Below are 57,671 nucleotides of genomic sequence, written 5' to 3'. Positions count from 1 at the left end.
TCGCATAGCGTTTTGGCCAGAAGTCTTCGCCTTCATCATAAAAACGTTCAGCTTTGTTATTGACCACAATTCCCAAGGAAACGCAGTCGATACGAGTACAAATACCACCGTCATATAACGGGGCGCGTGCATCTACGGCGACACAGTGCGATTGTGATGGGTCACCAATAATATCGGCGCCTTGATCTATCATAAATTTAAGCAAGTTGCCTTGATTAAAGCGGGTTCCACGGATAATGAAATTATCGGCAGGCCATTCGCCGTTTTCATTTTGTCCCCATGCTTCTCTTAACCATTCAAGATTTGACTCAAAACCACCTGCGGCCAATACACAGCTTTTTGCTTTAAATACACGTCCATCTTCAGCAATTGCAGCTTCAAAATGTTCTTGATTTAACTTTAGATCTTTAATTTTTGTGTTGTATAAAATTTCGATACCAAGTTCTTGGGCACTACGGTAATACGCATTAATGAGGGCTTTACCACCACCCATAAAAAATGCATTGGTACGTGCAACATGCAAAGCACCCGATAGCGGTGGCTGAAAATTCACACCATGTTTACGCATCCAGTCACGACAGGTCGCCGTGCTACGAATCACTAGACGAGCTAAATGTTCATTGGTTTTGCCCCCAGTCACTTTAAGTAGGTCTTGCCAATATTCTTCCTCGGGGTAGGCATCAACCAATACATCTTGAGGAGCATCATGCATGCAGCGAAGGTTACGAGTGTGTTGTGAGTTACCACCACGCCATTCTTTAGGTGCTGCTTCTATGACAAGCACAGAAGCGCCACTTTCTTTTGCCGTGAGCGCGGCACACAGCGCGGCATTCCCACCACCAATTACAATCACATCATGCATGGATTTCTCCCTTTCTCAGCTAGGGCTAATGTAGCTTTAAAAGGAAAGGTGAAGTGAGAGGCTAAGCTTGAATGGGTGTTTAGTAAAAATAAACACTAAGCGCTTAAGTATTTATGAGTTCCGCACCGGGCCAGCGCTTTTCATTAATCAAGTTGCTTACACAGGCGCGAATCACTACTTTGGTGGCTAAAGTAGCAGGTGAGATTTCTTCTTCAGAGAGGCTAATTAAATAGTTAATGCGTTCAATGGCAGGTTCTACAACGCGTAGCAAACACAAGTCTTGCCTTGAGTTTAATGATGCACCCGCAGGTTGGATGGTTGCCATTTCGAGTTGGTTAATGCTTTCCATTAACAAATGCAGCCCATCAATTTCATATGCCACTTTAAGCTGATGAATTTTCTGTTCGAGCAACAAGCGCAGTCCATGTCGTTGACTCGGTAAAATCAGGGGGAGTTCTTTAAGCTGTGAATGATTAATGGTCTGAGTGTCGATACAGCTTTCAAGCGCGTACTGACTCAGCACTTCTTTAGGCGAGATTAAAAACATCTGTTCTTTGACTAAAGGTTGTATGGCCCACTGTGGGTCGACATCGTCACTAAAGATGATGGCAACATCGAGCTGCCTTGCATTAACTAAAGCTTTTAAGTCACCCGATAACCCTTCAATTAGACGGACTTTAATGTCGGGGTAACGGTTTCTCATGAGTTTTAAAAAGTGTGTGCCAATAACTGCTGCAACACTCGGCGAAAAACCGACGGTGACGTGGCCACTTAAACGTGAAGAATGCGCAGAGTCTACGGCATGGTCTAGGTGTCTAAGTGCCAGTTGCACTTGTTGAAAAAAAGCTAAGCCCGCAGGGGTGGGAACCGTACCCAAAGCGGTACGTTGTAAAAGGCGAATAGAAAGCTCGCTTTCTAATTTTGAGATTTGCTGGCTTAATGCAGAAGTTCCAATATCGAGATTTTTTGCAGCTTTACCCAAGCTTCCTGACTCGATCACTGCAATAAAATACTTTAATTGTTTCAGTTCCACGGCAAATACTACATTAACCTTTATGGATTAATTCTACACTGGTTTGTCGCTATAGTTTTTACTCTATTGCTTTGAGTAAACTGGCAATAGAGTAAAGGCAACATCACCTCAAGATGTTGCCTTTTAGAGCTTTTATTCTTTAACCTGCTCAAGACCCTGTTCTTCAATAATTTGTGTTGCTTGTGGCGATTTCACAAATTTAATTAACTCTTTTGCGACTTTTGCATGTTCCGAGTTTTTACCAATGCCTGCCGCAAATACCGTCACTTTTTGATACGGTGCAGGGATTGGACCGACTAATTCAACTTGACCATATTTGCCAGTAAAAGGTTTGATTTCACTAATTTGCTGGAAACCAATATCAAACTGGCCTTCAGCGATACGTTTTGCAACGCGGTCGCCTACCACTTTTTCTGCCTTACTCGAAATTACTTTGTACTCGACAGGCGGGAAGCTTGGGAAAACATCTTTTTCAAGATGCGTACCGCTCGCACTTGCTGAATAGCCTATGTGCTTGGCATTTAATAAAACTTTTTCAAATTTTTCTGCAGAGCTAATATCTGGTTTTGGTGCACCTTTAGGTACAGCCATACCAATGCTTGAATTCACTAAAGCACTTTGTGAATTGGGGTCTACATAACCCTTTTCTGCGAGCTTGCTCAGTTCAGGAGCAGCCAAGACCACCACGTCAAAACGTTCACCACGATCGAGTCGATTTGGAATTGCAGTTGGTGATGCACCCATTGATGAACCAGACGAGAGATGCACGGTATGGCCTGTTTGTTTTTCAAATAATGGAATGAGTTTTTCCATAGATGAATAAAAACCACCTGAGCTAATTACTTCGATAGTATCTGCGTTAGCAAGAGTTGAGCCTAAGCCAGCACCAGCTAGGCAAATGGTCATGAAGATAGGGGACTTTTTCATAGTATCTCGCTTTAATGACAGGAGAACACAGTACGGAGACGTAAGATCTGCCGTACTGTTCATTAAAATTTCAGGTTAAGTAGTTGTTGTTTTAAGCGCTAATTTTTGCAGGTTCAGCAATCGCGTCAGTATTTTTCTGTTTAGAACCGCGGCATAGATACAAGCTTGAGATGAGGCTACAGACCGCAGCAAGCATGAGCCAGAAAGCAGGGGTACTTGGGTTGCCTGTGTTTTCGACAAGGAAGGTACAAGCCATTGGGGTCATACCACCAAAAATAGCGGCTGCAAGGCTAAACGCTAAAGAGAAACCAACTGTACGTACACGTTTCGGCATCACTTCTGCAAGCGTTGCGACCATGGTTCCGTTGTACATACCAAAGAAGAACGAGAAGTAAGCAAGCGTAATTAGAAGGTTCGAGAAGCTAATGTTGCTCACTAACCAACTTAAAACAGGATAACTTGTAAAGAGAGCAAGTGTGGTAATGCCGACTAGTACTGGACGGCGACCAATTTTGTCTGAAAGCAAACCACCCATTGGTAACCAGAAGAAATTAGACAAACCAACAAAAACGGTTGCTAAGAGGCTGTCTGTTACTGACATTTCTAAAGTACGTTTTGCATACACTGTGGTGTAAACCGTAATAAAGTAGAAAGTGGTCGTAGTCATCGCACTCATCATCATACCTGCAAGTACGATGCGCCAGTTGCTTGCCAGTGTGCTGAAAATTTCTTTGGTCGATGGATGAGTCTTTTGCGCTTTAAAGTCTTCAGTTTCCTCTAAAGTACGACGGAACAAGAAGATTAACGGAATAATCAAACAACCGATTAAGAACGGAATACGCCAGCCCCATTCACCCACTTGAGCAGTAGTTAAAATGGTGTTGAGCCAGTAGCCAAGTAATGCAGCAAACACAACAGCAACTTGTTGGCTGCCAGACTGCCAGCTTGTGATAAACCCGCGGTTTTTATCCGTTGCAATCTCTGCGAGATAAATAGATACACCGCCAGATTCAACACCTGCCGAGAAGCCTTGTAATAGACGTCCAATCACCACCAAAATCGGAGCAATAATACCTATGGTTTCGTAACCCGGTACAAAGGTAATTAAGATGGTTCCGATGGCCATAAGACTTAAAGTAACAATAAGACCCTTACGTCGACCAACTCTGTCGACATAAGCGCCCAAGAAAATAGCGCCGAGAGGACGCATAAGAAAGCCCGCAGCAAACACGGTAAATGTCATCATTAAAGAGACATATTCATTTTCAGAGTGGAAAAATTTTGCCGCGATATAAGTGGCATAGAAACCAAAAAGAAAAAAGTCGTACTGCTCTAAAAAGTTGCCACTCGTTACATTTAATATTTTTTTAAAAGTAGCCCTACGGTTATTCACGACATCCATTGGAGACCTCCTTGGCCTGACAAAATGGAAACATTCACGATTTTCGAGGCTGGACCTAAATTGATTCAATCAATAAATCTAAAGAGCAAATGGGTTAGAAATGAGATTTAGCGAGGTCCTTTGCAGAAAATGTGATGCCTTGTTTCCAGTTCAAACTACACATCTATATTTCGACAAGCGGAAAACCACTTATCATTCGGACGAAAATGTAATCTCAAAAAGCAGGAGGGAGTGAGAGGGCAAAATTAATTAGGTATTTAATAAAATTAATGACTCTTTATAAAATAATTTCAGAACATGGCCAAATCTGGTTTTGAATCAAATCTTTCACGCAAGCCTTAATGGCTGACTTTGCAGCAAGTGCGGCAGGTGATAATTCTTCTTCGGCAAGGCTTACCAAGTAATTGATTCGTTCAACTTCAGGTTCTACTAACTTGAGTAATTGAAGCTTATGTTTGTACTCTTGTAGACAAGCGCTGCCTGGGCGGACACTGGCAAGGTCGAGATGAATTAGACTATCCATGAGTAAGTGTAGGCCATCAATTTCATAGACGACGTTAAGCTGACCAATCTTGTGCTCAAGCAACTTTCTTAAACTATGGCGCTGACGTGGTAGTACTAAAGGAAGATCTCCAATTTGTTGAGACTGAATAACGCCACTTTTGATGCAGTCGGCAAGACCGTATTTTTCAAGCACTTCCTTGCGTGCCATTAAATACATTTGCTCGCGTACCAAAGGCTGTATTGACCACTGTTTATCAATTTCATTGGTAAAAATAATCGCGATATCGAGCTGACGCGAGTTAATAGATTGAATCAGATTACCTGATAGCGTTTCCACAATCTCTAAACGAATGTCTGGGTAACGTTCAGACATTAGTTTCATTAAAGGGATACCAATCAAAGCAGTAATCGTCGGTGGAAAGCCAAGGCTGACATGTCCAGACAGTCGTGCAGAATGAGCAGCATCTACCGCGAAGTTCACTTGACGTAAAATAAGTTGAGAATGTTTTAAAAAGGCGAGACCTGCTGGAGTAGGGGTTACACCAAAGGCATTACGCTGTAATAGGCGAATGCTTAGCTCTTGTTCTAATTTACTAATTTGCTGGCTAATAGCAGAAGCACCCACATCGAGTTTTTGGGCAGCTTTACCAATACTACCTGCTTCAACCACAGTTAAAAAATATTTTATTTGTTTGATTTCCATAATAAATGTGTTCGCTCATCATCCTTGATTTAATTTGTACAGATATGAAGGATTGGGAAATCTATCATGCGCTTTAATATTAACAGCAATCCATAAAAAAGATCTTTAATTTGATATTCTAAAAACGATAAAAACGATCTTTTTCAACTTTAATATTAAAATTTCTCCTCTAACTTTTATTTATTATTACGATAAATTTACCGCTAGATTTTCAGTCTTTCACATTCCCTTTTCTTAGAGTTTTAACTATTTAATTTTACTAATGCCCCCTTTAATTTATTGGTATCACGATGTTTTCTTGATCTGTGCTTTAATCTTTTCAAATGAAAAAAGGAGCACATTAAATGCATGATGCATTAAAAAATATGATGGATTTTCAAATTATGAAGAAGAGTAACTGATTAAATAACTATTGGAAAAATATATGAGTATTTAGCTCATTTGATCAGAAGGGAAGATTGGGTAAACAGGTTTATTTATTTAAATATTAACGTTACCCATAGCATGGATATGCAAAAGACAACACAATGGATTATTTTTTACTATCTTGTTGTTATTCATCAGTATTATTTAACCGAAGCATTTTTAGATATTTCTGCAAAGGTTTTAATTCTCATTATAGATCTGGTGATTGCCCTAACTTCCCCTCTACTTAGCTATTTCTTTCAGTCGATTGATTCGTAATTTTTATAGTAACGCTGCATTACTGAAGTTCGCTGTGAAAAAGCGCATTTCAAAACATAAGACCAAAACTAAAAACCAATAAGCATGATCGTGCCAAGGAGGTCGATTATGGAGATTGGTAAAAATCAAAATATGAATAGAGCAAACGTTATAAGGATGTATGTAACATGAAAAATTTAACTTTACTCGCATTAACATGCGTCAGTGTGACAATGGCTGGGTGTGGTTCAGGAAATGCTTCTAAAGAGGCGGGTCAGCCAAAACGTCCGGAATGTATAGCCCCAGCTAAGCCGGGTGGCGGGTTTGATATGACCTGTAAATTGATTCAATCTGGCTTTAAACAAACAGACCAGCTCAAAGATCCAATACGCGTAACCTATATGCCAGGTGGGGTAGGTGCCGTAGCCTATAACAAGATCGTAAACAGTGATCCTGCGAATAATAATGCCGTGGTTGCATTTTCCACTGGTTCACTTCTGAACTTAGCCCAAGGGAAATTCGGACACTTCACTGAAAAAGATGTGAAATGGTTATCTGGCGTCGCCGTCGATTATGGTCTGGTTTCGGTACATAAAGACTCGCCATTGAAAAACCTTGATGACTTGATGAAAGCACTCAAAGAAAACCCAAAAGCACTTAGTTTTGGTGGTGCCGGAAGTGTGGGGGGGCAAGACTGGATGCAAACAGCAATGTTGGCAAAAAAAGCAGGTATTAGTCCTGCCGATTTAAGATTTGTTGCACTTGAAGGCGGTGGGGAAGTGCTGACATCATTATTGGGACAGCATATTCAAGTTGGGGTAGGCAATATTAGTGAAGTCAGTTCATACCTAGAGTCTGGTGATATTCGGGTTTTGGCAGTTTTTGCTAACAAACGTTTAGACGGGAAGTTCTCAAAATTACCTACTGCAAAAGAGCAAGGCTATGACATTGAGTGGCCGGTGATCCGTGGTTTCTATATGGGGCCAAAGGTCAGTGATGAAGCCTATGGTTGGTGGAAAAATGCCTTCGATAAAATGATGGCTAACCAGAAATTTGATGCAGTCCGTGAAAATCAGGATCTACTCCCATTTCAGCTGACAGGTGAAGAACTCAAAGCTTATGTTTATAAACAGACCGCGGAAATGCGGCAGTTATCACAAGAATATAAATTATCACAGTAACAAATCGGCAGGGTTGAGAAGCTATTTTTCAGCTCAGTTTTTTTCTGAGGATAGATGATGAAATCTGAACGGATTCTTACCGCCATTATTACGGTTTGTGGGTTATTTTTGTTGATTTATGCGAGCAATTTTGAAGCCCCAATTTCCTACGATCCAGTGGGCCCTAAAGCTTTTCCTATTTTATTAATGGGCTTAATTACAGCGAGTGCAGCGTATCTCACTATTCGACCGGCCATTATGTTTGAGCCCGTGGAATTGGGATGGACAAAACATCTAGTCGTTAAGTTAGTGTTGTGTGTGGTAGCTTTAACGCTATATGCATTAGTTTTTGAATGGCTCGGCTTTATTGTTGCAACCCTGTTGATGACCATTGCAGTGGGCAAACTTTTCCATGGCAAAACCATACCAGTTTTGGTGACAGGTTTGGTACTGAGCATGAGTACCTACTATATGTTTGACCGTTTCTTGGATGTGCCATTACCACTTGGATTTTTTGGTTAAGGATGACCCGATATGGATGTATTAAGTTTTTTAATGATGGGGTTTGAGGTTGCTTTACAACCACAGAATCTTTTAATTGCTTTGATTGGCGCATTTATTGGAACGATTGTTGGCTTATTACCCGGTTTAGGTCCAATTAATGGTGTGGCAATTTTATTGCCGTTTGCTTACGCTTTAGGTTTACCTGTAGATAGTGCCTTGATTTTATTGGCAGCAGTTTATTTGGGCTGTGAATATGGCGGACGTATTTCAGCGATTCTGTTAAACGTACCCGGAGATGCTGGAGCCATTATGACCACGTTAGATGGTTATCCATTGGCACAGCAAGGAAAGGCAGGAATCGCATTGTCTTTGTCATCGGTCAGTTCCTTTGTTGGAAGTACTGTTGCTTTTATTGGGATTGTATTGTTTGCACCTATATTGGCGAAATGGGCAATTGCGTTTGGTCCCGCTGAATATTTTGCTCTGATGGTCTTTGCAATTGTTTGTTTAACTGGTCTGGTCAGTACGCAGCCTTTTAAAACCTTAATTATGGCACTCATGGGCTTAGCACTTTCAACTGTGGGAATGGATGCAATTACAGGTGTATATCGCTTTACCTTTAACAGTGTGGGTTTAAGTGACGGAATTGCTTTTACTACTTTGGTTATTGGCCTATTTAGTGTAAGCGAAATCCTATTAATGCTCGAACGTACGACAATTGGTCAAGTTGCCTTAAAACAAGGAAAACGTTCTCTTTTTAATCTTAAAGAGTTCATTTTCTCGTTAGTTGCTATTATCCGCAGTTCAGTGATTGGTTTCTTCTTGGGTATTCTCCCAGGAGCAGGTGCAACCGTTGCAAGTGCAATGGCCTATACCACTGAGCGAAAAATGGCAAAGGATAGTAGCAAGTTTGGTAAAGGTGACTTACGTGGGCTTGCTGCACCAGAAAGTGCGAATAACGCAGCGGCTTGTGGTTCATTTGTACCCATGTTGACACTAGGTGTGCCGGGTTCGGGGACGACTGCGGTCATGATGGGCGCGTTGCTTATGTACAACATCGCACCAGGTCCGCAGTTATTTGTTCAGCAACCTGTATTGGTGTGGTCGCTGATTGCATCGCTTATGGTGGGTAATATCATTCTGTTGGTATTGAACTTGCCATTGGTAGGCTTCTTTGCCCGCATGCTGAGTATTCCTAATTACATTCTGATCCCGATCATCGCAAGTGTGAGTTTTGTTGGTGTATATGCTATTCATAGCAATATCTTTGACTTGCTGTTATGTATGGGCTTAGGTGTATGTGGATATATTCTCAGAAAATTTGATTTTCCCTTAGCTCCACTGATTCTTGGTTTTGTACTTGGCGAATTAATGGAATCTAATCTGCGCCGTGCACTTTCAATTTCTCAAGGGGAACTTAATGTCTTATGGAGCAGTAACATTAGTATAGGACTTTGGATCATGTCAGGATTATTATTGATCTTGCCAATCGTTCGTAAATACTTGTTTATCAAAAAGCAACAAGCTTAATAGGACAGCAATAATAGTCAGCATTGGTTGGCTATTATTGCTCTGAATTATGGAAAAAATAAGCTCAAATCTCAAAGGATTAGCAATTGCTCTGGTCGGAGCTTTAATTGCCAAATACCTGCATATTCCCTTGCCTTGGTTGCTTGGACCTTTATTGACGGCCTTATTGTTCGGTAGTGTTGGTCATCCACTTGCCTGTGATCCCCAGTGGCGACGCATAGGACAGGTCATTATTGGTATGGCTTTAGGCCTATACTTTTCACCAGCTTTAGTACAGGCAGTGGCAGCATATTGGGGCTTTATCCTCATAGGTTTGGCATGGTCACTTGTATTGGGTACGTTGCTGGCTGGATTGCAATATCGAGTTAATGCCTTGGATTGGGCAACTGCATGGTTTTCTTCTGCGATTGGCAGTGCCAGTGAAATGGTGAATATTGCAGAACGATATCAAGCTCAAGTCGATAAAGTCGTTGCTGCCCATAGTTTGAGAATTGTGATTTTGGTTGTGCTGGTTCCAATTTTTATGGAGCTTTATTTTCATGTCGAATGGACTGGTTTAAAGATACCAGTGTCGGATCAATTTAGCTTTTTTCAGGTCATCTTACTGTTTTGTCTGGCCCTGTTTGTGGGTCAGGTTTTTCAATTTTTTAATCTTTTGAATGCTTGGATTTTGGGGCCACTCGCCATTATTGGGTTATTGTCATTTTGTGGAATACTTCAGATGAAATTGCCTGAATGGTTTACTGCCTTTGGTCAAGTTTGTATTGGCTGGTCACTAGGTAGCAAATTTCCATTTAGCTTTTTAAGGAAAAATAAAAAATTTATTGGAATCACACTGATCTTCAATCTACTGGCTTTAGCGTTATCGATCAGCGTTGCTTTATTACTGGTTAATTTAAGTCATACAGAAAAACAAATCTTGATTTTAGGGCTTTCACCGGGAGGCATCGCAGAAATGTCACTGATGGCTAAAGCTCTCGGACTCGCAGTACCCATCGTCGTTTCCTTTCAACTCTCAAGATTAATTTTCGTCATTCTCACTACACGCTTTTTTTATCAATACAGTCTGCAATTGTTTTTTAAATCTAAAAAGTAAGACCTCCTATGCGGCTGAAGAGGATGTTTAGGTGGGGAATATCTACGGTTAGTGCTTACATGGTTAAGTCATGTAATGTCTTAATCTATTGACCAAAATAAGCTAAAGCGATGCTTAGTATTTATTATCGCTTTAGCAATCAAGTCCCTCTACTGAAACTTAGTAAAAAGCAAAATCACGCCTAAGACACATAAAATAGAGCCAATCACCTTATTAATCTGTACTTGTTTGGCTAACATTTTCTGTCTCAGTAGCATGGATGAAAACAGCACCGCCACCAGTGAAAACCATACAAAATGGGCAAAAGACATAAAAAAGCCATAAGCCAAAAGAATCGATTTAGGCGTGGTTAAACTCACAATTTGCGTATAGGTGCTAATTACAAATAGTGTGGTTTTAGGGTTCAGGGCGTTGGTAAAAAAGCCGTATTTTATCGCTTGAAAACTACCGATAGCGGTTAAAGCAGCAGTGTCTAAAACAGGTTTTTGAGTAAAAGTTTTATAGCCAATATAGATTAGGTAAAGCGCGCCAATATACTTAACAATATTCAAAATTTGCGGGGTATAAGTCATCACAAACGCAACGGCTACAAGTGTATAGGTCACATGTACCAACACGCCAAGCGATATTCCTAGTGAAGTGAACACACCTATTTTTCTGCCGTACAGATAACTATTTTTGGTCACAATCGCGAAGTCAGCGCCGGGGCTAACCACCGCCAAAATCGTAATGAGACTAACCGCAATAAACTCTGCCATTATCTTGTACCCTTACTAAAAACGAGGGGGATTAATCTGTACTTTTTGGAATGCATTTGAGAGGAGAGCTGTTCTACTTAGAGCTGTTATTTTTTTGCTGAGAAAGATTGGGGCTTTACATTTGTGAAGATAGATATCGATATTCAATATGTTTTTCATCATTTAAAATAGGTTTTAATAAAGATGATTTTTATTTTGAACAGAAACCTAAAAATAAAAATCGATAAAAACGACTATACATCTATGAGTTTTTGGAATGATTGAAAGAATATCGCTGAATTCATTAAAATTTTTCTATTTTGTGGCGAAGTATGGCAGCGTCACTTTAGCTGCAAAGAAATTATTTGTGACGCAAAGTGCGGTCAGTAAACAGATTTATAATTTAGAAGAAGCTTTAAATACGGCTTTGTTTGACCGAAAAAATAAAACACTTGTGATGACTGAGCAGGGTGAAATTTTACTGAGTTGTTGCCATCAGGTGTTTGGTCAACTCGATGAATGTTTAATAGAACTCAGCCAGCCTAAAACTCACAACAAGCAACTGGTTTTGTCGTGTGAACCGACGCTTTCCATGAAATGGCTCATTCCTCGGTTATCAAAATTTAAAAAGCTCGGTCATGATTTTGAGGTTGTGCTACTCACAGCAGGCGGCGTGATCGATTTTGAAAAAGATAATATTGATATCGCAATTCGCAGAAATGACTTTGATTGGGGAGAGCATATTTATAGCGAAAAAATTGCCGATGAATATATCACTCTAGTTCAAGCAACTAAGCCATCGGAAACCAAAGACTTACTCATCTCGACTTCTAGACCAAATTTTTTCAAAAACATGAGTCGCATTGCTGAGTTAAAGCAAAATTTGAAAGGCTACACCAAAGTTGAACTCGAACATTTTTATCTATGTTTAGAAGGCTGTTTGGCGGGACTTGGCGCAACAGTCATCTCAATTTATATGATTGAAAAAGAGCTTGAGTGGAATTTACTGAAAAAAATTTCACCTGTTGTGCAAGATAATTCAGCCTATTTTTTACTTTCTCATAGTGCTTTTGAGGAAGATTCACGTAAAACCATATTTTTAGAATGGCTAAAAGCAGAGATGAATGAGAGTCAGCACACATTACTTTAAGTTAATTCTTCTAAAATTGAATTTTTCTTAATAAGTTTCTGAAAATAATGATAAATATTTAGAGTGATTAAGGTGCCGTGTGAGCGCCGTATCTTGAATTTCTGCTGTCTAAAATTCCCGAAGATGAAAAATATTTAACTTCATACTTATTTATTAAACCCTAAACATGAATTTCACTCAGTTTGTAATGAGACTAAATCATTTTTATTCATGTTCTGATTGCGGTATAAATCTATTCATGCTCTGAAGCACTCCAGTTATTCACTTTGATAAGACCATAAGGCACAAATCTGACAAGTCTGGAAAGTTTAAAAAGAGCAAAAAGTTTTTATTTAGGTTTTATCTCAGAAATTAGGGTACTGATCACAATGAGTAAAGAATTTACATTTACGATTAAGAGTATTTGTTTCGATGAGAACTATCGTCCAGCAGACAATACACGTATTACAACCAACTTTGCTAACTTGGCAAGAGGGATGAGCCGCGAAGAGAATTTGCGCAATACATTGCAGATGATTGACAATCGTTTCAATGCCTTAGCTCATTGGGACAACCCTAAAGGCGACCGCTATGGCGTTGAACTTGAAATCATTTCAGTTGAAATGAATATTGATGCCGAAAACCGTACCAGCGGGCTTCCTCTCATCGAAATATTGAAAACCAATATTGTTGATAAGAAAACTAATGAACGCATCGAAGGTATTGTAGGCAACAACTTCTCGTCTTATGTACGTGACTATGACTTTAGTGTGCTGTTGTTAGATCACAACAAAAACAAGTCGACTTTTAGCACGCCAGAAAAGTTTGGTGAATTGCACGGTAACTTGTTTAAGAGTTTTATTAACTCTGAAACTTATAAAGCCAACTTTAAAAAGGCGCCTGTGATTTGCTTAAGCGTTTCGACGACTAAAGAGTACCACCGTACTGAAAACGAACATCCTGTTTTAGGTGTTGAGTACAAGCAAGAAGACTATTCACTCACTGATGAATATTTCCAAAAAATGGGCTTAAAAGTTCGCTACTTCATGCCGCCAAATAGCGTTGCGCCGTTAGCGTTCTATTTTACAGGCGATTTGTTGAGTGATTACACCAACCTTGAGTTGATTAGTACCATCAGTACGATGGAAACATTCCAAAAGATTTACCGTCCTGAAATTTACAACGCAAATTCAGTGGCTGGAAAATCTTATCAACCAAGCTTGAAACACGAAGATTATTCACTTACTCGAATTGTGTATGACCGTGAAGAACGTAGCCGTTTGGCTATTGAGCAGGGGAAGTTTGTTGAAGAGCAATTTATCAAACCATACCAAGCGATTCTTGAGCAGTGGTCTGCTAATTACGCTCCTAATTAATCAACATACGGGTCATTGATCATGAAAAAATTATTACCAACTTCAACTGCTGGCAGCTTACCAAAACCGTCTTGGCTTGCAGAACCTGAAAAGCTTTGGTCGCCTTGGAAACTTGAAAACGAAGGTTTAGCCGAAGGTAAAAAAGACGCGTTACGTTTGGCGTTGCACGAACAACAACTTGCTGGCATCGACATTGTGAGCGATGGCGAACAAACCCGCCAACACTTTGTGACCACGTTTATTGAACACTTAAATGGCGTAGATTTTGAGAAGCGCGAAACAGTTCGTATTCGTGACCGTTACGATGCAAGCGTGCCATCTGTGGTAGGTGCGGTGTCTCGTCAAAAGCCTGTGTTTGTTGAAGATGCGAAGTTTTTACGTCAGCAAACTGATCAACCAATTAAGTGGGCATTACCTGGCCCAATGACTATGATTGATACGCTTTACGATGGTCACTACAAGAGCCGTGAAAAGTTAGCTTGGGAATTTGCAAAAATCTTGAACCAAGAAGCGCGCGAGTTAGAAGCTGCTGGTGTAGACATTATTCAGTTTGACGAACCTGCATTTAACGTATTCTTTGACGAAGTAAATGACTGGGGCATCGCGACTTTAGAGCGTGCAATTGAAGGTCTAAAATGTGAAACTGCGGTGCACATTTGCTATGGTTACGGTATTAAAGCCAATACTGACTGGAAAAAGACACTCGGTTCAGAATGGCGCCAGTACGAAGAAGCTTTCCCGAAACTTCAAACGTCTAACATTGATATCATCTCGTTAGAATGTCACAACTCTCGTGTGCCTATCGATTTACTCGAACTCATTCGCGGTAAAAAAGTGATGGTTGGCGCAATTGATGTTGCATCTAACCAGATTGAAACACCAGAAGAAGTGGCTGACACACTACGTAAAGCGCTTCAGTTTGTAGATGCTGACAAGCTTTACCCTTGCACAAACTGCGGCATGGCACCTCTTTCTCGTGAAGTGGCACGTGGCAAGTTAAATGCTTTAAGTGCAGGTGCAGAAATCGTTCGCCGAGAACTGACTGGTTATGATCTTACTGCTTAATATTTACCAATAAGTGGTATAAAGGGTTACTTTTTTGATGACAGTTGATAATCAAACAAGTAACCCTCATTTTACTTACTACGTGTCGCTCTAATCAGATCGCATGTCGATAGTACCTTCCTGATGGAGTTGGGCGGTATAGCAAACACACAGGACAAGGTACGGTTCAATTTAGGAATAATGTCATGGTTCAAGCAACAGACTTTAGAAATGCAATGTCTTTACTCACAAGTGCAGTTAGTGTTGTGACTACGGCAGGCATGTCTGGCCGTTTTGGATTTACTGCCTCTGCTGTTTGTAGTGTGACCGACACACCTCCGACATTATTGGTGTGTATGAACCAATCTGCGAGTTCACATGCACATTTCCTAGATAACAAAATCTTAACTGTGAACGTGTTAGGCGCGCATCACGAACATATTTCAAAAGCATTTTCATCTAAGCTCACACCAGAAGAGCGCTTTAAACATGGCGCATGGATTGAGTTAGAAACGGGTTCACCTGTGTTAGATGATGCTTTGGTAAGTTTCGATTGTGAGATTGAGCAAATTCAACAAGTCGGCACACACACAATTTTTATATGTCCGATTGTGGCGATTAAACAAAGCCAACATGACCAGAGTTTGGTTTATTTTAACCGTGCTTATCACCAAGTGGGGCAGACCGAGATTGTCTAAACCCACGCGTTTTGTTGTTTCTAAAATGATGAAATGAGGCCTAAGAATAATCCTATTTACAAGTTGTTTCACCGGGTTCAGGCTCTCGAATTTCTAGCTTATTGTTATGTTCTACTACACAAATACGTGTATCGAAAGTTTTGTATGTATCCAAAGTAATGTCATAAACCACATTCTTTTCAAATTCTTTTAAAGGAATTTTTACACAATCCTTTTCTTCTATTGGTAACGGACCACTTGGGTAAAACTTCTCATAAGAACTTTTATATGCGTTTTTGTTGTCGACTTTCCCCATATAAATCAAAAAACTATTATCAGTAGGATAAGAGGTTTTTGGAGGTTTATTGGTAAAGGCACATACATAATCTTGATGTAGTGTAACCTCTAATGGAAGAGGGCCTTGGCTACAACCATTCAATAAACACCCAGTGGTTAATATTAAAATGGACTTTGAAGATAGTCTTCTCATTTATGTTCTCGTAAAGTTCTAAAAAATATTCAAATTCAAAAAGTAAAATTTATGAGGTTTAGCTTACCGTATCTGACTCTTTTTAAAAAATTAATAAATACAATTGAATATAATATCTAAAATATTAATTAAGTTAATCTAATGAAAAACAATAAGAAATTTAAATACTTGTCATAAAAGCTACATTGACACCACTAAACTCTCAGATTATGCTTTGCGTGCTGGCCACATTGCCAGCCGGCTTTGACAGGCTGCTTTTTGAGAACATTGAAAAAACTCGTTTTTTTGATGTAAACCCGCTCGTCCCTCTTTTGTTGCGGTAGGACGGAAGGGGGACGCCTTTGTGCGTGCTGGGTTCTCAAAACCAGTCTGTCAACCCTCTTTCGTTCTGCCACCATAATTCCAAATGAATGCTTTGGCAGAACTCCCAAAATTAGGAGTTGGCTATGCACATCCATCATTTCTTGGCCTCGAGCGCCAAAAGCTATAACGACACCACTTAATTCATCTTTAAACAGTTTGGAGGCTTAACCGCTTTTCAGACTTTAAGTCATTACGGCTAAAAACTTATATCAACAATAAAACTTGAGATGTGCCAAGCACCGTCTTGCGGCTTTGCTGTGCCTTTTTTTCTCCCAAAAGGGCACAGGCTTTTTATCTCATTTAGAAACAACAAGAATTTATAACGGTAAAACTATGCCAACTTTAGAAATATCTTCCAAAAAATTACAGGTGGTTCAAACTGCCATCCAACTCTTTACCACGCATGGGTTCCATAATGCAGGGGTAGACCTGATTACCAAAGAAGCCAAAATACCGAAAGCCACGTTTTACAACTACTTCAACTCCAAAGAGCGCCTAATTGAAATGTGCATCGCCTTTCAAAAAAGCCTACTCAAAGAAGAAGTGCTCTCCATTATTTACTCAAGCCGTTACTACACCCAAAAAGATAAACTTAAAGAAATTATTGTCTTACATACCAATTTAAACAGTCTGTACCATTTGCTGCTTAAAGCAGTTTTTGAAATAAAACTACTGTACCCGCAGGCCTACCGTATGGCAGTTGAATACCGAAAATGGTTACATCGGGAACTTTTTGACCTGATTTTTAGCTGTGAAACCCGTGCTTTTAAATTCGATGCAGATATGGTTTTAAACCTTATAGATGGTTTGCTGCTACAGGTTTTAAGCTCTAACAGTTTGGATGAAAGAAATGTGGTGTTGGAGAGGTTTTGGGGGAGGGGGGTATTAAATGAGTTACTAGATGAACCCATTTTAAAAAGAGGAAAATAATGAAAACTATATTTATGAGTATTTTGAGTTGGTTGCTACATTAAAATATTAATAAAACTGTTTAGATTATTTAAATATTTAAAATTGCTAATCAAAAAAGTGTTACTTAAACTGTTTTTGTAATTATGTTTGCATGGCTTTTAATTTTAATTTGATAATAATTTTATTGTTTTTTATTTGTAATTGACGTGGAATGGGATATTTACTTATAGGTTTACTATGTTAATCTCTTGCATATTGTGATGAAAAGAGTATTTTATACTAATCATAATAAATATCTTACTAATTATTAAAAAGTATTATAGGAATAATATATGACAAACTTCGTAGATGTTCTAAAGGAAATGCGTGATCACTACCAAAATAATATTAATACTGGTGTAGCAATACCATATTATCCTAATTTGGTTGAGGATTCTTTAGATTTAATGGAGGCAACGAATAAGTATCTTGTCGCTGATGATAGTGAATTAGCAGATAATCCTGTTCAAAGTAAATTGAATGATTTACGAAATCAAGCAAAGGTTTTGGCTACTAATACTGCATCAACTATCGAAGAAAAATTAAAAAAATCTGCTAAAGAGCTGAAAGACAGTGATAATTCTGATAGTTTACACTCAAAATTTAAAGATGAACTGAATAAAATTAGAGAGGATGCTAAGAAGAAAGCAAGTGATAATATAGATAAAATGTTTGATGAAGCAGAAAAGATCGGTAACGATTTTCCAGCAGCTCAAAATCTTATCCTCGTTGCAGCACAAAAAATTAATGAGCTTATTAATGATTTATTGACTAAGATAGTTGACTATATTGTTGGTATTATTAAAAATATTGTTGAATGGATAAAAATGGCTTGGGATGCTATTACTAAAGTCTTTAATGATATTACTAAAGTCTTTAATGATATTATAATATGGATTTCGCACTGGTTTAAATAAAATAATTTATTCATAATAAGGCTATTACTATTTAAGTAATGGTCTTATTTATTTGGTAAATATTTATTCTTGTAAATTATAAAATTAATTAATTTTTGTTTTTGCGAAATTTATAAATTTAAAATTTCCATTGATTAGTATGAATTAATATCTACTGATTGTATGTAATTAACTAGATTAAAAAAATTACAAAGAACTTTCATACTCTACATATCCATCTTCAATCGCAGGAATAATCTCTACAAACTCAAAGTAGGGCACTGTACAAAACTCAGAGTCTCGAATCGCATCAATCACAAAATAATAATCTTGCAAAGATGTGGTCTCAAACACAGCAATATCACTGGCTTTAGTGCTAAACGCTTCAACGTCATACCACCGAACTTTTACAGTTGGGTACTTCGCAAAAATAGGCTCAAGCTTCTGTGCACTAAACTTAGCCCGCTTTTCACGAGTTAAAGCCAACCAAGCAGGCAAAGCTCTTAAATGAATAAAAAAAGTATAGGTTCTAGGCATAACCACTCCATGACTGAGGCGAGTTGTAGCTCAACTGAAAAGACAGCATTTGCTTGTCATATCAATATGACTCAGTCAGTATATGAGTGATTACTCACATTAAATACTCGCATTTCGGCTTATGTCAGAAGCACTTCCAGACCCACGCAAACGCCCGCGTCAAGCACGCTCAGTGGCTACCTTTGAAGCTATTTTAGAGGCGGCTGCTCGCATTTTGGAGTCTTTAGGCTTTGCTGGATTTAACACAAATATCGTGGCTGAACTTGCTGGCGTAAGCATTGGTAGCCTATATCAATACTTTCCTTCTAAAGATGCTTTAATCGTCGAGCTAATTCGACGTGAACGCGCCAAACTTTCAAATCATATCGTTGAAGTCATACAGCAAAGTGATGCCGCAGACTTAAAAGATAAACTAAAACTCATCATACATGCTGCGGTGCAACATCAATTGAGCCGTCCGCAGTTGGCACGAACTCTAGAGTTTGCTTCTGAAATCATTGGTAAAGACACTGAGGAAAATGAGCTTCAACATGAACTTGAAACCATAATTTCTGTTCTGTTTATACATTCTGGTATTTCACATTCACAGATAGCCGCACAAGATGTAATTGCTTTAAGCAAGGGTATGATTAACGCGGCAGGCATAGCAGGGGAAAGTGATTTAAACCATTTACAACAGCGAGTTGAAAAAGCTGTGTTTGGTTATTTGAATCTGAGCTAGCGGACATAAGCCAAGGTTATAGAAGAATTTTAAACATTCTTCATCTCTGCGGGTAATTTTTTAACAAATTTTTGGTTTCAAGATCTATTTAAAGAAAGAATTAGAGAAGCCTGTTTAATAAATTTTCTAACATATAAATTGAATTTTGAAATTTCCAGATTTAATTAATTTCTCTTTAAAATATTATTTGTAGAAAAATAAAAAAAGCCCAAGCACTATGAGTTGGGCTTTTTTAAAAAGTAAAACTATGATTTATATCAGATAAAAAATTACATTTTGCATAAGCTATATTATGTTGATTTTAGAAAAACTTACATAAACTCAGACTATATCTATTTCTAAAATCAGTTATTTTCTTTTACTGTTGCTGCACCAGATACACCACCTGTTGCAACAATAGCATTTACTACTGCCTGTCCTACAGCCATTCCACCACCACCAGCAGCTATTGACCCACCACCAAGCGCTGCTAATCCACTAGTTGTTGCTGCTGCTCCAGCAGTACCTGAAGCAGCTCCAATAGCAATTGCTGCATCAGCTACTCCACCACCAGCTACAACACCGATGCTAACAGCTCCCACGACTGTTCCTACTTTTTTGGCAAGTATTACATTTTCTTCAGATGCCCCAAGTAACTTTGCGGCACCACCGCTTGCATAGCCAATTCCAACACTAGCCTTTTGCACGCCATAATCAATACCTTGGCCTGCTACAGCACTACCTTTTGTAATACTAGAATCAAGTGTTTTACCTACATTTGAACAAGCATCTTTTATACTTTTTTTTGTTTTAGGATCATCAGATAATGCACTTGCCACCATACCCACACCTTGTACAGTAACGTTAGTAACAGTACCTAGACCATTACCAGCATGACGTACAAGACCACCTAGGCTTAAATTTCTCCCAATCCATTTCATTGCCTTTGACATAATTCCCCCTAAGACATTAATTTTTTTATAATTATATAATTAAAACTCTATTTGGAAAATTTATATTTATAACTAAAAAAAATAATTTTTGATTACATAAATTCCCCTATTTAACATAATGAGAGTCATGCGAAATTTTCAAAAAATATAGTAACTTAAGGCTCAATTTTTTGAGTTTGCATAAGAGATTTATGTTAAGTAGAGGATCAAAAGACCCACAAATTGGGCCTTTTGCATAAGGTGTATTATGTTAATTTTAGAAAAGTTATTAAATCTAAATTAATTGACCTGTCTCACATCAAAGCCAAAATAACGTAAAACCTTTGTAGTTCGACCGTTTATAACAGGCATATTTTCATTATTTATCCATCCGATCAATTCTTGTACATTTGATTGACCAAATTCATTTAATTTAAAGTTAGGATTATAAATACAATTTGCTATACGTTTTCCTATAGGATTTTTTTGATCATGTAATAAATAAGCTAACGTATTTTTTACTTTGCTTAGTTCGTTCTGATTAAGAAATGCTTCTTTTAATGTATCTAAACCACCTTTAAAAAATCGTAGCCGGTCATGAAAAGAATGTGTTACACAAAGAGCATCTACAATTTCACTAGCTGTCGCTTCATTAATAGAATCTACACTTCCAAGAATGCTATTTATAAATGGATAGTTCTGCTTAACGATCCTTTGTTCAAAATGAGCCCAATCAATATTCATCCATTCATCAATTAAATTATTTAATATCATTCTATTATTATCATTCCAACCAAGATCTTGATCTCTCCATGTCTCATGAACTGCATGACTTTCTCGAACAAAACTAAAGAATGAATCAATTTCTAAGCGCAATGGTATAAGTTCACTATTAACTTTCCGACCTTTCTTTTTATATTCGTCCTCAATGAAGTTATAAGCATGAACTGATTCTTGATAAGTTTTTAAGAAATTATCGAAAAATAGTTCTGAACTAGATTGTTTTACTTCATATCGCTGAATATTAGGAAAATTATGATCACCTAAGACTTTTTGAACCTCATCATCAAAATCATTTATAGCATCTAGCTTATCTTTATAGCTTTTATAAACTTTTTCATACTTTTCTACTTCTTCTAGTGTTAATACCTTTGCTTCTTGCCAATACCCTAAAAATAAGTAAGTTAATTCTTCAAACCGCAAGTCATCAGGTAAGATACCTATCATGATTTCTTGATTTCTAAGTAATGCAGCTTTTGTTAAATTGGCTGATCCAACAAAAATTTTCTTATCCCCCCAGATATACAATTTAGGATGAAACTCATGACTTGTATAAAATCTAGCTTCAATATTTTTATGTTTTAGAAGATGTTTTAATGCGAGAGGAGACGTTGGAAAACCTAGTCTAACAATAATTCGAATACGACAATTGTTTTTAATTAACTCATCAATTACATCAACTTCTGTAAAAAAAGCAGACGCTATATAAATATCCATGTCCTTCTGAATTTCTTGCATTAATCCGTTCGAAAAGAAATCTTTTTTTGAATTAGTATTAGTAAATAAATCTAACATTTCAGTATCTTTGTCTTCTAAAGGTTCTATTTTAGAAGCAATAATATTCGAAAACTCTCATAAAATCTCTCTATTTAACATAATGGGTATTATCTGAGACCATATAAAAAAGATTTTAAAATTAGAGTGTTAAGAATTTTTATCCACTACAAAAAAAGCAAAATTCCGATTTTGACACAAGTCAGATTTTTTATGAGCAGATTTGATAGTTTTGGTCAATTATTTTGACTAAAAATCACTCTGTACAACTTGAGTGAGACATAACTCGGTTTAACTTAAAATTTCTTTTTTTAAATTCAAAATTAGGATAAAAGCTAATTCTTATCACAACAGATATTCTTGTAGCTCTTGTTCAATCGTTTCGCTAATCAACGCTGAATAGTCACTATCCTTAGTATCTAAATGACGCATTAACCACATTTCTTGTTTTAAAGTTTGCTCAGGTAGTATGGGTACTAAACCCGAACCCTTTGCAACAAAACAAGGCAGGGCTGTGACTCCTTGTCCTTCAATGACTGCTCGTAGTTGAGAGTGCATGTTATCAAAAGACAAAGCTGGGGCTGCATTTTGGGTGAGTTCACGCATCCATTGTGCTAAGAACGTATATTGAATGCTTCGGTCCCAACCGATTATACGATGATTCAGTAAATCATTAGCCGTTTCAGCATGTTCTGTGGAACTGGTGAGATAATCTTTACTACAATAAAGCCCGTACTCCAGTTGGCCAAGACGTCGAATAATGTAACGCCCGCTTTCTGGTCGAACAAGTCGAAGAATAATGTCAGCTTCCCGTCGGGAAAAATCAACAGGAACGACACTCGTTGACATCTCTAATTGTAAATCTGGATGCTTCAACTGCAATGCTGTTAGCTTTGACTGAAGCAACTGTTGCCCGATTAACTCAGGTAAAGCAATGCGGAACAATGATTGCTGCCCTTGATCGTTGTAACGTTCCATCGCTATTAAATGCTCTTCTGCTTTTTCAGCCAAAGCAAAAAAATGTTTTCCAACGTGGGTGAGTGTATAGCCATCACTGTCTCGAGAAAAAAGAATCGCATTGAGACTTTTCTCTAGTTCAACAGCTCTGCGATGTACGGTAGAAACACTAATACCAAGCAATTTTGCACTGCGGCTCAACCCGCCAGTTCGTCCAATAGCTAACAAAATTTTAGTATCGTCCCAGTTCATACCTTTCCATATTTAGAAAATGCGTTTGCAATAAAAACTATAGTATCCCCGATGTTTAGATTTATACAATTCAAATAACTAGTACAAAGAATCAAAACTCATTATATGAGGCGACTATAAACCTTTTTGAGCTAAGGCATGTGTCGTTGCAATTAAATAAGATTTTCTGGTTATGGCAGGAGCTATTTCTGAGATCACAATGTTAACAACAGAGGAGTTCTGCCATGACGACCATTTATGTAGTTGATGCGTTTACCACCAAACCAAATACAGGAAATCGAGCAGGGGTTGTTCTAGATGCGGACCATCTTACGACTCAAGAGATGCAAGATATTGCTGCATTCGCAGGCTATTCGGAAACTGCCTTTGTTTTGTCACCTAAAGATCAAAGCCATGACATACATGTTCGATATTTTACCCCTACACATGAAGTCCCGATCTGTGGACATGCGACGATCGCTACTCATTTTTTACGTGCAACTACTGGCCACCAATCAGACTATCCATTAATCGCAAAAACGGGGGCTGGTCATTTACCCGTTTCAATATTTGGAAGTCCAGAAGCGTTATTGGTGAAAATGACTCAAGGTCGCGTAGAGTTTTTATCACCTTTTAATGAGAGTCAACGGACTGAACTCGCAAGCGCATTGGGTGTAAGTATGAATGATTTTGCTGACTTACCAATACAAGTTGTTACGACGGGGCATTCCAAGGTGATGGTGCCCATGCTGAGCAGAGGTACGCTTGATGGATTAACTCCGAATAATGAAAAACTGAAAGCTATTAGTGCTGAAATAGGCTGCAATGGTTTTTTCCCATTTGTCTTGGAGGGTAGTAAGCAAGAACCTATTACCTATGGCCGAATGTTCGCCCCTGCAATCGGTATTAATGAAGATCCTGTAACTGGTAATGCAAATGGTCCAGCGGGAGCGTACCTTGTTCATCACGATTTAATCGAATGTGATCAGAAAGTAACTTATTGGGGATATCAAGGCTTCGCAATAGAAAAACCGGGGCGAGTTCTAGTGACAGTTGAGAAAACAGATTCAATATTACACGTCAGTATTGCAGGCCAAGCCGTTTTAGTTGGTTCAGTTCTGTACTCTGGAAAAGGTTGATTCTATTTAAGAATTTATGACATTTTGAGTAATAAAAAAACCGCTATAGATAGCGGTTTTTTTATTTAGTAGATACTTAAACTTACCAGCTTAACGCACCACCAGTTTGGTAGTCAGTTACGCGAGTTTCGAAGAAGTTCTTCTCTTTACGTAAGTCCATCATCTCAGACATCCACGCAAATGGATTCGTTACACCAGCAAATTGTTCTGGTAAACCTAACTGAGATAAACGACGGTTACAGATGAATTTCAAATATTCTTCCATCATGCTTGCGTTCATACCCAATACACCGCGTGGCATCGTGTCACGTGCATATTCGATTTCAAGCATCGTACCTTCAACAATCATTTGAACCACTTCTTGTTGGAACTCAGCAGTCCAAAGGTGAGGGTTCTCAATCTTGATTTGGTTAATCATGTCGATACCAAAGTTCAAGTGCATAGATTCATCACGCAAGATGTATTGGAATTGCTCAGCAACACCGTTCATCTTGTTACGACGACCCATACTCAAAATTTGAGTAAAGCCACAGTAGAAGAAGATCCCTTCAAGTACACAGTAGAATGCGATCAGGTTACGAAGTAAACGCTGGTCGTTTTCAGGTGTGCCTGTGTGGAAATTAGGATCAGTTAAAGATTGAGTATATTTCAAGCCCCAAGCTGCTTTACGTGCAACAGATGGAACTTCACGGTACATGTTGAAGACTTCGCCTTCGTCCATACCTAAAGATTCGATACAGTATTGGTAAGCGTGAGTGTGAATTGCTTCTTCAAATGCTTGACGCAAGATGTATTGACGGCATTCAGGGTTAGTAATGTGACGGTAAATCGCCAATACTAAGTTGTTTGCAACCAAAGAGTCCGCAGTCGAGAAGAAACCTAAAGAACGCATAACAATAGTACGTTCGTCTTCGGTCAAGCCATTTTCAGACTTCCAAAGCGCGATGTCATGGTTCATGTTAACTTCTTGAGGCATCCAGTGGTTTGCACACCCGTCAAGATATTTCTGCCAAGCCCACTCATATTTAAATGGTACAAGTTGGTTCAAGTCCGCACGACAGTTAATCATTGCCTTGTCGTCAACTTGAACACGTTGAGCACCCATTTCTAGCTCTTCAAGGCCAGGGGCAACGTCTAAATGTTCTAAGGCTTGAGCGGCTCTAGCCACTGTATCGGAGGCAACTGTTGGTCGCACGGAATGGGTTCCAGCGGATTGTGGAGCTGCCATGCTCGGCGATGATGGCTGCGCAGTAGATACATTCTGCGAATCTGACGCTTTTTCCGATTGGACGGGCGCAGACTTGTGTTCAGGTGTAGTCGGTTTTTGCGAATCATCTTCAAAATCGTCCCAACTAAGTATAGACATATCAATTCTCTCAAAATTTATACGCCCAATTAGGAGAAACTTATGAAACAAATATTGCCAATATTGTTCAGAAATTCAGTGGGCGAATTTAGTTCTTAATAAGTTGAGTACTATTGTAGTTATCAAATGATAATTTTGATAGCTGTTTTAAGGACGAATAGATGAATTTTGAGCATATTAAGGATTATATAATTGTTTTTGAATGCAATAAAAAATGTAAAAAAATCATCAATTTATGTTTTTATTTGATAGCCTTTATTACCCCGATCTAGGTCGAGGTAATAAGGAATTTTGTTTAATTTGAGGGAATAAATTACCCTTTAATATTCCTAGGATCATTTCCGTTTGGAATAGTATTTTTCTCTCTGATAAGTTGATTAACCCCTTTAATAGTTAATTCACCACCACCAGAGTTTTTCAACATAGTTCTTGCAGAATCAATAGCATCACGTTGTGTTGTATGGGTTGAAGAAGCACGACTATTGCCATTAGCTTTATTCACCCATTCGTTACCACGTTTATATACCATTCTGTCAGTTGATTTGCTCATAAGAACACTCCTAAAGTTTGAGCCATTAATAATGGTTAATTTGACGATGGCTTTAAACTAGTTCAGAATATTCCCTAGCTGTTTCGAAAGAATAGTCATCGCCCAAAAGATAACCTTATGTCTTTTGGGAAAAGGGAAGCATCGTTGACGCGGTGTTTCCCTTTCTCATTTTGGATATTTAAAGAGTAATTTCTTATCCATAACCAAAAGAAATAATTCATTAATTTTAAAACTATTTGTTTTGCTTACGTTGCTGCTTACGTATTTTTAAAAATGCATAAATCATTGGAATATAAAAAAATAAAAAGGCTAAGACTAGTACAAATACTCCTAACTCATAGTTATGACTTAAATTGGACATAATCTTAGCCTTCTTTTTATTTATCGAATTTATCGTTGTGATAATGGTTATTAGTGATGTTGTAAATATTTTTCGTATTATTGGAGTTATTACGATTTCCAATATTCGTAAAATTTACACAGATCTTATAACTTACCATCGTAATCAACGCGACTATTAACCCGATAAAAATACTTGTAATGTCTATCATAATCATCATTCAAGTGATGATTTGACTATCTACTGACTGTACAACATCCTCGATAGCCAAATCGACTATTTATGAGATCACTTAGTGATAAGTGATCTCTACGGATAAGTTGTCTAATCAGTGATTACTGGCAAGCTTCACAATCAGGGTTGTCGATTGAACAAGCCATTGGTACTGGAGCTGCTTGAGTAAAGCCTTCCTCTTCAACTGCTGCTTCTGGCTTCTTCGCTTCTACAACAGGGGCAGCAACTGCCGCTGCTTCAACAGTCGCAGGTTTAACTGCGTTTAAAGCACCTGTGTTGATTGTAGATTTTTCAGCAGAAGTTGCACCTAAAGCTCGGAGGTAATAAGTCGTCTTAAGACCACGTAACCATGCCATCTTATAAGTGATGTCAAGTTTCTTACCATTTGCACCAGAGATGTAAAGGTTAAGCGACTGAGCTTGATCAATCCATTTTTGACGGCGTGATGCAGCATCAACGATCCAACGTGTATCTACTTCAAACGCAGTAGCAAAGATTGCTTTTAATTCTTCAGGAATACGAGCAATTTTTTGTACTGAACCTTCAAAGTGTTTAAGGTCGTTAACCATTACTGTGTCCCAAAGACCGCGTTCTTTTAATGCACGAACAAGGTATGGGTTAATAACAGTGAACTCACCAGACAAGTTAGATTTCACATATAAGTTTTGGAATGTTGGCTCAATAGACTGAGAAACACCACAAATGTTAGAGATGGTTGCAGTTGGAGCAATCGCCATCACGTTTGAGTTACGCATACCGTCTTTTTGAACTTTGGCACGTAAAGTGTCCCAGTCTAAACGTTGAGTACGGTCAACTTCGAACATGCGCTCTGGACGAGATTTCGCAACAATTTCTAAAGAGTCGATTGGAAGGATGCCTTGATCCCACAATGAACCTTTGAATGTTGAGTAAGCACCACGTTCAACAGCCAAGTTGCTTGAAGTTTCAATCGCGTAGTAGCTAATCACTTCCATTGATTCATCTGCAAAATCAACAGCAGCGTCTGAACCGTAAGCAATACCCATTTCATATAGAGCATCTTGGAAGCCCATGATACCCATACCCACCGGGCGGTGTTTCAAGTTTGAGTTTTTCGCTTGTGGTACAGCGTAGTAGTTAATGTCGATCACGTTATCGAGCATACGTACAGCTGTTTTAATTGTGCGAGCTAATTTCTCACGGTCTAACACACCACCTTGAACGTGTTGTACAAGGTTGATCGAACCTAAGTTACATACTGCAATTTCGTCTTGATTTGTGTTCAAGGTAATTTCAGTACATAGGTTAGATGAGTGAACTACACCAACATGTTGTTGTGGTGAACGTAAGTTACATACATCTTTGAATGTGATCCATGGGTGACCAGTTTCAAACAACATAGAAAGCATTTTGCGCCATAAATCTTTAGCACGTACTTTCTTGTGTAGCATGTTGGTTTCTTTCGCTACAGACTCATAGTAAGCATAACGCTCAGCAAATTCAGCACCAGTTAAGTCGTGCAAGTCTGGAGTTTCAGAAGGGGTAAATAATGTCCATTCACCATCTTCAAATACACGTTGCATAAACAAGTCTGGAACCCAGTTCGCAGTGTTCATGTCGTGAGTACGGCGACGGTCATCACCCGTGTTTTTACGAAGCTCTAAGAACTCTTCGATGTCTAAGTGCCAAGTTTCTAGGTATGCACACACAGCACCTTTACGCTTACCACCTTGGTTTACCGCAACAGCTGTATCGTTCGCAACTTTCAAGAATGGAACAACACCCTGAGACTTACCGTTAGTACCTTTAATATAAGAGTTCAAGGCACGAACAGGTGTCCAGTCATTACCTAAACCGCCAGCCCATTTAGAAAGCATTGCGTTGTCACGCATAGCGCCATAAATGTCATAAAGGTCATCGCCAATTGTTGTTAAGTAACAACTTGAAAGCTGTGGACGTAATGTACCTGAGTTAAACAGGGTAGGCGTAGAAGCCATGTAGTCGAAGCTAGACAATAAGTTATAGAACTCAATTGCACGCTCTTCTTTATCTTGCTCATTGAGTGCAAGACCCATCGACACACGCATGAAGAATAATTGCGGTAATTCGAAGCGAACGCCGTTTGAGTGAATGAAGTAACGGTCAAATAAAGTCTGTAAGCCTAAATAGGTGAACTGATTAGAACGTTCTGGCTGAATTGCTGCTGATAATTTTTCTAAGTCGAAGTCAAGCAAGTCAGGTGAAAGCAAATCAAGCTCAACACCTTTTTTCAAGAATGCTTCAAGTGCATTGTTTTCAGGTGTGTCTGTTGATAAGCCTAAGAACGTTAAACCAGTGCTCACTAATTCGTTACAAAGCAAACGTGCAGTCACGTAAGTGTAGTTAGGTTCTTGTTCAATACGGGTACGTGTTGCCATCATCATTGTAGTGGCAATATCACTTTCTTTTACGCCGTTATATAAGTTTTTAACGGTTTCATCGACAATGGCTTGAACGTCAATACCTTCCAAACCTTCAGCTGCCTTAGAAACAGTTGCTTGCAATGCACTTAAATCAAGTGGCTGAAGCTGACCGTTTTTGTCGGTAACTTGTAAAGTAGGGTGGTGGTTTGAGTTCGTTTGCTGACGAGCGCTAGCACGTTGTTCACGGTAAATCACATAAGCGCGGGCAACTTTTTGTTCCCCAGTACGCATTAAAGCAAGTTCTACTTGATCTTGAATTTCTTCAATATGGATCGTACCGCCCGATGGTAAACGGCGAGTAAAAGTATTTAAGACCATTTCCGTCAACTGGGTAATACGGTCATGAATACGGCTAGAATCCGAACTCTGTTGACCTTCCACAGCAAGAAAAGCTTTACCAATCGCAACTGAAATTTTCTCTGCATCAAATGCAGCAACATCTCCAGTGCGCTTAATCACCTGAATTTGACCGGGAGTCGAAGTAATTACGCTCATGCCAGCATAGCTCCATTGTCACTTTTGTTATGTTCATAGACCGTTTGAACCGAGCAAAAAACATGCCACGATATTTGAGGGATAAACACAAGACTTAGTAGTTAAAGTTTATTTTCAACACAAGATACGGGATTTTTCATAGCAGATCAATCTTGACTTTTTAGTAATTTTTTATCTGTATGATTTGATGGGAGATAGCATAGCAAAGCTGTTAAAAAACGCTTATAGATAACTTTGTGGATAACTCAAAAAACAAACACTTAAATAAATTTAAACTAAACAGAGAAATAATTTGTTTAATATTCATACATTGGAAATATGAATAGAATATGAAATTTAATAACAATAAATAAATCTTAAAAACACGTGAAAATTCAAAGGCTAATAAAATGCAACAAAATACGATGGTCATGTATCAGTTTGGTGAACGCCTACTTGTTTACAATGTAAACGTGTGTATATTGCAAATGATAAACGAATGTATCTGCAAGATTTTTAAGATGCATGAAACGAGATTTATAGGGGCAATGATATGAGCCAAGAAGAAAAGTTACCAAAGATTCTGATCGTTGAAGATGACGAGCGCTTAGCGCGATTAACTCAAGAATATTTAATTCGCAACGGTTTGGAAGTTGGTGTAGAAACTGATGGTAACCGTGCAATTCGTCGTATTATTAGTGAACAACCAGATCTAGTAGTTTTGGATGTCATGTTGCCGGGTGCCGATGGCTTAACAGTTTGCCGTGAAGTTCGTCCACATTACCATCAACCGATTCTGATGTTGACTGCACGTACAGAAGACATGGATCAGGTACTTGGTTTGGAAATGGGCGCAGATGACTATGTTGCTAAACCGGTTCAACCACGTGTTCTTTTAGCGCGTATCCGTGCACTATTACGTCGCACAGATAAAACTGTAGAAGATGAAGTTGCTCAACGTATCGAGTTCGATGACCTTGTAATTGATAATGGCGGTCGTTCTGTAACGCTAAATGGTGAACTTGTTGACTTCACTAGCGCAGAATATGACCTATTATGGTTGCTTGCATCAAATGCTGGTCGTATCTTATCGCGTGAAGATATCTTCGAACGTTTACGTGGTATCGAATACGATGGTCAGGACCGTTCAATCGACGTCCGTATTTCACGTATTCGTCCAAAAATTGGTGATGATCCTGAAAATCCAAAACGTATTAAAACTGTACGTAGTAAAGGTTACTTGTTCGTTAAAGAAACCAATGGGTTATAAGATCTGAATAAACTTCCTATAAGGTTGGTCGAGTGTTTAAACACAGTATATTCCTGCGAATATATGCGGGACTGGTAATTCTTGTTGTTTTGGTTGCTGTCTTTGGTTATTTGCTTGTACAAATTATCAATTATCAACGGGCACAAGAATACCGAGAATCTTTAACTGATGGTATCTCTTATGTCATTAGTGAGGGAGTCGCTCGACAACCGGGGAAACAACAGAAAATAGACTGGGTTTCAGATGCGTCAGATTTATTGGAACTTCCAATTTATTATACTGATGCAAGTAAGGTTGAGTTATCTCGTACCGAGAAAAAACGAATCGAAGCTCAAAAATCTGTTGTCCGTTACGATGCCAGTAATAGTATTGCGTATATCATTATTGGCTTACGTGATGATCCCCAGCACTTTTTATCTATAAAAGTCGACAAAATTACGGAGCGCCAAATGAAGGCTCTCCCTATTTTTGTACTGGATTATCTAATGTTTTATCCGGGGCAAGAACAAGAATATCTTGCCAAGATTCAAAAGCATTTCTCTTACCCAATTAATATCTACAATATTCAAGACGTTAATCTGGACTCTGAACAAATTGGTCGTTTACGCCAAGACCAAAGCGTCATGTTGTACAAAGACAGTGCAACAGTTCGCGGAACAACTATTTCAATCGTCTCTCCAATTCCGAATCAGCCTGCACGGGTTCTCGTGCTTGGACCGGTTCCGATGTTTAACTGGATGCCTTTGCAGCTTTCAGCAGGGATTACTTTATTTAGCTTGTTTTTGCTGAGTCTAGGTGTTTATGGGTTGATCTTGCCGCTAGAGCGTAAGATTCGCCAAGTACGTTATGCATTAAACCGTATGAAGTCGGGTGATTTGTCATTGCGTGTTCCTATCGAAGGAAGTGACGAAATGGCAAACTTGGCATCAAGTTATAACAACATGTCTGATCATATTCAGCGCTTAATCGAGGCTCAGCGTGAATTAATGAGAGCCGTATCTCATGAGCTTAGAACGCCTGTTGCTCGTATTCGTTTTGGTACAGAGATGTTGGCGGAAGAAGATGACTACAATCATCGTATGCATCAGGTCGACATGATTGATAAAGATATTGAGGCACTCAATACCTTAATTGATGAAATCATGACTTATGCAAAATTAGAGCAGGGTACACCTTCATTAGATTTTGATGAAATTACTTTATTTGATGTGTTAGATCAGGTTGCAGTTGAAACCGAAGCTTTAAAAACGCAAAAAGAAATTGAACTTGTTGCTCCTCCACTTTATGTAAAAGTAGATGCTGAGCGTCGCTACTTACATCGTGTTGTTCAAAACTTGGTGGGTAATGCGGTTCGTTATTGCGATAATAAAGTTCGGATTACCGGTGGTATCCACAGCGATGGTATGGCCTTTGTTTGTGTTGAAGATGATGGCGCAGGTATTCCTGAACAAGACCGTAAAAGAGTATTTGAAGCTTTTGCCCGTCTAGACGATAGCCGTACGCGTGCGTCGGGCGGTTATGGTTTAGGATTGTCTATCGTAAGCCGTATTGCCTATTGGTTTGGCGGTGAAATTAAAGTGGATGAAAGCCCAACCTTGGGTGGCGCCCGCTTTATCATGACATGGCCAGCAAAACGCTTTAAACAGCCTCCTTTAAAAGCCAATAAAAAAGCACCTTCATAAGGTGCTTTTTTATTGATCTATTTATAGTTGAGTCGCATCTGGTTCCAAAATAGGTTTTCCGCTTCTTAAGCTGGTTAACGCATCGGAATTAAAATCGATCAGTAACGAATTGTTTTTTGCATCAATCTGGTATTTTTGAATAAGAGGTTGATCGCCGTTAAGCGTTTCTATTTTATATTCATCTGCAATATGCAAAATACCTTCTAGGTTTGTTGTGGTTGACGCAAAATCCTGTCTAAATATTTCATAGACATCCCGCAAGTCAAAAATTGCATTGTTGGCATCTGGATGTTTGTGAATATAGCTTTCTATATGTCGCACCAGTAATTGTGCAAACAAGTAGTAGTTTGGTTTATGCGTATATTCTAGAGTCATGCATTTTTCTCCTTATTATCTGTTATTAGCATACATGGCAAAACACAGGTTATTGTATAAAATTCATTACACTAGATGATGAAATGAAAAAGTTATAAAGAGATAAACACTCGATTACGTCCTTGGCGTTTTGCTTGATATAAAGCGTCATCTGCTTCTTTAAATAAACTTTCAATCGCTCGATGGGAAGATGGGGAATATAAGCTTATCCCAATACTCACCTGTATAAAAATTGGTAATTTTCCATAAATATAAATCGGTTGCTGACTAATTTTAATTCGAATTTGTTCAGCCAGTTCAAATGCACTTTCCTTGGTGGTATCTGCAATAAAAATGGCAAACTCTTCACCTCCAAAGCGACCTAATAAATCATGAGGATGTAAAATATTTTGAATCGTGGTGACACAAGTTTGTAGCGCCCGATCACCGATTTGATGACCATAGTTGTCGTTAACTTGCTTAAAGTGGTCGACATCAAGCATGAAAAAAGCTGAGGTCTTATTTTCTTTTTGTACTTTTTCTTGAAGTAATCTGACCGACTGTAAAAACTGGCGTCGAGTCAGGCTTGAAGTTAGTTCATCATGTGCAATGGCATGTTGAAGCTTTTGAATTAACTCTGAATGCAAAACACTAATACTAGAAACCGTAAGTGGGGCAATCGTCATCATAATTAACCCAATTCGGATCGAGATCGTATTGCTGAAATATTCGTTTGGATAAAGCAAAAGGTAATGGCCAGAGACATGATAAATAATATAAGCACTGGTAAAGCTAGTAATGAGTGCAACAACAATAGGTTTGTAGCGAATAGCACACCAGATCAGTGCAGCAATCGGGTAGAGGAGTGAACCCGGGCCAGAGTCATAATAGCTAGCAGCAATCGAAATAAGCACAGCGCCAAAAGGTAAAAGGTCGGTTGGTTGTAGGCCACGATTTCTTGAAAAGTAATGCTTAACCTGACTATATTGAGGAATGTTCAATATGATAGGTAAAAGAAGCAAGGCATTTTGCAGTTCTGAAGTGAACCAGTAACCAAACTCATCCAACAAGCCACCAATCATAAATTTGGTATTAAACATAGGCACGAAAGTTGCTGCAAACAATGCACCTACTACGCTACCTATTCCGCATAATCCAAATAAAAAAAGGTAGGAATAACCGCGATAGGCCGCCTTAATATGTTGATTAAAAAACATATAGAGCGCAAACGTAGTAACAACATAAAGAAAGTTTGATGTTGTTAAAACAAGTGTGAGGGCAAATGGAGTGCCCTGAAATAAGTCAGCAATCACATATCCTATATAGGCACCTAAAAATGCGCTTGGTCGGCGTGTGATTGGAAAACGAATAAGCAATCCGAGCAAAACCGAATTGGCAGGCCAAAAGAATGCAAGAAAACTTAAAGGGCGAGATGCAATGCCAATGAAACAACATGTCGCAATAATGAAGCTAAATAGGAGAAAAAATTTTAAAAAGGAGAGAAATGAAAATTCACGAAGTGAGTATGGCATCAGCTGCCCTTAATGATAAATACTCTTATCCAAGAGTAATAAAATATTATGCATGATTAAACATTCATCATAATTCAGAGGAGAAGCTGAATACAATAAAAAACAAACTAATATTATAAAAAAGTAAGTTATAAAAAGTTAATAAGCGCTTCAACTGTGTAAATATTCTAAAATTAAAAAATGAAAAAAATCATCATAAATAAAGAAACAATTAAATAAACCGATTATGTGCGGTGAAACCCCCCTTACAACACATAGATGAATAGTTTTGTCTAGAAAATCATCCGAAAGACTAAGACGCTTCAACTAGCATGGGAAATTAGAAATCAGGTACAATTGGCGGGATTAATTTTGTGTTTGGTGTATTTGAAGGCCAATACATACATTCTTTGTTAAATAATAGGCCTGCCAGGAGTTATCCCCGCATGAGTGCCATTACTCCATACGACTGGGCGATTATCGCCTTCGTGATCGGCGTTACATTTCTTTGCGTCTTTATGCTCACAGTTCCCTTACTCCTCGGGGGAAAATCGTGGGGACGTGCTAAGCAAGAGCAGTTTGAATCAGGTGTCGTGAGTGCTGGTGGCGCTCGCATTCGCCTGTCTGCAAAGTTCTATTTAGTTGCAATTTTCTTTGTTGTCTTCGACTTAGAGGCGCTTTACCTCTATGCATGGTCTACTTCTGTGCGTGAAGTAGGGTGGTTGGGATATACCACTGTAGTGATCTTTGTCGTTGATCTATTGATTGCGCTTGTTTATGCCTTCTCTGTAGGTGCTTTAAGTTGGTCACCAGCAGATCGCCGTAAATCAGCAGGTGAGGCGGTTAAAATCGGTTCACCAACAATGAACATTGCTGAAATTACACGCTTTAATTCTATTGAAGAGCTCGTAACTGACCCTACAGGCCAGATTCCAGCTCAATCATCAGGTCGTGTTAAGTCAAAAACTACACCTGCATTGTCATCTGAAAAGGAGTAAGTCGGGATGAAATATACTCTGACCCGCGCGAATCCGGATGCTGATCAATACCCATTGCAAGAACGTCAAATTGTGACGGATCCGCTTGAAGAGGAAGTGAATAAAAACGTATTCATGACTCGTTTAGAGGATGTCTTGCATACAGCAGTAAACTGGGGACGTAAAAACTCTTTGTGGCCATTTAACTTTGGTACCTCATGTTGTTACGTCGAATATGCAACGACCTTAACAGGTGTGCATGACTTGTCACGTTTCGGTGCAGAGGTTATCCGTGCTTCACCTCGTCAGGCTGACTTGATGATTGTTGCAGGTACCTGTTTCGTAAAAATGGCACCAGTTATTCAGCGTCTGTATGAACAGATGTTAGAGCCTAAATGGGTCATTTCGATGGGTGCTTGTGCAAACTCTGGAGGTATGTACGACATCTATTCAGTAGTACAAGGTGTAGACAAAATTATTCCTGTTGACGTGTACGTCCCAGGTTGTCCGCCTCGTCCTGAAGCATTAATTCAAGCTTTAATGCTTTTACAAGACCAGATTCAATTAGAGCGACGCCCGCTTTCTGCCGTGATCGGTGATGATCTTCAGCCAGTATATAAGCCAAAGATGATGCCAGAACGTGACCGTAAGAATGCAGAGCGTATTGCCGTTAAAAACTTACGCTCTATGGATGAGATTAAATAATTTTTTGACGGTGTTTTGACATATCTAACTGATATGTTCATCGAGAAAATTGACAGAATTTGTATTAAATAGGAAGCCAAGCCAATGGCTGAAACTGACATTGCTATGCCAGAGTCAACAGCAGTTGATTCACGCCCAGCATTTGCAATCGTAGAAGAGCTCAAAACCAAATTTGGTGAGAACTTTTACGTGCAGGCGACTTTTGAAGAGTTTCCAACAGTCTGGGTCGAGCGCGCACGCGTGCAAGAAGTCCTTATGTTCCTGCGTAAAGTGGAACGTCCGTATGTAATGCTGTTTGACTTATCTGCGATGGATGAACGTTTACGTGTTCATCGTGATGGTTTACCAGCATCTGACTTCACTGTGTTCTATCATTTATTATCGCTTGAGCGTAATAGTGACATTCGTATCAAGGTTGCCTTGAACGAAAATGATCTAAACATTCCGACAGCGACAAATATCTGGCCAAATGCCAACTGGTATGAACGTGAAGCTTACGATATGTTCGGTATCAATTTCGAAGGGCATCCAATGCTCCGTCGTATTTTGTTGCCAACCTATTGGGAAGGTCATCCGCTTCGTAAAGAATATTCAGCACGTGCGACAGAATATACGCCGTACATGCAAGACAAAGCGAAACAAGACTTTGAACAAGAGCACTTACGTTTTGTACCTGAAGACTGGGGTCTTAAGCGTGGTAACGCTGATGAAGACTTCATGTTCTTGAACTTGGGTCCTAACCATCCATCTGCACATGGTGCGTTCCGTGTTGTATTGCAGTTAGATGGCGAAGAAGTGAAGGACTGTGTACCTGATATCGGTTATCACCACCGTGGTGTGGAAAAGATGGCTGAACGTCAAACATGGCATTCTTTCATTCCTTATACTGACCGTGTTGACTACTTAGGTGGTTGTGCTCAAAACATGCCGTATGTGATGGCTGTAGAGCAAATGGCAGGTATTAAAGTTCCTGAGCGTGCGCAAGTGATTCGTGTCATGTTGAACGAGTTGTTCCGTATCAATAACCACTTGTTATTCTGTGGTACGGCAATTCAGGATGCCGGTGGTATGACACCAGTATTCTATATGTTCGCAGACCGTCAAAAAGTTTACGACATTGTCGAAGCAATCACGGGTTACCGTATGCATCCAGCATGGTTCCGTATTGGTGGTACAGCACACGATCTTCCAAACAACTGGCAAAAGCTTGTTAAAGAATTGCTAGAGTGGATGCCTAAACGCTTAAACGAATATTACACAGCGGCATTGAAAAACTCTGTGTTTATTGGACGTACGCGTAATGTTGCACAATACGATGCCAAATCTGCACTCGCATGGGGTGTAACTGGTACTGGTTTACGTGCAACAGGTATCGATTTTGACGTACGTAAATATCGTCCATACAGCGGCTATGAAAACTTCGATTTTGATGTGCCGGTTGAGTATGAAGGCGATGCATATGCACGTGTGCTTGTTCACTTCCGTGAAATTACCGAGTCGCTAAAAATTATTCAACAGTGCTTGGATAACATGCCTTCTGGTCCATACAAAGCGGATCATCCATTGGCTGTTCCACCACCGAAAGATAAGACATTACAAGATATTGAAACCTTGATTACGCACTTCTTGAGCGTTTCATGGGGTCCTGTCATGCCAGCGGGCGAGTCATCATTTATGACTGAAGTGGTTAAAGGTGCAAGTACTTATTACTTGACTTCAGATAAAGCGACCATGAGTTATCGTACTCGTATTCGTACACCGACGTTTACTCACTTACAGCAAATGCCTTCAGTGATTAACGGAAGTTTAGTATCTGACTTAATCATTTATCTGGCGACCATTGACGTGGTTATGGCTGACGTGGATCGCTAAGAGGTAACACATAATGATGATTTTGACTGATAAAAAACCACGTGTGAATGTCGAAGGGATTTTGACTGCGGAAGAAATTCACGAAATCGAACATCACATTGGTCACTATCCATACCCTCGTGCAGCCTCTTTGGATGCATTGAAGTGTGTACAACGCCGTAATGGTTGGGTAGATGACGCTCAAATGAATGCCATCGCACAGTTGTTGTCGATGAGTGTTGCTGATTTGGAAGGAGTTGCAACATTTTACAACCGTATCTATCGCCATCCGGTAGGTCGTCACGTAATTTTGCTTTGTGACTCAATTGCTTGCTTCTTAATGGGTGCAGAAACTCTTGCTGAAGCATTCCAGCGTGAATTAGGAATTCAGTATGGTCAAACGACACCAGATGGTCGTTTTACATTGCTTCCAATTTGCTGCCTAGGCAACTGCGACAAAGGCCCAACTTTAATGATTGATGAAGATACTCACGGTTTAGTCGAAGTGACATCAATTAAACAGTTATTGGAGAAGTATGTATGAATACTGAACCAAAACCAATTTATGGCGACGGTAATCCGGAAACTCATCCGCTCACTTGGCGTTTAAGCAAACAAGAAGCGGTACGTAGTGCTGATGATTACGAAGCACTAGAAGGCTATGCTGGCTTTAAAAAAGCTTTAGGCATGAAACCTGCTGAAGTGTTAGATGTCATTAAAGCTGCAACTGTAAAAGGTCGTGGTGGTGCGGGTTTCCCAGCGGGTATTAAATGGTCATTGATGGCACCAAATGATGGTGGTCCACGTTACTTGATCTGTAATGCAGACGAAATGGAACCGGGTACCTTTAAAGACCGTTTGTTGATGGAAAAACTTCCACATCAATTGATCGAAGGGATGTTAATTGCGGGTTATACCTTAGAAGCAACTCAAGGTTATATCTTTATCCGTGGTGAATACATCGAGGCTGCTCAATATCTAAATGAAGCGTTAGAACAGATTCGTGCTAAAGGTTATTTAGGCGAAAATATCTTAGGTTCTGGCTGGAATTTTGATCTGCATGTACATACGGGTGCAGGGCGTTATATCTGTGGTGAAGAAACTGCATTGATTAACTCGCTTGAAGGCCGTCGTGCTAACCCACGTACTAAGCCACCGTTCCCGCAAGTTGCTGGAGCATGGGGCCGTCCGACGATTGTGAACAACGTTGAAACTTATAACAACTTGCCAGCAATCATGCTTCGTGGACCAGAGTGGTATATCGGCTTGTCAGCGGGTAAATCAAAAGATCCAGGCACTAAAATTTATGGTGCATCGGGTAAAGTTAAATTCCCTGGTCTTTGGGAGTTGCCATTTGGTACAACTGCGCGTGAAGTGATTGAAGATCATGCAGGTGGTATGCGTGAGGGCTTAAAGCTCAAAGCATGGTTACCGGGCGGTGCTTCAACTGACTTTTTACCAGCAGATACCATTGATTTACCAATGGATGCAGACACGATTATGAAAGCAGGTTCTCGTTTGGGAACATGTTTGTTAATGGTGGTAGATGAAACCCAATGTATGGTATCGCTCACTCGTAACTTAGAAGAATTCTTTGCGCGTGAATCATGTGGTTTCTGTACACCATGTCGTGATGGTTTGCCATGGGCTGTTAAAGCGCTTAAAGCACTTGAAGCAGGCGAAGGTAAGAAAGAAGATATCGACCATTTACAAGAACTAACTCGTAAATTATGGATTGGTAAAACTTTCTGTGCCCACGCACCAGGTGCGATGGAGCCGCTTATGGGCGCACTCAAACATTTCCGTGGTGAGTTTGAAGCGAAAGTGACGAATCGTCCTGTCGTGCAAACCAGCAACGTAGAACAAGCTTAAGGAATTCGACTATGGCTACAATTCATGTCGATGGAAAATCGTATGAAGTCAACGGCTCGGAAAACTTGCTACAAGCATGTTTGAGTCTGGGCATCGACATCCCATATTTTTGTTGGCATCCATCCTTAGGTTCGGTTGGTTCTTGCCGTCAATGTGCTGTTACGCAATATGCGAATCCAGAAGATACGCGTGGTCGTTTAGTCATGTCTTGCATGACTCCAGCATCTGACAATACCTATATCTCAATTGAAGACAAAGAAGCAACGGATTTCCGTGCATCTATTGTTGAATTTTTGATGACCAACCACCCACACGACTGTCCAGTTTGTGAAGAGGGTGGTCACTGTCATTTACAAGATATGACTGTAATGACGGGTCATGACCGTCGTCGCTACCGTTTTACAAAACGTACGCATTACAACCAAGAACTCGGCTCATTCATTGCGCATGAAATGAACCGCTGTATTGCTTGTTACCGTTGTGTTCGTTACTACAAAGACTATGCGGGCGGTACAGACTTTGGCGTATATGCCAATGCATCTCGTGTTTACTTTGGTCGTCCGGAATCAGGTACTTTAGAGTCTGAATTCTCTGGTAACTTGACTGAAGTATGTCCAACAGGTGTATTCACTGATAAGACTCATTCAGAGCGTTATAACCGTAAGTGGGACATGCAGTATGCACCAAGCGTGTGTCAAGGCTGTTCTTCTGGTTGTAACATTTCTCCAGGTGAACGTTATGGTGAAATCCGTCGTGTAGAAAACCGTTTTAATGGTTCGGTTAACCAATACTTCCTTTGTGACAAAGGTCGTTTTGGCACAGGTTATGTAAACCGTGCAGACCGTCCACGTCAGCCTCAGTTCCGTAATGGTGAAACTGTTGCAACTGTTTCTGTCGACCAAGCTCTAGATCAAGCGATTGCTAAGCTTCAAGGCAAAAAAGTTTTGGGTATTGGTTCTCCTCGTGCAAGCTTGGAATCTAACTACGCATTACGTGAGCTTGTAGGTCAGGCAAATTATTCAACTGGTATTGCACAAAAAGAGCAAAAGCTTGTTGAACTTGCTGCATCTATCATGCAAACCGAGGGTATCTACAACCCGAATATGCGTGAAATTGAAAGCTATGATGCTGTTCTGATCTTAGGTGAAGATCTGACTCAAACTGCACCTCGCATGGCATTGTCTGTTCGCCAAGCTGCGAAAAACAAAGCACGCGAAATGGCTGCAAAAACACGTACACCAGATTGGTTAGCTGAGCCTGTACAACGTATTGGCCAAGAAGCAAAATCTCCGGTTTACATTTTAGCTGCAACTCAAACTCGTCTTGCTGACGTTGCAACTGGTGAAGTGGTTGCTTCTCCAAATGACATCGCACGTTTAGGCTTTGCAGTTGCTGCGGCAGTGAATGGTGAAGTTGTAAGTGGTTTAGATGAAGATGCAAAAGCATTTGCTCAAACCATTGCTGACACTCTAAAAGCAGCAAACAAACCATTAATTATTGCTGGTACAAGCTTGCAAGATGCTTCTATTATGGAAGCTGCAGCACAGTTGACTCAGAACTTAGGTTCTAAAGCTGGTTTAAGTCTTGTAGTTCCTGAAGTGAACTCTATGGGCTTGGCATTGTTCGGTGGTTTAAGCCTTGAACAAGCTTTTGCTCAAGACTACGACACACTGGTTATTGTTGAAAATGACTTGTTCCGTCGCTTACCAGCTGCACAAGTAAAAGCTGCATTAGATAAAGCTGAAACAGTAATCGTGCTTGATCACAGTGAAACTGAAACTGTGAAACAGGCTGATATCGTTCTTTCAGCAGCAAGCTTTGCAGAGGGTGACGGTACTGTTGTAAGCCAAGAAGGTCGTGCACAGCGCTTCTATCAAGTTTACGATCCAAGTTACTACAAGCCTGAATATGCAATTAAAGAATCATGGCGCTGGTTACATGCCATTGAAACTGGCATTAAAGGTAAGGCTGTAGATTGGACATTACTTGACGATGTAATTGAAAGCATCGTGAAAAATGTACCAGTACTCGAAGCTATCCAAGATGTTGCACCTGATGCGGGTTACCGTGTACATGGCTTGAAAATCGCGCGTGAACCACGTCGTTATTCAGGTCGTACAGCAATGCGTGCGCCGTTATCGGTTCATGAACCTAAACAGCCTACTGATCCAGATTCAGCATTAACATTCTCAATGGAAGGTTATGTTGGTCCGCAAAAAGCATCATCATTAGTACCATTTGCATGGGCTCCGGGTTGGAACTCTCCACAATCTTGGAACAAATACCAAGATGAAGTCGGTGGTCACTTAAAAGGTGGTGATTCTGGTGTTCGTTTATTCGATCGCTTGGCAAAACGTCCTGCACGTAGCTACGTTGCTCCAGTGCCAGTAGTTGCAAATCCTGAAAGTTTCCGCTTAGTTCCAATGCACCATATTTTTGGTTCTGGCGAATTCACCATTAAAACACCTGCAATGGAAACTCGTATTCCTGAAGCTGTGTTTGCAGTTGGCGAACAAGATGCAACTCGTTTGAACCTTCAAGAAGGTCAACGCATTACAGTAAAAGCAGGCGAAACGACTGTAAGCTTGCCGGTACAAGTAATTGAATATTTACCTACAGGTTATATTGGTTACCCAGTTGGTTTAGCACCAATGGTGTCGCTAGCTGAGCCTGTTTCAGTGGCATTAGGAGTGTAATTCATGAATCAAGAAATTATACGTCAAACGCCACTTTGGGCTGAGAACTGGCCGATTGCCTATGCTGTCGTTCAAGCAGTTGTGATTTTGCTTGTTGTAGTTTTAGTTGCAGCGTTGATGTCTTTTATTGAGCGTCGTTTACTTGCTTGGTGGCAAGACCGTTATGGTCCAAACCGTGTTGGTCCTGGTGGTATGTTCCAGATCGTTGCCGACATGCTCAAGATCATGTTCAAAGAAGACTGGACACCAAAGTTTGCTGACAAACTTACATTCCGTTTAGCACCAGCTGTTGCAATGGCAACAGCGGTTCTTTCGTTCATGGTAATCCCAGTGAGTCCTTCACTGGGTGTTGCCGACATGAGTATCGGTTTATTGTTCTTCATGGCAATGGCTGGTATTGCTGTCTACGCAGTATTGTTTGGTGGTTGGGCTTCAAATAACAAATACTCGTTGCTTGGTGGTTTACGTTCAGCTGCTCAAACCATTTCTTATGAAGTGTTCTTGGGTATTTCATTAATGGGTGTGGTTGCAATTGCAGGCTCATTTAACCTTCGTGAAATTGTTGAAGCACAACGTGATGTTTGGTTTGTCATTCCGCAATTCTTAGGTTTCTTGATTTTCGTAGTTGCTGGTGTTGCGGTAACTCACCGTCATCCATTTGACCAACCAGAAGCAGAACAAGAATTGGCAGAAGGTTACCATGTTGAATATGGCGGTATGAAATGGGGTATGTTCTTCGTTGCTGAATATGTCAACGTAGTACTAATCTCTGCATTGATCGTGACTTTATTCTTTGGTGGCTGGTTAGCGCCATTCAATTTAGAAATTCCATTTGTTCCACCAGTATTCTGGTTTGTGATTAAAACAGCATTCTTTGTAATGATGTTTGTATTGGCACGTGGTTCTTTAATGCGTCCGCGTTATGACCAAGTCATGAACTTTGGTTGGAAAATTTGTTTGCCATTGGCGTTGGTCAACTTGTTAGTGACTGGTGCTGTGATTCTGATGAATCAGGCCTAGGACAGCAGGGAGTACAAAATGTATAAATTTCTAGCTGGATTCGGATCAATTGTACGTACGTTACTCATGGTGTTCAGCCATGCAACGCGTAAACGTGACACGATTTTATATCCAGAAGTTCCGGCTGAACAGATTGTGCCGCCACGCTTTCGTGGCCGTATCGTATTAACGCGTGACCCTGATGGGGAAGAGCGTTGCGTAGCATGTAACCTATGTGCGGTTGCATGTCCGGTTGGCTGTATTTCACTACAAAAAGCAGAAACAGAAGATGGTCGTTGGTATCCGGAGTTTTTCCGTATCAACTTCTCACGTTGTATTTTCTGCGGTATGTGTGAAGAAGCATGCCCAACAACTGCGATTCAGCTCACACCAGACTTCGAATTAGGCGAATATGTACGTCAAGACCTTGTTTATGAGAAAGAAAACTTACTCATTTCAGGTCCGGGCAAATACCCAGACTACAACTTCTACCGTGTAACGGGTATGGCAATTAACGGTAAAGAGAAAGGTCAAGCACAAAAAGAAAGTGCACCAATCGATGTACGGAGTCTATTACCATGATGTGGCCGTTTTATTTGATGGCACTCGTGGCCATTGTTTCTACGGTTCGTGTAGTGACTAACACGAACCCTGTACACGCTCTACTTAGTCTAATTGTTTCATTGCTTGCTGTTGCTGGTATTTTCATGATCGTGGGGGCGCCTTTTGCAGGTGCTCTTGAAATCATTGTTTATGCCGGAGCAATTATGGTTCTGTTTGTCTTCGTGGTGATGATGCTTAACTTAGGTCAACACACCGTTGAACAAGAACGTAAATGGCTTTCTTCAGATGCTTGGGCATATCCAGCACTCATGAGTTTCTTACTCGGCTTGCTTTTAGTTTGGATGCTTGGTGGTGAATACACCAGTATTTCAGCACCGCTTGGGGCACAAGTGATTGGACCAAAAGTAGTTGGTCAAGCACTCTTTACTCACTATTTATTATTGGTTGAAGTTGCCGCGATGTTATTGCTAGCAGCCCTTGTTGCAGCATACCACTTAGGTAAACGTGAACCAGGTGCAGAAGAGGAAAAAGAATAATGGGCCAGATTCCTTTAGAACATGGTTTGATTGTTGCAACCATCCTTTTTGCACTCGGTTTTTACGGTGTAATGGTGCGACGCAACCTATTATTTATGTTAATGAGCCTTGAAATCATGATGAATGCTGCAGCATTGGCATTTGTTCTTGCGGGTAGCGTATGGGCACAACCAGATGGGCAAGTGATGTTCATCTTGATTTTGACCCTTGCAGCAGCAGAGGCATGTATCGGTCTTGCGATTGTCCTTCAGTTCTATCATCGCTTCCATCATTTGGATGTGGATGCTGCTAGTGAGATGCGCGGATGAGTTATTTATATTTAACAGTATTATTTCCGCTAATCGGTTTTATTTTATTGGCGGCAGGACGAGACAAACTCTCTGAAAATGTTGCAGCAGTTATTGGTGTAGGTTCTGTAGGTTTATCTGCATTATTTGCACTCATTGCTGGAATGGAATTTACCACGAGTGGTCAGCAAGTTTTTGTTCAAAACTTGTGGACATGGTTCAATGTTGGCGGTTTTGCTCCGGGCATTAGCTTACATTTAGATGGCTTATCTTTACTCATGATGGGTATGATCACGGGTGTTGGTTTCTTAATCCACATCTTTGCATCATGGTACATGCGTGGTGAAGAGGGGTATGCGCGTTTCTTCTCTTATTTCAACCTGTTCGTTGCTAGCATGCTTGTGCTTGTATTAGGTGACAACTTAGCGTTGTTATTCTTGGGTTGGGAAGGCGTAGGTCTTTGCTCTTACTTGCTGATCGGTTTCTATTATGCAAACCCTGCAAATGGTTGGGCTGCGATCAAAGCGTTTACAGTGACCCGCGTTGGTGACGTATTCTTGCTTATTGCTTTATTCTTGCTTTACCAACAATTTGGTACGCTGAATACTCAGTACATCGTTGAACACGCAGCAGAAGTAATGACGAAGAGTTCGTCACTTACAATCTGGACTGCATTAATGTTGTTCTTGGGTGCTGCTGGTAAGTCTGCTCAAATTCCATTGCAAACATGGTTGGCAGATGCGATGGCAGGTCCAACACCTGTTTCTGCATTAATCCACGCTGCAACAATGGTAACGGCTGGTGTGTACTTATGCTGCCGTCTATTCAGCGTATTTGAACTTGCTCCTGAAGTGATGCAATTCATTTCGGTAACTGGCGCGGTAACTTTGTTAGTTGCAGGTTTTGCTGCACTTGTACAAACAGACATCAAACGTATCTTGGCTTACTCAACAATGAGTCAGCTTGGCTATATGTTTATGGCTGTAGGTGCGGAAGCGTATCAAGCTGGCTTGTTCCATATGTTGGCTCACGCATTCTTTAAGGCATTATTATTCTTGTCTTCTGGTGCGGTCATTCTGGCTTATCACCACGAGCAAAACATTTTCAAAATGGGTGGTTTGTTCAAACGTAACAAATTCCTGTTTGCTTGTTTCGCGATTGGTGGCGGTGCATTAGCAGCGATTCCATTCTTGACTATTGGTTTCTTCTCTAAAGATGCGATTCTTGGTGAAGTTTGGGTACAAGGTCAATCAGTTGCTTTATATCACACCTTATATTGGGTGGGTGTAGCAGGTGCATTCTTGACTTCAATCTATACATTCCGTTTAATCTGGGTTGTATTCTTTGGTCAAGAAAACACGCCTTACCATGAAATTAAAGGTGCAACTTACTGGGCTCCATTGGGTATTTTAGCTGTATTGTCTACTTTTGTTGGTGCGGCATTAAAAGCACCGGTAGCAGGTATTCTGAATACTGCAAAAATCCCTGAATTCCATGTTGCTGAACAATTTGTAGAAGGCATGCATGGGGCAGAGCACTTAGCAGTAGGTATTGCACTAGTTGGTCTAGTTGTTGGTATAGCATTATTTACATTTGCTTATGGTGCAGTGAAATCATTTGCTCAAACAAGTTTGGGCGCAGGTCTGGCACATATTTGCCGTACTGCTTTTGGTTTTGATGCATTGTATGACATCGTTTTTGTTAAACCTTATTTATTCTTCGCCAAAATCTTTGGCCGTGATCCGATTGACGGTTTGTGGTTAGTTCTTCCTGCACTCGTGAAAGGCGGAAACAGTTTTACAAGCTCACGTCAAACAGGTTCATTGCGTGAATACGCATCAAGCATGTCACTCGGTGTAGTGGTGTTATTGATGATCTTGATCGTTATTCAGGTAGTGGGGAAATAAAATGGAAAACAATTTAATTTTACCCGCGCTGATCCTTGTTCCGTTCATTGCCGGTTTTATTTGTTGGTTAGTCGATAAGCTCGACAAAACTTTGCCACGCTGGATTGCCTTAATTGGTATGCTCATTACTTTGGGCTTAGGTCTTGCACTTTGGCAAAGTGGAACTTATAGCTACGAGTTGGGTTCTAAAATCCCAACTTGGTCTGCTGAGTTCTATTTACCGTGGATTCAATCACTCGGTATTGGCATTCACTTAGCTGTGGATGGTTTATCTTTACTCATGGTGTTATTAACAGCGTTACTTGGTGTACTTGCTGTTGGTTGTTCATGGGGTGAGATTCAAAAGAACGTTGGTTTCTTCCACTTAAACCTATTATGGAGTTTAGGTGGCGTTATCGGTGTATTCTTAGCGATTGACTTGTTCTTGTTCTTCTTCTTCTGGGAGATGATGCTTGTACCAATCTACTTCTTGATTGCGTTATGGGGTCATAAAGGTTCAAACGGTCGTTCACGTGTTTACGCTGCTACTAAGTTCTTCCTTTACACGCAGATTGCCGGTCTAGTGATGTTAATCGGTATCCTAGGTCTTGTAGTTTATGGCTACATGATGACAGGCATGATCGGTTTCGATTACAACTATTTATTAGCTGTAGCTAACCATTTACCTGCAGGCCTAGCGTATGGTTTCATGATCTGTTTCTTCATCGGTTTTGCGGTGAAGTTACCAGTATTCCCATTACATGGTTGGTTACCAGATGCGCATGCTCAAGCTCCTACAGCAGGTTCTGTAGACTTAGCAGGTATCTTGATTAAAACAGCTGCGTATGGCTTGCTTCGTTTTGTTATTCCATTCTTCCCGACAGCTTCTGCACAGTTTGCAGACATTGCGATTATTTTCGGTTTGATTGGTATTTTCTACGGCGCATGGTGTGCTTACCAGCAAACTGACATGAAACGTTTACTTGCGTATACGTCGATTTCACACATGGGCTTTATCTTACTTGCAATCTATGCAGGTAATATTTTGACCTTCCAAGGTCTAATGATCATGATGTTGGCACATGGTTTGTCATCAGCTGCATTGTTCATTATGTCTGGTCAAATCTACGAACGTTTACATACACGTGATTTACGTTTAATGGGTGGTCTTCGTGGCCAGCTTCAGTACTTGCCATTTTTCTTGATGTTCTTCGTTGCTGCTCTTGTAGGTGTACCAGGTTTAGGTAACTTTATTGGTGAATTCCTGATTTTGATGGGTTCATTTAATAAATATCCTGTCTTCACGATTCTTGCTTCTATCAGCCTTGTATTTGCAGGTTTATATGGCTTGATCTTGATTCACCGTGCTTTATTTGGTGAACCAAATCCTGAACAAAAGCAACATTACACTAGTCCATTGAAAGACTTATCTGCTCGTGAAGTTGGTATTTTGATGATTTGTGCGATTGGTCTCGTTTGGCTTGGTATCTACCCACAAACATTCTTGGATGTATCTCATTCAAGCATGCAGTGGTTGGTCAATAGTTATGTGCCAGTACAAGAAGTCGTTGAAACTGTTCAGCAAACAGCTACTCAACTTGACCATGTGGAGATCCAATAATCATGAACTTCACAGTATCATTTTCTACGCTTATGCCTTTAGCTCCGGTGATGATTGTTGCTTTGACAACAATCGTCGTCATGCTGTTAATTTCAATTAAGCGTAATCATAATTTAATCGCAACAGCTTCTGTTGTTGGTTTAAACCTTGCTGCACTTTATATTTTATTTGCAGTATTTGGCGGTAAGTTTGTACCGGCAAATGTGATGGGCATGTTTATGGTTGATCCATTTACCATGTTCTATCAATTTATGATTTTGATTGCGGCATTGGCATGTTGTACTTTGTCTCATGCTTACATCGAAACTTATAAAGACAACCGCGAAGAGTTATATCTTTTGTTACTTGCTTCAGTAGCAGGTGCAATGTTGATGGTTGCAAGCTCTCACTATGCATCGTTCTTCATTAGCCTTGAGTTAATGTCGATTCCTGTATATGGCTTACTTGCTTATACTTATCAACGTAGTAACTCACTTGAAGCGGGTATTAAGTACCTTGTACTTTCAGCAACAGCTTCTGCAATGTTGTTGATGGGTATGGCATATATCTATGCATATACAGGTTCACTTTCATTCTATGATTCTGTACAAGCATTATTTGAAGCAATCAAACAGCCAATGGTGTTATTAGGTTTAGCACTTATTATCTTTGCTGTTGCATTTAAATTGTCGCTTGCGCCGTTCCATAAATGGACACCGGATGTATATGCAGGTGCACCAGCGCCAATGGCAACTTTCTTAGCGACTGCTGCTAAAGTTGCAACAATTGGTTTGTTCGTGCGCTATATGCTTGCTTCAGGCGCAATGATGGTGAACTCGTTAGTAACTATTTTGACGATCATTGCTGTATTGTCGATTTTAGTTGGTAACTTACTCGCTGTTCGTCAAGTTAACTTAAAACGTATTCTTGGTTATTCATCTATTGCTCACTTTGGTTATTTGTTAATTGCTTTAATTAGCATGACTTATGCGAGCTTGGGTAGCGTAACTGTATATGTGGTGTCTTATGTATTAACAACTATTGGTGCCTTTGGTGCAGTAGCGTTAATGTCTAGCCCATATAACAACGTAGATGAAGCACAAAGCCTTGCAGACTACCGTGGTTTGTTCTGGCGTCGTCCAGTACTTACAGCAACTTTAACAGTCATGATGTTGTCTTTGGCTGGTATTCCATTAACAGCAGGCTTCATTGGTAAGTTCTTGGTGGTAATGGCTGCTGTAACAACTCAACACTGGTTCTTAGCTGCAATGATTATTGTGGGTAGTGGTATCGGTTTGTACTATTACTTACGTGTGATGGTTGTAATGTATATGACACCACCAGAAACTCCTCGTATTGATGCAGATGCTCATTGGGGACAAAAAGTGGGTGGTTTAATGGTATTAGCTGCTGCAGCATTAGTTATTATTTTGGGTGTCTACCCAGATCCAATGATTAATTTGGCACTAAAAGCAGAAATTTTATCTCCATTACATTTCATGCTTTCACAACAGTAATTCTGGTGTACAAAAAAGCCTCCAAATCTGGAGGCTTTTTTTTATTGAGCGTTAAAAAAAGATTATAATAAATACGTTTTTATATTTTTAGGTAACATCTGTGGCCATTCAAGAAATTCGTCACCCACTTATTCGTCATAAATTAGGCTTGTTACGCCGTGCTGACATCAGTACTAAAAATTTCCGTGAGCTTGCTCAGGAAGTGACTATGTTATTGACTTATGAAGCAACAAAAGATTTGCCAGTTGTGGATTGTGAAATTGATGGATGGGCTGGAACTGTTACTACTCAGCGTATTGCTGGTAAAAAAATAACAATTGTACCGATTTTACGTGCCGGAATTGGTATGTTGGATGGTGTACTTAATCTGATTCCAAGTGCAAAGGTGAGTGTTTTAGGTCTTGAGCGTAATGAAGAAACACTAGAAGTTCGCACGTATTATAAAAAATTAGTTCCGGATGTGGCTAATCGTCTTGCGATGATTATTGACCCAATGTTAGCAACGGGTAATTCGTTAGTTGCTGCTATTGATGTGTTAAAGGCAAGTGGTTGTAAAGATATCCGTGTTATGGTGTTGGTTGCTGCACCTGAAGGCGTTGCTAAAGTTGAAGCGGCTCATCCGGATGTGCAAATTTATACGGCATCTATTGATAATGGCTTAAATGAACAAGGTTATATTGTTCCTGGCTTGGGCGATGCTGGCGATAAAATTTTTGGTAGTGTACAAAAAGATTAATTTTTTGAAATCGTAATAAAAAGAGACTTCATTCAACCGTATAATTTTAAAAACGGAATCGTGAGTCTCTTTTTTATTTACTGCAACGACTGGATTGGAAAAGTAGGGGAAAGATCATGAAGCAAGAGTTTTATACTGGATGGGTAAAACAATATAACCCTGATAAAGGGTTTGGTTTTATTGAAACTACTGAAGGAGATATTTTCTTTCATATTTCTGATTTCCCTGCATCAGAGGGCGAACCGAAAAGAAATGAAAAAGTGAGATTTCTTGCCGCAGATAATCAGGGCAAATTTAAAGCGATCAAAATTGAGCGTGTTGACCCGAATCCTGCGAAAACCAAGAAAAATAAAATTGCAGATCACAATAAAGCGATCACAAGCGAATTGCTATCAAATTTTCGACGCTAATCAATGAAAAGATCAGGTTTTAAACCTGATCTTCACAGAATTGTAAGAATGCTTTGAGACCTGGACCCTGATATTTTTGACGATGTACCAGCATATAAAGCGGACGGGTAAGCTGCCAGAATGGTGTATCTAAAATTACTAATTGTCCCTTTTCAATTAAAGGTTCAATGGCAAGTTTAGAAATACATGACATACCTAAACCACCAGCAACGATTTTTAAAATTGCTTCATTGTGACCTAGGGTTAAGCGAATATTCGCGTCTGGCAGATCTTGCAATATCGCATTATCAAATACTTCACGCGTTCCTGAGCCTTCTTCACGTAAAATCCATTCGACTTGAAGAAAATCATGCGCTGTTAGAGGTCTATTTAAACGTGCTAACGGGTGATTTGGGGCGCAGCAAACTGCAAGCTCATCATCACGCCAATGAATACATTGGAGTTGAGGTAAGTGACATGAGCCTTCAATTAAAGCTAAATCAAGTTGGAATTGATTGACTGCTTCAATCATTTGGCGTGTATTGCCCACTTGTAATTGCAAATGCGCTTTAGGGTGATGCTGTAAAAAGTTTGCCATTAAATCTGGCATGAGGTAATCACTAATCGTTAAAGTGGCCCCAATACGTAAATCAATGCTTTGCAATTCACCTTTTGCAGCTTGCTCAAAAGCTTCACAGCGACCTAATATTTCTAATGCTTGAGGCAATAGAAAACGACCTAAATCATTAAGCTGTAATCGTTTACCTAAACGATCAAATAGAGGTGCACCAAGACCATCCTCTAAATCGGCTAAAGCCATACTTGCTGCACTTTGCGTCAGTCTGACCGCATCACTCGCTTTGGTGACAGTTCCTTCTTGAGCGACTGCTACAAAAACAGCCAACTGGCGTAATGTCATGCGCATGTTTAAAAAGCCTTAACGTTTAAAAGTATTCATTATTTCGGCTGTCATGCTAACATGAGCGCACTATTTCATGCCACGTTGAAATCATGTCAATTGAAAAATTTAGCGTAGAAAAAGTTTTATCTGTACACCGCTGGACTCCAACTCTTTTTAGTTTCACCATGACTCGCCCTGCACATTTTAAATTTACAGCTGGGCAATTCGCACGTATTGGGCTAAAAGTTGGAGAGGAACTCGTTGTTCGTGCTTATTCGGTAGTCTCATCACCATTTGATGAAACGCTTGAGTTTTTTTCGATTGTAGTACCAGACGGTGCATTTACGTCAAATCTTCAACATTTAAAGGTAGGAGATGAGCTGTATTTAGAAAAAATACCTTATGGTTATTTGACTTTAGCTCGCTATCAACAACCTTTACCGCATGATTTATGGTTATTGGCAACAGGTACGGGTTTAGCTCCATTTTTATCTATGCTACAAGACTTCGATACATGGTCTAAATATCAAAAAATTAATTTGGTCTACAGTGTCCGTACCGCAGCTGAGTTAGCTTACGTTGATCGTATTCAAGAGATTGCTGAAACTTTTGGGGAAGGACATAACGGATTTAAATTTATTCCGATTATTACTCGAGATCCATCTGCGCCATTGCATGATCGTTTGCCGATTCTAATTGAAAATGGTGAATTAGAAAAATCTGCTGGTATAGAACTGAACCCTAACACGAGCCACGTCATGCTTTGCGGAAATCCGCAAATGGTAGATGACACGAAAGAGGCTTTAAAACGCCGTGGTTTGACGATGAACCGTCGAGGTGAGGGAAATATTGCGGTAGAAAATTACTGGTAATAAATTGCGGTGAAAACAACTTTATAATTAATTTTATGGATATGTTTATTAGTGGACAAACATATCCATAAATTCGCGAATTTCTGAAATTGCGCTGTCTACATCGGTTGAAAGCCAAGTTGGCTCAAAAAGACCTGCATAATGTTCCAAACGATCTTGTGGAACGACTAAGCGAACAGGACAGTCTTCTTCTAGTAAGCGCCAAGGTAAAATCGGAACATCATTGTCTAGAAAAATATTGATATTACGAATATCAACAATCATGGCATTAATGCAGTCAGGAAATGGCATGACGGAAAATTCTTCAGTACGACGACGAAAATACTCTAAATCACCCCATTTGAGTTCATAACTTGGTTTATTAAATTCAATAATACCAATGAGATGTTCGTCTCTCGTCTGATGTATATAACATTGATGTGTGACGTCAGTGTCGAGATCAAGTGTTACGTTTTGCTGACGATACATCATAAAATAGAGCAGCTTTAAAACAAGGGGGCTTATTATAGCCTATTTTATAAAAAGTAAGCGCTAAAACATATTGTATTACAAATAGAACATTAAAGAAGCTCGAGCATAACTCGTTATTATTTTAAATGGCTAAATATTTTTGCCTAAATTTTATACTGTTTTTATTATTTTAATAGTAGAGTTTTGCAACCGCAGACACCTTAGCATAATGCTTTTTCACACAATGCAACAAACCAAATTGCTATGATGATTATAAAGTTAATGATAAAAGAAGAGGGGAAAGAAGATGCATGATTTTTCAAAACCACCTCATGTGACGAGTCCTGAAGAAACTGCGAAAAAAAGAAGATTGCCAGTTTACATTTTAATTATTGTTGGGCTTTTTCTTATTGCACTCATCGTCTACATGGTTGCTGATCACAGCAAAACACCTAAAGAAGAAGCCGCTTTTCAACATGAGGCCACACCACATGTCATTAAGAGCACTTCAGATTTGAATATTTATAAAGGGTAATAAGCTAACCAGTATATCTTCATAGAAAGCCTTTGGGATGTGACCTGAAGGCTTTTTTTGCAACCTTTTGCATCAATTTGTTGTATTTATGCAGAAGTGTGTTGATTAGAAAATATTCAAAACATAAGGTGAGATAGACCGCATTTATCGTCATTTTTAACAACGAAAAGTGTTTTTCATAATTGATGACACTGAAAAGAACATAACAATTGAGGACATAACAATATGAATGAATTTTTTGATGGGCCTCGCGGCGCTCAGTTTGATGCGATGTATTACTGGGATCAGTTTCATCCTATTTTAGCTGCAATCGTCATCTTACTGGTTGGCTGGATAATCGCTTTAATAGTTGCGGCAGGTGTAAAAAAACTTCTGCAAAAAGTAAATACCAATGCAAAATTATCTTCAGCAACTGGGCGTGCTCCAAACATAGAAGGTCTTATTTCAAAAGTCGTATTCTGGTTTATTCTAATCTTAGCTGTTGTCGCAGCTCTCAATGTACTTAACATTAGTGGAGTGAGTGGCCCGTTCAGCAATATGGTGAATCAGGTACTCGTCTATATTCCAAATATTATTGCTGCTGTTGTGGTGGGTTTTATTGGTTGGATCGTTGCTCGACTGGTACGAGCGGGGGTGACCAATGTTTTATCCCGAACTCAACTTGACGATAAGTTAAGCAGTGAAGTGGGTGTAGGTGGAATTAGCCAGAATATTGGTGAAATTCTTTACTGGCTTGTATTGTTACTTTTCCTTCCGATTGTTCTTTCAATATTAGGATTAACAGGCTTACTGATTCCAGTTCAAAATATGGTAAATGATGCAGTAGCATTCTTACCAAATATCTTTATTGCTGGTGTTATCGTTTTTGTTGGTTATATCTTGGCAAAAATTGTACGCGGTATTGTTGAAGGTTTAGTAAATAGCTTAGGTGTTCAGGCTCAAGCTGAAAAAATTGGTCTTTTCAAAAGCTCTAATGTAGGCAAATTCTTAGGTTCATTTGTTTTTGCAATCATCATTATTACAACATTGATTGTAGCGTTTGAAGCTTTAGGCATTGAGACAATTTCTCAGCCAGCAACAGCTATGCTCAATGAGATCTTGCAGGCGATTCCAAACATTATTGCTGCTGGTTTAATTCTACTGGTTGCTTATATTGTTTCTCGTTTTGTTGGCCGCTTAGTAGCCGAATTAATTGCAGGTACAGGTGTTGATGAAATTCCTGCAAAGTTAGATGTACAACGCTTTTTAGGTCAAACTAAAGTTTCTAACGCAGTTGGCTGGTTAATTGTATTCTTTACTATGCTATTTGCAGTTTCTGAAGCTGCGGATCGTCTTGGTTTCGATCAAATTAGTGGTCTAATTGCAATGTTTATCCATTTCGGTGCAAACATTCTATTGGGCGCTGTAATCTTGGTTATTGGTTTCTGGCTTGCCAATGTTGTGGCGAACGTGGTTCAACGCGGCGAATATAATAGCTCGCGTTGGTTAGGTAGTTTAGTTCGTGTGTTAATTATTGGTCTTGTACTTGCGCTTGGTTTAAGAGCGATGGGTATTGCAGATTCAATCGTTAATCTTGCTTTTGGTTTGACTCTAGGCGCAGTTGCAGTTGCTTTCGCTCTTGCATTTGGTTTAGGTGGTCGCCAACCAGCAGAAAGACTGTTGAGTGATTTGTTAGATAAAGCTAAAAAAGAAGCGAATGAACCGAATCCGCTTTATCAACCACCGTCTACTACCACAACGAGCAGCCCATCTGCTGGTAGCTCATCTGCAACTACGAGTTCGTCAACATCTACAGTTGCACCAACGACTACAACCTCACCATCAACTGTTTCATCTGATGCAAAACCAGCTGATTCTGCACAAGTAAATCCAGCAGAACCACCAGTAAATAAACCGTTTGGATCTACTGGAGAAAATGACGAAATTTAGTAAGTAAAACTAATTTTCAGATAAACCGTACAAAAAATCTTTGATTTTTGTGATAAGTTCGACCACTCTATATTGAGTGGTCGTTCTTTTTAAGCGTTATAAAAACAAATAAGTGAGGAAAATACGATGAAGAAACCAGGTCGTTTTTTAGCACCGATTGTCATTGCGGGAATTACGGTAGGTTTTTTAGCAAGTGCTTATAAATTTGTGTTTAACAAATCTAATTCATCAAAACAGGCAACAACTCATACACGTAATTCTGAAAAATCTTCAAATGATTCGAAAGCTTCAAATTAGCTTATTCATCATTTAAACGTATTGTGCTGCTGCATAAGCGGAAGACCAAGCCCATTGGAAGTTATAGCCTCCTAAATGCCCAGTCACATCAAGTACTTCGCCAATAAAAAACAGTCCTTTTTGCTTTTTACTTTCCATGGTTTTGGAAGATACTTCACTTGTATCAATTCCCCCTAAAGTAACTTCGGCAGTACGATACCCTTCTGTACCTGATGGTTTGACAGTAAAGCCGTGTAACTGTTCGGCAATATGGTCTAGCTGTGCATCACTGATATTACCAATCGCTGTTTCGCTCTGCTCTGACCATATAAGTTGTTGTAGCTCTTGGATAATACTTTTCGCAGTAAACTCACTAAGAAGGGTGCGCAATAAAACTTTAGGTTGGGCTTTCTTTTTATCTTTTAAATAAGTTGCTAAAGCTTGGCTCGGGAAAAAGTCAATTTTAAAACTTTCACCAGTATTCCAATAGTTTGAAAGCTGTAAAGAACTTGGACCACTCAAACCACGATGCGTAAACAATAATGCTTCAGTAAAGCTATTCTTCGAGTTACTTAGAGTCACATCTAAAGCATTACCACTTAGGCGTGTAGTGACTTCTTTAATATGATCTGAAAAAGTAAATGGGACTAACCCTGCGCGAGTTGGGAAAACCGTATGTCCAAATTTTTGTGCCAGTTCATAGCCAAATCCAGAACCACCCAAAGTTGGAATGGATAAACCACCTGTAGCAACCACTAATGACTCACAGCTAAATCGGCCTTGGTTTGTGTGTACAGTAAAACCGCCTTTTTCTAATGGATCAATCTGTACAGCTTCACATTGAGTTTGGATATCAACGTTATTGGTTTTATCACATTCACTCACTAGCATCTCTAAAATTTCTTTAGCACCGTTTAGCGTGAATAATTGCCCGTGTTTTCGTTCTTCATAAGCAATTTTATAATCACATACCAAACCGATAAAGTCCCAGTTGCTGTAGCGTGATAGGGCAGAAATAACGAAGTGTGGATTATGAGAAATATAGTTGTCAGGCTCTACATACAGGTTGGTAAAGTTACACTTACCACCGCCTGACATTAAAATCTTTTTACCAATTTTATTGGCTTTTTCTAAAATTAAAACCGAGCGCCCTCGTTTAGCAGCATGTGCAGCCAACATGAGTCCAGAAGCACCTGCACCTAAGACAATGACATCAACATGACTGTTAGACATAAGAGATTCTCGATTAATCGTGAAAATTTAAAAGGGGCATATACTATCATGCCGAGCCTTAGTCATGTTAAAGACATTTACTGTTATGCGGAGTAATGTGTACTAAAAGCTAATAAGTTATTGATGTGTTTTATTTCTTATATCTGCCTGTAAACCACCAGAATGAATTGCCAGAATGCGAGTACCTTCAGAAAAGTAATTATTCTTTATAAGATCAAACAGACCAAACATCATCTTTCCCGTATAGATCGGTTCAAGTGGTACCGCATGCTGCTCTTCAAAACTTTCTATAAACGCCAATAACTCGGGTGAAGTTTTTGCATACCCACCACAGCAGTATGCATCTGTCACAGACCAGTTCTGTTTTTTGGTCCATTGCTGAATATCTTGTTGTAGAAAGTCGCCTTTTAATGCTGAAAATCCTAAGACTTTCTGATCGGCTGAACTCCTTTCAATAAGACCCGAAATCGTTCCACCAGTTCCTACTGCACAGCAAATTACATCATAGTTTTGCAAATCGCTTTGACTTAGAATTTCCTGA

At 39.6% G+C, this 57,671-nt stretch carries 55 protein-coding genes and 1 pseudogene (2 of these 56 running past the window's edge); 35 read left to right on the top strand and 21 right to left on the bottom strand.

The window, feature by feature from the left end:
• The 5 genes from tcuA to KIP84_RS14925 form a co-directional block, all read right to left on the bottom strand.
• Window positions 1–862, bottom strand: the 5' portion of a protein-coding gene (tcuA, locus tag KIP84_RS14945) for an FAD-dependent tricarballylate dehydrogenase TcuA (RefSeq protein ID WP_213688824.1). It extends 545 nt beyond the left edge of the window; the window shows 862 of its 1,407 coding nt (coding positions 1–862); its start codon is at window positions 860–862; its stop codon lies off the left edge, out of view.
• A 103-nt stretch (window positions 863–965) separates the two neighbouring features.
• Window positions 966–1,895: a LysR substrate-binding domain-containing protein gene (locus tag KIP84_RS14940; RefSeq protein ID WP_213688823.1), complete on the bottom strand. Its 930-nt coding sequence runs from the start codon at window positions 1,893–1,895 to the stop codon at window positions 966–968.
• Window positions 1,896–2,027: 132 nt separating this feature from the next.
• Window positions 2,028–2,822, bottom strand: coding sequence for a substrate-binding domain-containing protein (locus KIP84_RS14935; RefSeq protein WP_057085133.1), 795 nt, complete (start codon window positions 2,820–2,822; stop codon window positions 2,028–2,030).
• A gap of 91 nt (window positions 2,823–2,913) precedes the next feature.
• Window positions 2,914–4,224, bottom strand: a complete 1,311-nt coding sequence (locus KIP84_RS14930; protein ID WP_014208455.1) for an MFS transporter — start codon at window positions 4,222–4,224, stop codon at window positions 2,914–2,916.
• Window positions 4,225–4,501: 277 nt separating this feature from the next.
• Window positions 4,502–5,431: a LysR family transcriptional regulator gene (locus tag KIP84_RS14925; protein ID WP_000403821.1), complete on the bottom strand. Its 930-nt coding sequence runs from the start codon at window positions 5,429–5,431 to the stop codon at window positions 4,502–4,504.
• Window positions 5,432–5,941: 510 nt separating this feature from the next.
• Between KIP84_RS14925 and KIP84_RS14920 the strand changes: the two genes are divergently transcribed.
• The 5 genes and pseudogenes from KIP84_RS14920 to KIP84_RS14900 all read left to right on the top strand — a co-directional run bounded on the left by KIP84_RS14920 (window position 5,942) and on the right by KIP84_RS14900 (window position 10,384).
• The gene (locus KIP84_RS14920) at window positions 5,942–6,115 is read left to right on the top strand and encodes a hypothetical protein (RefSeq protein ID WP_213688822.1); all 174 of its coding nucleotides are present in this window, start codon (window positions 5,942–5,944) and stop codon (window positions 6,113–6,115) included.
• Between the two features lie 108 nt (window positions 6,116–6,223).
• A pseudogene (locus tag KIP84_RS14915) lies at window positions 6,224–7,275 on the top strand (tripartite tricarboxylate transporter substrate binding protein).
• A 54-nt stretch (window positions 7,276–7,329) separates the two neighbouring features.
• Complete coding sequence (locus KIP84_RS14910) at window positions 7,330–7,776, top strand: tripartite tricarboxylate transporter TctB family protein (protein ID WP_078224226.1); 447 nt, start codon at window positions 7,330–7,332, stop codon at window positions 7,774–7,776.
• A gap of 12 nt (window positions 7,777–7,788) precedes the next feature.
• On the top strand, window positions 7,789–9,288 hold the full coding sequence (locus KIP84_RS14905; protein WP_130121930.1) for a tripartite tricarboxylate transporter permease: 1,500 nt from the start codon (window positions 7,789–7,791) through the stop codon (window positions 9,286–9,288).
• A gap of 49 nt (window positions 9,289–9,337) precedes the next feature.
• Complete coding sequence (locus KIP84_RS14900; RefSeq protein WP_213688821.1) at window positions 9,338–10,384, top strand: AbrB family transcriptional regulator; 1,047 nt, start codon at window positions 9,338–9,340, stop codon at window positions 10,382–10,384.
• A 149-nt stretch (window positions 10,385–10,533) separates the two neighbouring features.
• Here KIP84_RS14900 and KIP84_RS14895 read toward each other — a convergent pair whose 3' ends face one another.
• Entirely contained in the window at window positions 10,534–11,142 is a 609-nt protein-coding gene (locus KIP84_RS14895; protein ID WP_213688820.1) for a LysE family translocator, read from the bottom strand.
• 256 nt (window positions 11,143–11,398) lie between these two features.
• On the opposite strand from KIP84_RS14895, the gene KIP84_RS14890 reads away from it, so the two are divergent.
• From KIP84_RS14890 to KIP84_RS14875, 4 genes are all read left to right on the top strand, one after another.
• On the top strand, window positions 11,399–12,271 hold the full coding sequence (locus tag KIP84_RS14890; RefSeq protein WP_213688819.1) for a LysR family transcriptional regulator: 873 nt from the start codon (window positions 11,399–11,401) through the stop codon (window positions 12,269–12,271).
• A gap of 368 nt (window positions 12,272–12,639) precedes the next feature.
• The gene (locus tag KIP84_RS14885; RefSeq protein WP_000031350.1) at window positions 12,640–13,626 is read left to right on the top strand and encodes a DUF1852 domain-containing protein; all 987 of its coding nucleotides are present in this window, start codon (window positions 12,640–12,642) and stop codon (window positions 13,624–13,626) included.
• Between the two features lie 21 nt (window positions 13,627–13,647).
• On the top strand, window positions 13,648–14,691 hold the full coding sequence (locus KIP84_RS14880) for a methionine synthase (protein ID WP_213688818.1): 1,044 nt from the start codon (window positions 13,648–13,650) through the stop codon (window positions 14,689–14,691).
• 185 nt (window positions 14,692–14,876) lie between these two features.
• The gene (locus KIP84_RS14875; protein WP_000249487.1) at window positions 14,877–15,368 is read left to right on the top strand and encodes a flavin reductase; all 492 of its coding nucleotides are present in this window, start codon (window positions 14,877–14,879) and stop codon (window positions 15,366–15,368) included.
• A gap of 52 nt (window positions 15,369–15,420) precedes the next feature.
• Here KIP84_RS14875 and KIP84_RS18980 read toward each other — a convergent pair whose 3' ends face one another.
• Window positions 15,421–15,837: an NF045616 family extracytoplasmic (lipo)protein gene (locus KIP84_RS18980; RefSeq protein WP_213688817.1), complete on the bottom strand. Its 417-nt coding sequence runs from the start codon at window positions 15,835–15,837 to the stop codon at window positions 15,421–15,423.
• A 696-nt stretch (window positions 15,838–16,533) separates the two neighbouring features.
• Between KIP84_RS18980 and KIP84_RS14865 the strand changes: the two genes are divergently transcribed.
• Window positions 16,534–17,130 (top strand): TetR/AcrR family transcriptional regulator, encoded by a 597-nt coding sequence (locus tag KIP84_RS14865; RefSeq protein WP_213688816.1) that lies wholly within the window; start codon window positions 16,534–16,536, stop codon window positions 17,128–17,130.
• A 314-nt stretch (window positions 17,131–17,444) separates the two neighbouring features.
• Window positions 17,445–18,068 (top strand): hypothetical protein, encoded by a 624-nt coding sequence (locus KIP84_RS14860; RefSeq protein WP_060466165.1) that lies wholly within the window; start codon window positions 17,445–17,447, stop codon window positions 18,066–18,068.
• Window positions 18,069–18,254: 186 nt separating this feature from the next.
• Here KIP84_RS14860 and KIP84_RS14855 read toward each other — a convergent pair whose 3' ends face one another.
• Entirely contained in the window at window positions 18,255–18,584 is a 330-nt protein-coding gene (locus KIP84_RS14855) for a darcynin family protein (protein ID WP_060466164.1), read from the bottom strand.
• 121 nt (window positions 18,585–18,705) lie between these two features.
• Here KIP84_RS14855 and KIP84_RS14850 point away from each other — a divergent pair, with 121 nt between their 5' ends.
• A complete protein-coding gene (locus KIP84_RS14850; protein ID WP_167564069.1) occupies window positions 18,706–19,305 on the top strand; it encodes a TetR/AcrR family transcriptional regulator in 600 nt (199 codons plus the stop codon).
• Window positions 19,306–19,649: 344 nt separating this feature from the next.
• On the opposite strand, the gene KIP84_RS14845 is transcribed toward KIP84_RS14850, so the two are convergent.
• From KIP84_RS14845 to KIP84_RS14835, 3 genes are all read right to left on the bottom strand, one after another.
• Entirely contained in the window at window positions 19,650–20,237 is a 588-nt protein-coding gene (locus tag KIP84_RS14845; protein WP_060466162.1) for a hypothetical protein, read from the bottom strand.
• 279 nt (window positions 20,238–20,516) lie between these two features.
• Window positions 20,517–21,791, bottom strand: a complete 1,275-nt coding sequence (locus KIP84_RS14840; RefSeq protein WP_060466161.1) for a phospholipase D family protein — start codon at window positions 21,789–21,791, stop codon at window positions 20,517–20,519.
• 324 nt (window positions 21,792–22,115) lie between these two features.
• Window positions 22,116–22,979 (bottom strand): LysR family transcriptional regulator, encoded by an 864-nt coding sequence (locus tag KIP84_RS14835; RefSeq protein ID WP_213688815.1) that lies wholly within the window; start codon window positions 22,977–22,979, stop codon window positions 22,116–22,118.
• A gap of 224 nt (window positions 22,980–23,203) precedes the next feature.
• On the opposite strand from KIP84_RS14835, the gene KIP84_RS14830 reads away from it, so the two are divergent.
• On the top strand, window positions 23,204–24,097 hold the full coding sequence (locus tag KIP84_RS14830) for a PhzF family isomerase (protein WP_060466159.1): 894 nt from the start codon (window positions 23,204–23,206) through the stop codon (window positions 24,095–24,097).
• Window positions 24,098–24,179: 82 nt separating this feature from the next.
• Here the strand turns inward: KIP84_RS14830 and KIP84_RS14825 are convergent, their stop codons facing one another.
• From KIP84_RS14825 to KIP84_RS14815, 4 genes are all read right to left on the bottom strand, one after another.
• Window positions 24,180–25,463: a ribonucleotide-diphosphate reductase subunit beta gene (locus KIP84_RS14825; protein WP_057106871.1), complete on the bottom strand. Its 1,284-nt coding sequence runs from the start codon at window positions 25,461–25,463 to the stop codon at window positions 24,180–24,182.
• A 313-nt stretch (window positions 25,464–25,776) separates the two neighbouring features.
• Window positions 25,777–26,013 (bottom strand): DUF2188 domain-containing protein, encoded by a 237-nt coding sequence (locus tag KIP84_RS14820; RefSeq protein WP_060466158.1) that lies wholly within the window; start codon window positions 26,011–26,013, stop codon window positions 25,777–25,779.
• 232 nt (window positions 26,014–26,245) lie between these two features.
• Complete coding sequence (locus tag KIP84_RS18880; RefSeq protein ID WP_075383816.1) at window positions 26,246–26,374, bottom strand: preprotein translocase subunit YajC; 129 nt, start codon at window positions 26,372–26,374, stop codon at window positions 26,246–26,248.
• 314 nt (window positions 26,375–26,688) lie between these two features.
• Window positions 26,689–29,523 carry a ribonucleoside-diphosphate reductase subunit alpha gene (locus KIP84_RS14815; RefSeq protein ID WP_002120003.1) on the bottom strand — a complete coding sequence of 945 codons (2,835 nt, stop codon included), beginning with the start codon at window positions 29,521–29,523 and terminating at the stop codon, window positions 26,689–26,691.
• A 353-nt stretch (window positions 29,524–29,876) separates the two neighbouring features.
• Here KIP84_RS14815 and KIP84_RS18875 point away from each other — a divergent pair, with 353 nt between their 5' ends.
• The 3 genes from KIP84_RS18875 to bfmS are packed head-to-tail and all read left to right on the top strand — an operon-like array spanning window position 29,877 to window position 32,454.
• Window positions 29,877–30,059: a hypothetical protein gene (locus KIP84_RS18875; protein ID WP_031944149.1), complete on the top strand. Its 183-nt coding sequence runs from the start codon at window positions 29,877–29,879 to the stop codon at window positions 30,057–30,059.
• Window positions 30,056–30,772, top strand: coding sequence for a response regulator transcription factor BfmR (gene bfmR / locus KIP84_RS14810; RefSeq protein ID WP_000076440.1), 717 nt, complete (start codon window positions 30,056–30,058; stop codon window positions 30,770–30,772). Before KIP84_RS18875 ends, bfmR begins: the two co-directional genes overlap by 4 nt.
• Before the next feature lie 32 nt (window positions 30,773–30,804).
• Window positions 30,805–32,454, top strand: a complete 1,650-nt coding sequence (gene bfmS, locus KIP84_RS14805; RefSeq protein WP_213064558.1) for an ATP-binding protein — start codon at window positions 30,805–30,807, stop codon at window positions 32,452–32,454.
• A gap of 21 nt (window positions 32,455–32,475) precedes the next feature.
• Here the strand turns inward: bfmS and KIP84_RS14800 are convergent, their stop codons facing one another.
• A complete protein-coding gene (locus KIP84_RS14800) occupies window positions 32,476–32,829 on the bottom strand; it encodes a hypothetical protein (protein ID WP_002120022.1) in 354 nt (117 codons plus the stop codon).
• 92 nt (window positions 32,830–32,921) lie between these two features.
• Window positions 32,922–34,340 carry a sensor domain-containing diguanylate cyclase gene (locus KIP84_RS14795; protein WP_044424824.1) on the bottom strand — a complete coding sequence of 473 codons (1,419 nt, stop codon included), beginning with the start codon at window positions 34,338–34,340 and terminating at the stop codon, window positions 32,922–32,924.
• Between the two features lie 425 nt (window positions 34,341–34,765).
• Between KIP84_RS14795 and ndhC the strand changes: the two genes are divergently transcribed.
• The 15 genes from ndhC to KIP84_RS14720 all read left to right on the top strand — a co-directional run bounded on the left by ndhC (window position 34,766) and on the right by KIP84_RS14720 (window position 50,955).
• Complete coding sequence (gene ndhC, locus KIP84_RS14790; RefSeq protein WP_002120061.1) at window positions 34,766–35,317, top strand: NADH-quinone oxidoreductase subunit A; 552 nt, start codon at window positions 34,766–34,768, stop codon at window positions 35,315–35,317.
• A gap of 6 nt (window positions 35,318–35,323) precedes the next feature.
• Window positions 35,324–36,001, top strand: a complete 678-nt coding sequence (locus KIP84_RS14785; protein WP_002120034.1) for an NADH-quinone oxidoreductase subunit B — start codon at window positions 35,324–35,326, stop codon at window positions 35,999–36,001.
• Window positions 36,002–36,085: 84 nt separating this feature from the next.
• Complete coding sequence (gene nuoC / locus KIP84_RS14780; protein ID WP_002120052.1) at window positions 36,086–37,873, top strand: NADH-quinone oxidoreductase subunit C/D; 1,788 nt, start codon at window positions 36,086–36,088, stop codon at window positions 37,871–37,873.
• A 13-nt stretch (window positions 37,874–37,886) separates the two neighbouring features.
• Entirely contained in the window at window positions 37,887–38,396 is a 510-nt protein-coding gene (gene nuoE / locus KIP84_RS14775) for an NADH-quinone oxidoreductase subunit NuoE (protein WP_002120040.1), read from the top strand.
• The gene (gene nuoF, locus KIP84_RS14770; RefSeq protein ID WP_002120030.1) at window positions 38,393–39,724 is read left to right on the top strand and encodes an NADH-quinone oxidoreductase subunit NuoF; all 1,332 of its coding nucleotides are present in this window, start codon (window positions 38,393–38,395) and stop codon (window positions 39,722–39,724) included. Before nuoE ends, nuoF begins: the two co-directional genes overlap by 4 nt.
• Window positions 39,725–39,735: 11 nt before the next feature.
• Window positions 39,736–42,420 carry an NADH-quinone oxidoreductase subunit NuoG gene (gene nuoG / locus KIP84_RS14765; RefSeq protein ID WP_005803272.1) on the top strand — a complete coding sequence of 895 codons (2,685 nt, stop codon included), beginning with the start codon at window positions 39,736–39,738 and terminating at the stop codon, window positions 42,418–42,420.
• A gap of 3 nt (window positions 42,421–42,423) precedes the next feature.
• Window positions 42,424–43,440: an NADH-quinone oxidoreductase subunit NuoH gene (nuoH, locus tag KIP84_RS14760; protein ID WP_004703499.1), complete on the top strand. Its 1,017-nt coding sequence runs from the start codon at window positions 42,424–42,426 to the stop codon at window positions 43,438–43,440.
• 18 nt (window positions 43,441–43,458) lie between these two features.
• The gene (gene nuoI, locus KIP84_RS14755) at window positions 43,459–44,001 is read left to right on the top strand and encodes an NADH-quinone oxidoreductase subunit NuoI (RefSeq protein ID WP_002120012.1); all 543 of its coding nucleotides are present in this window, start codon (window positions 43,459–43,461) and stop codon (window positions 43,999–44,001) included.
• Window positions 44,001–44,519 (top strand): NADH-quinone oxidoreductase subunit J, encoded by a 519-nt coding sequence (nuoJ, locus tag KIP84_RS14750; RefSeq protein ID WP_213689855.1) that lies wholly within the window; start codon window positions 44,001–44,003, stop codon window positions 44,517–44,519. Before nuoI ends, nuoJ begins: the two co-directional genes overlap by 1 nt.
• On the top strand, window positions 44,519–44,827 hold the full coding sequence (gene nuoK / locus KIP84_RS14745) for an NADH-quinone oxidoreductase subunit NuoK (RefSeq protein WP_000529822.1): 309 nt from the start codon (window positions 44,519–44,521) through the stop codon (window positions 44,825–44,827). The genes nuoJ and nuoK overlap by 1 nt, the downstream gene beginning before the upstream one ends.
• Window positions 44,824–46,713, top strand: a complete 1,890-nt coding sequence (gene nuoL / locus KIP84_RS14740) for an NADH-quinone oxidoreductase subunit L (protein WP_213688814.1) — start codon at window positions 44,824–44,826, stop codon at window positions 46,711–46,713. Before nuoK ends, nuoL begins: the two co-directional genes overlap by 4 nt.
• A 1-nt stretch (window position 46,714) precedes the next feature.
• The gene (gene nuoM, locus KIP84_RS14735; RefSeq protein WP_002120006.1) at window positions 46,715–48,313 is read left to right on the top strand and encodes an NADH-quinone oxidoreductase subunit M; all 1,599 of its coding nucleotides are present in this window, start codon (window positions 46,715–46,717) and stop codon (window positions 48,311–48,313) included.
• A 2-nt stretch (window positions 48,314–48,315) separates the two neighbouring features.
• Window positions 48,316–49,809 carry an NADH-quinone oxidoreductase subunit NuoN gene (nuoN, locus tag KIP84_RS14730; RefSeq protein WP_002120035.1) on the top strand — a complete coding sequence of 498 codons (1,494 nt, stop codon included), beginning with the start codon at window positions 48,316–48,318 and terminating at the stop codon, window positions 49,807–49,809.
• A gap of 100 nt (window positions 49,810–49,909) precedes the next feature.
• Entirely contained in the window at window positions 49,910–50,545 is a 636-nt protein-coding gene (upp, locus tag KIP84_RS14725; protein ID WP_002120045.1) for a uracil phosphoribosyltransferase, read from the top strand.
• Between the two features lie 116 nt (window positions 50,546–50,661).
• On the top strand, window positions 50,662–50,955 hold the full coding sequence (locus tag KIP84_RS14720) for a cold shock domain-containing protein (RefSeq protein ID WP_005803269.1): 294 nt from the start codon (window positions 50,662–50,664) through the stop codon (window positions 50,953–50,955).
• Between the two features lie 19 nt (window positions 50,956–50,974).
• Here KIP84_RS14720 and gigC read toward each other — a convergent pair whose 3' ends face one another.
• Window positions 50,975–51,859 (bottom strand): LysR family transcriptional regulator GigC, encoded by an 885-nt coding sequence (gigC, locus tag KIP84_RS14715; RefSeq protein ID WP_002120024.1) that lies wholly within the window; start codon window positions 51,857–51,859, stop codon window positions 50,975–50,977.
• Between the two features lie 86 nt (window positions 51,860–51,945).
• Here gigC and KIP84_RS14710 point away from each other — a divergent pair, with 86 nt between their 5' ends.
• Window positions 51,946–52,707, top strand: a complete 762-nt coding sequence (locus KIP84_RS14710) for a ferredoxin--NADP reductase (protein WP_017399772.1) — start codon at window positions 51,946–51,948, stop codon at window positions 52,705–52,707.
• 48 nt (window positions 52,708–52,755) lie between these two features.
• Here the strand turns inward: KIP84_RS14710 and KIP84_RS14705 are convergent, their stop codons facing one another.
• On the bottom strand, window positions 52,756–53,175 hold the full coding sequence (locus KIP84_RS14705) for a hypothetical protein (protein WP_014205905.1): 420 nt from the start codon (window positions 53,173–53,175) through the stop codon (window positions 52,756–52,758).
• 289 nt (window positions 53,176–53,464) lie between these two features.
• On the opposite strand from KIP84_RS14705, the gene KIP84_RS14700 reads away from it, so the two are divergent.
• The 3 genes from KIP84_RS14700 (at window position 53,465) to KIP84_RS14690 (ending at window position 55,918) form a co-directional block, all read left to right on the top strand.
• The gene (locus KIP84_RS14700) at window positions 53,465–53,692 is read left to right on the top strand and encodes a hypothetical protein (RefSeq protein ID WP_005803268.1); all 228 of its coding nucleotides are present in this window, start codon (window positions 53,465–53,467) and stop codon (window positions 53,690–53,692) included.
• Window positions 53,693–53,917: 225 nt separating this feature from the next.
• Entirely contained in the window at window positions 53,918–55,621 is a 1,704-nt protein-coding gene (locus KIP84_RS14695) for a mechanosensitive ion channel (RefSeq protein ID WP_213688813.1), read from the top strand.
• A gap of 126 nt (window positions 55,622–55,747) precedes the next feature.
• Window positions 55,748–55,918 carry a hypothetical protein gene (locus KIP84_RS14690; protein WP_002120038.1) on the top strand — a complete coding sequence of 57 codons (171 nt, stop codon included), beginning with the start codon at window positions 55,748–55,750 and terminating at the stop codon, window positions 55,916–55,918.
• Between the two features lie 12 nt (window positions 55,919–55,930).
• Here KIP84_RS14690 and KIP84_RS14685 read toward each other — a convergent pair whose 3' ends face one another.
• On the bottom strand, window positions 55,931–57,130 hold the full coding sequence (locus KIP84_RS14685; RefSeq protein WP_002120047.1) for an NAD(P)/FAD-dependent oxidoreductase: 1,200 nt from the start codon (window positions 57,128–57,130) through the stop codon (window positions 55,931–55,933).
• Between the two features lie 117 nt (window positions 57,131–57,247).
• A protein-coding gene (locus tag KIP84_RS14680) for a pyridoxal-phosphate dependent enzyme (RefSeq protein WP_213688812.1) crosses the window boundary here: on the bottom strand, window positions 57,248–57,671 show its final stretch. 458 nt of this gene lie beyond the right edge of the window; only the last 424 of its 882 coding nucleotides appear in the window; its start codon lies beyond the right edge, outside the window; its stop codon occupies window positions 57,248–57,250.

The sequence above is a fragment of the Acinetobacter sp. BHS4 genome, assembly GCF_018454425.1.
Lineage (GTDB): Bacteria > Pseudomonadota > Gammaproteobacteria > Pseudomonadales > Moraxellaceae > Acinetobacter > Acinetobacter pittii.
This window is presented reverse-complemented; position numbering and strand designations above follow the sequence as displayed.

Coding starts and splice junctions, on each gene's coding strand:
- bfmR (WP_000076440.1), top strand. CDS start 30,056: ATGAGCCAAGAAGAAAAGTTACCAAAGATTCTGATCGTTGAAGATGAC.
- KIP84_RS14895 (WP_213688820.1), bottom strand. CDS start 11,142: ATGGCAGAGTTTATTGCGGTTAGTCTCATTACGATTTTGGCGGTGGTT.
- KIP84_RS14795 (WP_044424824.1), bottom strand. CDS start 34,340: ATGCCATACTCACTTCGTGAATTTTCATTTCTCTCCTTTTTAAAATTT.
- KIP84_RS18880 (WP_075383816.1), bottom strand. CDS start 26,374: ATGTCCAATTTAAGTCATAACTATGAGTTAGGAGTATTTGTACTAGTC.
- KIP84_RS18980 (WP_213688817.1), bottom strand. CDS start 15,837: ATGAGAAGACTATCTTCAAAGTCCATTTTAATATTAACCACTGGGTGT.
- nuoN (WP_002120035.1), top strand. CDS start 48,316: ATGAACTTCACAGTATCATTTTCTACGCTTATGCCTTTAGCTCCGGTG.
- nuoF (WP_002120030.1), top strand. CDS start 38,393: ATGAATACTGAACCAAAACCAATTTATGGCGACGGTAATCCGGAAACT.
- gigC (WP_002120024.1), bottom strand. CDS start 51,859: ATGCGCATGACATTACGCCAGTTGGCTGTTTTTGTAGCAGTCGCTCAA.
- nuoM (WP_002120006.1), top strand. CDS start 46,715: ATGGAAAACAATTTAATTTTACCCGCGCTGATCCTTGTTCCGTTCATT.
- nuoG (WP_005803272.1), top strand. CDS start 39,736: ATGGCTACAATTCATGTCGATGGAAAATCGTATGAAGTCAACGGCTCG.
- KIP84_RS14695 (WP_213688813.1), top strand. CDS start 53,918: ATGAATGAATTTTTTGATGGGCCTCGCGGCGCTCAGTTTGATGCGATG.
- KIP84_RS14925 (WP_000403821.1), bottom strand. CDS start 5,431: ATGGAAATCAAACAAATAAAATATTTTTTAACTGTGGTTGAAGCAGGT.
- nuoI (WP_002120012.1), top strand. CDS start 43,459: ATGTATAAATTTCTAGCTGGATTCGGATCAATTGTACGTACGTTACTC.
- nuoE (WP_002120040.1), top strand. CDS start 37,887: ATGATGATTTTGACTGATAAAAAACCACGTGTGAATGTCGAAGGGATT.
- KIP84_RS14835 (WP_213688815.1), bottom strand. CDS start 22,979: ATGAACTGGGACGATACTAAAATTTTGTTAGCTATTGGACGAACTGGC.
- KIP84_RS14900 (WP_213688821.1), top strand. CDS start 9,338: ATGGAAAAAATAAGCTCAAATCTCAAAGGATTAGCAATTGCTCTGGTC.
- KIP84_RS14890 (WP_213688819.1), top strand. CDS start 11,399: ATGATTGAAAGAATATCGCTGAATTCATTAAAATTTTTCTATTTTGTG.
- nuoL (WP_213688814.1), top strand. CDS start 44,824: ATGAGTTATTTATATTTAACAGTATTATTTCCGCTAATCGGTTTTATT.
- KIP84_RS14690 (WP_002120038.1), top strand. CDS start 55,748: ATGAAGAAACCAGGTCGTTTTTTAGCACCGATTGTCATTGCGGGAATT.
- KIP84_RS14700 (WP_005803268.1), top strand. CDS start 53,465: ATGCATGATTTTTCAAAACCACCTCATGTGACGAGTCCTGAAGAAACT.
- KIP84_RS14685 (WP_002120047.1), bottom strand. CDS start 57,130: ATGTCTAACAGTCATGTTGATGTCATTGTCTTAGGTGCAGGTGCTTCT.
- KIP84_RS14705 (WP_014205905.1), bottom strand. CDS start 53,175: ATGTATCGTCAGCAAAACGTAACACTTGATCTCGACACTGACGTCACA.
- KIP84_RS14830 (WP_060466159.1), top strand. CDS start 23,204: ATGACGACCATTTATGTAGTTGATGCGTTTACCACCAAACCAAATACA.
- KIP84_RS14850 (WP_167564069.1), top strand. CDS start 18,706: ATGTCAGAAGCACTTCCAGACCCACGCAAACGCCCGCGTCAAGCACGC.
- KIP84_RS14875 (WP_000249487.1), top strand. CDS start 14,877: ATGGTTCAAGCAACAGACTTTAGAAATGCAATGTCTTTACTCACAAGT.
- KIP84_RS14710 (WP_017399772.1), top strand. CDS start 51,946: ATGTCAATTGAAAAATTTAGCGTAGAAAAAGTTTTATCTGTACACCGC.
- KIP84_RS14880 (WP_213688818.1), top strand. CDS start 13,648: ATGAAAAAATTATTACCAACTTCAACTGCTGGCAGCTTACCAAAACCG.
- nuoC (WP_002120052.1), top strand. CDS start 36,086: ATGGCTGAAACTGACATTGCTATGCCAGAGTCAACAGCAGTTGATTCA.
- KIP84_RS14785 (WP_002120034.1), top strand. CDS start 35,324: ATGAAATATACTCTGACCCGCGCGAATCCGGATGCTGATCAATACCCA.
- KIP84_RS14800 (WP_002120022.1), bottom strand. CDS start 32,829: ATGACTCTAGAATATACGCATAAACCAAACTACTACTTGTTTGCACAA.
- KIP84_RS14935 (WP_057085133.1), bottom strand. CDS start 2,822: ATGAAAAAGTCCCCTATCTTCATGACCATTTGCCTAGCTGGTGCTGGC.
- KIP84_RS14820 (WP_060466158.1), bottom strand. CDS start 26,013: ATGAGCAAATCAACTGACAGAATGGTATATAAACGTGGTAACGAATGG.
- nuoH (WP_004703499.1), top strand. CDS start 42,424: ATGAATCAAGAAATTATACGTCAAACGCCACTTTGGGCTGAGAACTGG.
- nuoK (WP_000529822.1), top strand. CDS start 44,519: ATGGGCCAGATTCCTTTAGAACATGGTTTGATTGTTGCAACCATCCTT.
- KIP84_RS14855 (WP_060466164.1), bottom strand. CDS start 18,584: ATGCCTAGAACCTATACTTTTTTTATTCATTTAAGAGCTTTGCCTGCT.
- KIP84_RS14865 (WP_213688816.1), top strand. CDS start 16,534: ATGCCAACTTTAGAAATATCTTCCAAAAAATTACAGGTGGTTCAAACT.
- nuoJ (WP_213689855.1), top strand. CDS start 44,001: ATGTGGCCGTTTTATTTGATGGCACTCGTGGCCATTGTTTCTACGGTT.
- KIP84_RS14910 (WP_078224226.1), top strand. CDS start 7,330: ATGATGAAATCTGAACGGATTCTTACCGCCATTATTACGGTTTGTGGG.
- KIP84_RS14885 (WP_000031350.1), top strand. CDS start 12,640: ATGAGTAAAGAATTTACATTTACGATTAAGAGTATTTGTTTCGATGAG.
- KIP84_RS14840 (WP_060466161.1), bottom strand. CDS start 21,791: ATGTTAGATTTATTTACTAATACTAATTCAAAAAAAGATTTCTTTTCG.
- ndhC (WP_002120061.1), top strand. CDS start 34,766: ATGAGTGCCATTACTCCATACGACTGGGCGATTATCGCCTTCGTGATC.
- KIP84_RS14860 (WP_060466165.1), top strand. CDS start 17,445: ATGACAAACTTCGTAGATGTTCTAAAGGAAATGCGTGATCACTACCAA.
- KIP84_RS14720 (WP_005803269.1), top strand. CDS start 50,662: ATGAAGCAAGAGTTTTATACTGGATGGGTAAAACAATATAACCCTGAT.
- KIP84_RS14930 (WP_014208455.1), bottom strand. CDS start 4,224: ATGGATGTCGTGAATAACCGTAGGGCTACTTTTAAAAAAATATTAAAT.
- KIP84_RS14825 (WP_057106871.1), bottom strand. CDS start 25,463: ATGTCTATACTTAGTTGGGACGATTTTGAAGATGATTCGCAAAAACCG.
- KIP84_RS14815 (WP_002120003.1), bottom strand. CDS start 29,523: ATGAGCGTAATTACTTCGACTCCCGGTCAAATTCAGGTGATTAAGCGC.
- KIP84_RS14905 (WP_130121930.1), top strand. CDS start 7,789: ATGGATGTATTAAGTTTTTTAATGATGGGGTTTGAGGTTGCTTTACAA.
- KIP84_RS14845 (WP_060466162.1), bottom strand. CDS start 20,237: ATGTCAAAGGCAATGAAATGGATTGGGAGAAATTTAAGCCTAGGTGGT.
- KIP84_RS14920 (WP_213688822.1), top strand. CDS start 5,942: ATGCAAAAGACAACACAATGGATTATTTTTTACTATCTTGTTGTTATT.